The 57,671-nt window shown below is 54.6% G+C and carries 48 protein-coding genes, 1 tRNA gene and 1 other RNA gene (1 of these 50 running past the window's edge); 16 read left to right on the forward strand and 34 right to left on the reverse strand.

Features of this window, described 5'->3' with window-relative positions; all coding sequences use genetic code 11:
- Window positions 1-361: 361 nt before the first annotated feature.
- The 6 genes from O146_RS0106235 to O146_RS0106260 all read right to left on the reverse strand — a co-directional run bounded on the left by O146_RS0106235 (window position 362) and on the right by O146_RS0106260 (window position 6,237).
- Window positions 362-1,345, reverse strand: a complete 984-nt coding sequence (locus O146_RS0106235) for a hypothetical protein (RefSeq protein WP_081820598.1) — start codon at window positions 1,343-1,345, stop codon at window positions 362-364.
- A 62-nt stretch (window positions 1,346-1,407) separates the two neighbouring features.
- On the reverse strand, window positions 1,408-2,163 hold the full coding sequence (locus tag O146_RS0106240; RefSeq protein ID WP_027017965.1) for an iron ABC transporter ATP-binding protein: 756 nt from the start codon (window positions 2,161-2,163) through the stop codon (window positions 1,408-1,410).
- Window positions 2,160-3,209, reverse strand: coding sequence for an iron chelate uptake ABC transporter family permease subunit (locus tag O146_RS0106245; protein ID WP_051137398.1), 1,050 nt, complete (start codon window positions 3,207-3,209; stop codon window positions 2,160-2,162). The genes O146_RS0106240 and O146_RS0106245 overlap by 4 nt, the downstream gene beginning before the upstream one ends.
- A 94-nt stretch (window positions 3,210-3,303) precedes the next feature.
- Window positions 3,304-4,347 (reverse strand): ABC transporter permease, encoded by a 1,044-nt coding sequence (locus O146_RS0106250; protein WP_023018217.1) that lies wholly within the window; start codon window positions 4,345-4,347, stop codon window positions 3,304-3,306.
- A 163-nt stretch (window positions 4,348-4,510) separates the two neighbouring features.
- The gene (locus tag O146_RS0106255) at window positions 4,511-5,560 is read right to left on the reverse strand and encodes a siderophore ABC transporter substrate-binding protein (protein WP_023018218.1); all 1,050 of its coding nucleotides are present in this window, start codon (window positions 5,558-5,560) and stop codon (window positions 4,511-4,513) included.
- 227 nt (window positions 5,561-5,787) lie between these two features.
- Window positions 5,788-6,237 (reverse strand): DoxX family protein, encoded by a 450-nt coding sequence (locus tag O146_RS0106260; protein WP_231892386.1) that lies wholly within the window; start codon window positions 6,235-6,237, stop codon window positions 5,788-5,790.
- Between the two features lie 178 nt (window positions 6,238-6,415).
- Between O146_RS0106260 and O146_RS0106265 the strand changes: the two genes are divergently transcribed.
- Entirely contained in the window at window positions 6,416-7,906 is a 1,491-nt protein-coding gene (locus O146_RS0106265) for a peptide MFS transporter (protein WP_021353709.1), read from the forward strand.
- An 86-nt stretch (window positions 7,907-7,992) separates the two neighbouring features.
- On the opposite strand, the gene O146_RS12180 is transcribed toward O146_RS0106265, so the two are convergent.
- Both O146_RS12180 and ssrA read right to left on the reverse strand, forming a co-directional pair.
- Window positions 7,993-9,018 (reverse strand): DUF2891 family protein, encoded by a 1,026-nt coding sequence (locus O146_RS12180; protein ID WP_051619301.1) that lies wholly within the window; start codon window positions 9,016-9,018, stop codon window positions 7,993-7,995.
- A 509-nt stretch (window positions 9,019-9,527) separates the two neighbouring features.
- Window positions 9,528-9,915, reverse strand: a transfer-messenger RNA (tmRNA) gene (gene ssrA / locus O146_RS12430).
- A 150-nt stretch (window positions 9,916-10,065) separates the two neighbouring features.
- Between ssrA and O146_RS0106275 the strand changes: the two genes are divergently transcribed.
- Entirely contained in the window at window positions 10,066-11,097 is a 1,032-nt protein-coding gene (locus O146_RS0106275; RefSeq protein WP_051619302.1) for a DUF4300 family protein, read from the forward strand.
- Window positions 11,098-11,183: 86 nt separating this feature from the next.
- Here O146_RS0106275 and O146_RS0106280 read toward each other — a convergent pair whose 3' ends face one another.
- From O146_RS0106280 to ftsE, 4 genes are all read right to left on the reverse strand, one after another.
- Window positions 11,184-13,190 (reverse strand): acyltransferase family protein, encoded by a 2,007-nt coding sequence (locus O146_RS0106280; RefSeq protein ID WP_027017970.1) that lies wholly within the window; start codon window positions 13,188-13,190, stop codon window positions 11,184-11,186.
- 78 nt (window positions 13,191-13,268) lie between these two features.
- The gene (smpB, locus tag O146_RS0106285) at window positions 13,269-13,778 is read right to left on the reverse strand and encodes an SsrA-binding protein SmpB (protein ID WP_021353701.1); all 510 of its coding nucleotides are present in this window, start codon (window positions 13,776-13,778) and stop codon (window positions 13,269-13,271) included.
- Between the two features lie 22 nt (window positions 13,779-13,800).
- Window positions 13,801-14,703 carry a permease-like cell division protein FtsX gene (gene ftsX / locus O146_RS0106290; protein ID WP_021353700.1) on the reverse strand — a complete coding sequence of 301 codons (903 nt, stop codon included), beginning with the start codon at window positions 14,701-14,703 and terminating at the stop codon, window positions 13,801-13,803.
- 44 nt (window positions 14,704-14,747) lie between these two features.
- Window positions 14,748-15,437 (reverse strand): cell division ATP-binding protein FtsE, encoded by a 690-nt coding sequence (ftsE, locus tag O146_RS0106295; RefSeq protein WP_023018224.1) that lies wholly within the window; start codon window positions 15,435-15,437, stop codon window positions 14,748-14,750.
- Window positions 15,438-15,597: 160 nt separating this feature from the next.
- Between ftsE and O146_RS0106300 the strand changes: the two genes are divergently transcribed.
- Window positions 15,598-17,280 carry an AbgT family transporter gene (locus O146_RS0106300; RefSeq protein ID WP_027017971.1) on the forward strand — a complete coding sequence of 561 codons (1,683 nt, stop codon included), beginning with the start codon at window positions 15,598-15,600 and terminating at the stop codon, window positions 17,278-17,280.
- Here O146_RS0106300 and prfB read toward each other — a convergent pair.
- Window positions 17,277-18,422, reverse strand: coding sequence for a peptide chain release factor 2 (gene prfB, locus O146_RS0106305; RefSeq protein WP_021353697.1), 1,146 nt, complete (start codon window positions 18,420-18,422; stop codon window positions 17,277-17,279). The two genes, O146_RS0106300 and prfB, sit on opposite strands and share 4 nt — an antisense overlap.
- A 192-nt stretch (window positions 18,423-18,614) precedes the next feature.
- Between prfB and O146_RS0106310 the strand changes: the two genes are divergently transcribed.
- Complete coding sequence (locus O146_RS0106310; protein WP_021353696.1) at window positions 18,615-19,523, forward strand: inositol monophosphatase family protein; 909 nt, start codon at window positions 18,615-18,617, stop codon at window positions 19,521-19,523.
- Window positions 19,516-20,340 (forward strand): histidinol-phosphatase, encoded by an 825-nt coding sequence (gene hisN / locus O146_RS0106315; RefSeq protein WP_051619303.1) that lies wholly within the window; start codon window positions 19,516-19,518, stop codon window positions 20,338-20,340. The genes O146_RS0106310 and hisN overlap by 8 nt, the downstream gene beginning before the upstream one ends.
- A gap of 75 nt (window positions 20,341-20,415) precedes the next feature.
- Here the strand turns inward: hisN and O146_RS11315 are convergent, their stop codons facing one another.
- The 3 genes from O146_RS11315 to O146_RS0106330 all read right to left on the reverse strand — a co-directional run bounded on the left by O146_RS11315 (window position 20,416) and on the right by O146_RS0106330 (window position 23,374).
- Window positions 20,416-21,738: a S1 family peptidase gene (locus O146_RS11315; RefSeq protein ID WP_244266813.1), complete on the reverse strand. Its 1,323-nt coding sequence runs from the start codon at window positions 21,736-21,738 to the stop codon at window positions 20,416-20,418.
- A 197-nt stretch (window positions 21,739-21,935) separates the two neighbouring features.
- Complete coding sequence (locus tag O146_RS0106325) at window positions 21,936-22,505, reverse strand: VanZ family protein (RefSeq protein ID WP_035000635.1); 570 nt, start codon at window positions 22,503-22,505, stop codon at window positions 21,936-21,938.
- Window positions 22,505-23,374, reverse strand: a complete 870-nt coding sequence (locus tag O146_RS0106330) for a mechanosensitive ion channel family protein (protein WP_244266814.1) — start codon at window positions 23,372-23,374, stop codon at window positions 22,505-22,507. The genes O146_RS0106325 and O146_RS0106330 overlap by 1 nt, the downstream gene beginning before the upstream one ends.
- A 35-nt stretch (window positions 23,375-23,409) precedes the next feature.
- Here O146_RS0106330 and O146_RS0106335 point away from each other — a divergent pair, with 35 nt between their 5' ends.
- Window positions 23,410-23,895 carry a DUF488 domain-containing protein gene (locus O146_RS0106335; protein WP_021353691.1) on the forward strand — a complete coding sequence of 162 codons (486 nt, stop codon included), beginning with the start codon at window positions 23,410-23,412 and terminating at the stop codon, window positions 23,893-23,895.
- 42 nt (window positions 23,896-23,937) lie between these two features.
- On the opposite strand, the gene O146_RS0106340 is transcribed toward O146_RS0106335, so the two are convergent.
- From O146_RS0106340 to O146_RS0106365, 6 genes are all read right to left on the reverse strand, one after another.
- A complete protein-coding gene (locus O146_RS0106340) occupies window positions 23,938-25,617 on the reverse strand; it encodes a urocanate hydratase (RefSeq protein WP_021353690.1) in 1,680 nt (559 codons plus the stop codon).
- 124 nt (window positions 25,618-25,741) lie between these two features.
- Complete coding sequence (locus O146_RS0106345) at window positions 25,742-26,488, reverse strand: IclR family transcriptional regulator (RefSeq protein ID WP_021353689.1); 747 nt, start codon at window positions 26,486-26,488, stop codon at window positions 25,742-25,744.
- 22 nt (window positions 26,489-26,510) lie between these two features.
- Window positions 26,511-27,869, reverse strand: a complete 1,359-nt coding sequence (locus tag O146_RS0106350) for a YjiH family protein (protein WP_021353688.1) — start codon at window positions 27,867-27,869, stop codon at window positions 26,511-26,513.
- Between the two features lie 425 nt (window positions 27,870-28,294).
- Window positions 28,295-28,894, reverse strand: a complete 600-nt coding sequence (locus O146_RS11320; RefSeq protein WP_021353686.1) for a LysE family translocator — start codon at window positions 28,892-28,894, stop codon at window positions 28,295-28,297.
- Between the two features lie 134 nt (window positions 28,895-29,028).
- Window positions 29,029-29,105: transfer RNA gene (locus tag O146_RS0106360), tRNA-Met, on the reverse strand.
- Between the two features lie 203 nt (window positions 29,106-29,308).
- Window positions 29,309-32,287 carry a UPF0182 family protein gene (locus tag O146_RS0106365; protein ID WP_035000648.1) on the reverse strand — a complete coding sequence of 993 codons (2,979 nt, stop codon included), beginning with the start codon at window positions 32,285-32,287 and terminating at the stop codon, window positions 29,309-29,311.
- A 145-nt stretch (window positions 32,288-32,432) separates the two neighbouring features.
- Here O146_RS0106365 and O146_RS0106370 point away from each other — a divergent pair, with 145 nt between their 5' ends.
- Entirely contained in the window at window positions 32,433-33,059 is a 627-nt protein-coding gene (locus tag O146_RS0106370) for a PPA1309 family protein (protein WP_021353684.1), read from the forward strand.
- A 144-nt stretch (window positions 33,060-33,203) separates the two neighbouring features.
- On the forward strand, window positions 33,204-33,863 hold the full coding sequence (locus O146_RS11325) for a beta-N-acetylglucosaminidase (protein ID WP_155896242.1): 660 nt from the start codon (window positions 33,204-33,206) through the stop codon (window positions 33,861-33,863).
- A gap of 26 nt (window positions 33,864-33,889) precedes the next feature.
- Here O146_RS11325 and O146_RS0106380 read toward each other — a convergent pair whose 3' ends face one another.
- Window positions 33,890-35,002 carry a YlbL family protein gene (locus O146_RS0106380; protein WP_021353682.1) on the reverse strand — a complete coding sequence of 371 codons (1,113 nt, stop codon included), beginning with the start codon at window positions 35,000-35,002 and terminating at the stop codon, window positions 33,890-33,892.
- 90 nt (window positions 35,003-35,092) lie between these two features.
- Between O146_RS0106380 and O146_RS0106385 the strand changes: the two genes are divergently transcribed.
- Together O146_RS0106385 and O146_RS0106390 are read left to right on the forward strand one after the other, a co-directional pair.
- Window positions 35,093-36,511, forward strand: coding sequence for a zinc-dependent metalloprotease (locus tag O146_RS0106385; protein ID WP_027017978.1), 1,419 nt, complete (start codon window positions 35,093-35,095; stop codon window positions 36,509-36,511).
- Between the two features lie 40 nt (window positions 36,512-36,551).
- A complete protein-coding gene (locus O146_RS0106390) occupies window positions 36,552-37,535 on the forward strand; it encodes a hypothetical protein (RefSeq protein ID WP_027017979.1) in 984 nt (327 codons plus the stop codon).
- Here the strand turns inward: O146_RS0106390 and O146_RS0106395 are convergent.
- The 7 genes from O146_RS0106395 to O146_RS0106425 all read right to left on the reverse strand — a co-directional run bounded on the left by O146_RS0106395 (window position 37,462) and on the right by O146_RS0106425 (window position 49,495).
- Window positions 37,462-39,510 carry an ATP-dependent DNA helicase UvrD2 gene (locus O146_RS0106395; protein WP_027017980.1) on the reverse strand — a complete coding sequence of 683 codons (2,049 nt, stop codon included), beginning with the start codon at window positions 39,508-39,510 and terminating at the stop codon, window positions 37,462-37,464. The genes O146_RS0106390 and O146_RS0106395 overlap by 74 nt on opposite strands.
- Window positions 39,511-39,521: 11 nt before the next feature.
- On the reverse strand, window positions 39,522-40,763 hold the full coding sequence (locus O146_RS0106400; protein ID WP_027017981.1) for a potassium channel family protein: 1,242 nt from the start codon (window positions 40,761-40,763) through the stop codon (window positions 39,522-39,524).
- Window positions 40,764-40,772: 9 nt separating this feature from the next.
- Window positions 40,773-44,207, reverse strand: a complete 3,435-nt coding sequence (locus tag O146_RS0106405; protein ID WP_051619305.1) for an ATP-dependent helicase — start codon at window positions 44,205-44,207, stop codon at window positions 40,773-40,775.
- The gene (locus tag O146_RS0106410) at window positions 44,200-47,385 is read right to left on the reverse strand and encodes an ATP-dependent DNA helicase (protein WP_027017983.1); all 3,186 of its coding nucleotides are present in this window, start codon (window positions 47,383-47,385) and stop codon (window positions 44,200-44,202) included. Before O146_RS0106410 ends, O146_RS0106405 begins: the two co-directional genes overlap by 8 nt.
- Before the next feature lie 3 nt (window positions 47,386-47,388).
- The gene (locus O146_RS0106415) at window positions 47,389-48,144 is read right to left on the reverse strand and encodes a hypothetical protein (protein ID WP_021353674.1); all 756 of its coding nucleotides are present in this window, start codon (window positions 48,142-48,144) and stop codon (window positions 47,389-47,391) included.
- A gap of 8 nt (window positions 48,145-48,152) precedes the next feature.
- Window positions 48,153-49,121 carry a DUF3152 domain-containing protein gene (locus O146_RS0106420; RefSeq protein ID WP_021353673.1) on the reverse strand — a complete coding sequence of 323 codons (969 nt, stop codon included), beginning with the start codon at window positions 49,119-49,121 and terminating at the stop codon, window positions 48,153-48,155.
- 146 nt (window positions 49,122-49,267) lie between these two features.
- On the reverse strand, window positions 49,268-49,495 hold the full coding sequence (locus O146_RS0106425) for a DUF3107 domain-containing protein (RefSeq protein WP_021353672.1): 228 nt from the start codon (window positions 49,493-49,495) through the stop codon (window positions 49,268-49,270).
- 83 nt (window positions 49,496-49,578) lie between these two features.
- Between O146_RS0106425 and O146_RS0106430 the strand changes: the two genes are divergently transcribed.
- The gene (locus tag O146_RS0106430) at window positions 49,579-50,928 is read left to right on the forward strand and encodes a DEAD/DEAH box helicase (protein WP_027017984.1); all 1,350 of its coding nucleotides are present in this window, start codon (window positions 49,579-49,581) and stop codon (window positions 50,926-50,928) included.
- 17 nt (window positions 50,929-50,945) lie between these two features.
- The gene (locus O146_RS0106435) at window positions 50,946-52,325 is read left to right on the forward strand and encodes an Rv3212 family protein (protein ID WP_051619306.1); all 1,380 of its coding nucleotides are present in this window, start codon (window positions 50,946-50,948) and stop codon (window positions 52,323-52,325) included.
- Window positions 52,326-52,414: 89 nt separating this feature from the next.
- Here the strand turns inward: O146_RS0106435 and O146_RS0106440 are convergent, their stop codons facing one another.
- Entirely contained in the window at window positions 52,415-52,918 is a 504-nt protein-coding gene (locus O146_RS0106440) for a hypothetical protein (protein WP_051137335.1), read from the reverse strand.
- A gap of 376 nt (window positions 52,919-53,294) precedes the next feature.
- On the opposite strand from O146_RS0106440, the gene O146_RS0106445 reads away from it, so the two are divergent.
- Together O146_RS0106445 and O146_RS13230 are read left to right on the forward strand one after the other, a co-directional pair.
- Complete coding sequence (locus tag O146_RS0106445) at window positions 53,295-53,555, forward strand: WhiB family transcriptional regulator (RefSeq protein WP_021353668.1); 261 nt, start codon at window positions 53,295-53,297, stop codon at window positions 53,553-53,555.
- Window positions 53,556-53,679: 124 nt separating this feature from the next.
- Window positions 53,680-53,757 carry a 50S ribosomal protein bL37 gene (locus O146_RS13230; protein ID WP_369707185.1) on the forward strand — a complete coding sequence of 26 codons (78 nt, stop codon included), beginning with the start codon at window positions 53,680-53,682 and terminating at the stop codon, window positions 53,755-53,757.
- A 184-nt stretch (window positions 53,758-53,941) separates the two neighbouring features.
- Here the strand turns inward: O146_RS13230 and O146_RS11330 are convergent, their stop codons facing one another.
- Window positions 53,942-54,235 carry a hypothetical protein gene (locus O146_RS11330; protein WP_021353667.1) on the reverse strand — a complete coding sequence of 98 codons (294 nt, stop codon included), beginning with the start codon at window positions 54,233-54,235 and terminating at the stop codon, window positions 53,942-53,944.
- Window positions 54,236-54,375: 140 nt separating this feature from the next.
- Window positions 54,376-55,113 carry a sigma-70 family RNA polymerase sigma factor gene (locus O146_RS11335; RefSeq protein WP_021353665.1) on the reverse strand — a complete coding sequence of 246 codons (738 nt, stop codon included), beginning with the start codon at window positions 55,111-55,113 and terminating at the stop codon, window positions 54,376-54,378.
- Window positions 55,114-55,204: 91 nt separating this feature from the next.
- Between O146_RS11335 and aroA the strand changes: the two genes are divergently transcribed.
- On the forward strand, window positions 55,205-56,464 hold the full coding sequence (gene aroA / locus O146_RS0106465; RefSeq protein WP_027017986.1) for a 3-phosphoshikimate 1-carboxyvinyltransferase: 1,260 nt from the start codon (window positions 55,205-55,207) through the stop codon (window positions 56,462-56,464).
- Window positions 56,465-57,499 (forward strand): ribosome small subunit-dependent GTPase A, encoded by a 1,035-nt coding sequence (rsgA, locus tag O146_RS0106470; RefSeq protein WP_027017987.1) that lies wholly within the window; start codon window positions 56,465-56,467, stop codon window positions 57,497-57,499.
- On the opposite strand, the gene O146_RS0106475 is transcribed toward rsgA, so the two are convergent.
- On the reverse strand, window positions 57,496-57,671 hold the end of the coding sequence (locus O146_RS0106475) for a DUF6912 family protein (RefSeq protein ID WP_021353662.1). Its footprint extends 331 nt past the window's final position; only the last 176 of its 507 coding nucleotides appear in the window; its start codon lies beyond the right edge, outside the window; the stop codon is at window positions 57,496-57,498. The genes rsgA and O146_RS0106475 overlap by 4 nt on opposite strands.

The raw sequence follows: 57,671 nt of genomic DNA on the forward strand, positions 1-57,671 counted from the left end.
CTCACACAACACCACCACCCCACTACTCAAGCACCCTTATCAACGAGCACCCTTCCGTAAAGCAGCCAGACCGATGTTACACACCACGTTGCAGAAACACAAACCAGAACACTGTGTCGTTCATCACAACAACCGGAACCAGAAAGCCCCCACAACCAGCGCCACCCACCAACACAACAAACAGCAAAAACCATCCGAAAGCCAGCGAGCATCGGCCCTATAAAATTATCACCATCACCACCAGACAAACAAAGAACACAACCACCAGAACCAACATCCTGTGAAGTTATTTTCTCTGTCAGCCCCTCGCGGCGACTTGGACAAGCTTAAGCGATAACAAAACACAATGCAAATTCGGGATTTATTGCAAAAGTTTCTGCAGGTAAGGGGCTGTTTTTATGAACAACACCATTACGCACAACTCGACCAAGGTTTGCGTGACTATCACGATCGGAACCGCCTCAAAACCATCCGGAAATGCGAAAGCAATCGGCATAACAACTAGGGAATTTCGGGTGACGCCAGAAAATACCGCTGCCACCCCGTCGTCGATACGCAAATTAACCACTCTTACGGCAACAATTCCGACCATCGCCATGATTACTGCGAAGACGACATAGATAGCTACCGCAGGTACCAGCTCGCGGCCTTCGCGGAACACATCTGCGCCGTACGTCGCGGTGATGGCGAATAACGTCACCATCATCAACGGCACCATTGCGGCATCTAAGGTGATTCGAGCGTGTCTGGCTATCTTTCCGACGCTCCGGTGCCGCGACGTGCGTTCACACCGCTGTAGTAACCATGCACAACCCAGTGGGATAGCCAACATCCCCACAACGGCACGCAACATTGGCCCCATCGCAGAATCAACGAATTCCGCCCCAATCAACCGCGGGAGTAGCAGACTGAGCAGCGTCATCTGCAGCAGAAACAGCAACGGTGTGATCGCCAACAGCCGGTGATGCGCGGCTCCGGCCATGCCAGAAAATGGCACCACGTAGTCGATGCACGGGGCCAGCAAAACCAAAGTAATCCCGATGAGCAGCACCTGGTCACCACGTACAGGCTGGATTAAAGCCCAAACAACACACGGCACGATGAGAAAATTTAAAACCAAAATTAGTGCGGTTAGCCGTGGGGCTAATCGCACTCGCCGGAGCGGGAGCGCAGAAAACGTCGACAGCATCAAGAGACCAAGAACCGGAGTCGCCATCTTCTCCAGGTCCCACGGGGAGGCGAGAAGGCCGAGCAGTATCGCCGCAATATAGAAAAGAACCTGGTGCTCAGCAAGGAAATCTATCCAACGCTGCTTCCGCTGTGCCACCAGGTTCTGATTCATCATATCGCCGTCACATTAGCGACGTCATATTTTTCTCTGTCACATTCTCACCGTCGTCGGTTAATCTAGTGATAGCAGGCCAGCAGGCCGTCCGGCCCATCAATCACGGCGATGTTCGTATTGAAAATCTCGGTAAGAATCTGATTTTTCATGACCTCTTCTGGAGTACCGAACTCGCAAATCTGTCCGTCTTTTACCGCACAAATATAGTCCGCGTAGCGTGCAGCGAAGTTAATATCATGCAGCACCAGAATGATGGTCCGCCCGAACTCCGGACCTACTTGTTTCAGGTGACGCATCATCTCGACTGAATGCGCAATATCAAGGTTATTTAGCGGTTCATCGAGCAGCACATAATCGGTTTCCTGGCACAACACCATCGCGACGTACGCGCGTTGGCGTTGCCCACCCGATAGCTGGTCCAAGTAGCGGTTTTCCAACGAAGTGAGATTCAGAAAGTCGATGTACTTCGAAATGACTTCCTCATCAGCAGGCGTCAAACGACCTTTGGAATACGGGAAGCGCCCAAACCCGACGAGCTGGCGCACCGTCAAACGCGTAATGAAATGATTTTCCTGGCGCAGAATGGAAACAATGCGCGCCAATTCCTTCGACTTCGTATTAAAAATGTCTGCCCCACCGACGGTAATCTCTCCGGAATCCGGCTGCAGTAACCGCCCGATCATCGTAAGCAAGGTTGACTTGCCGGCGCCGTTCGGGCCGACGAGCGCGGTGATACCGCCGGCAGGAATCTCCAGATTCACCGGGCCAATCTCAACGTCACTGCTATAGGCCTTGTGCAGGTTTCGGAGGGTAATCACAAGCGTCCCTTTCTCAAAATGACAAATAGGAAGACCGAGCCGCCAACCAGCTCGATGACGATCGAGACGACTCCCTGGGCATAGAAAACGTGGTTGAGCACAAAATACGCACCAGTGAGTACTGAAAATGCGGTCAATACCGCCATGGGGAAAACGAAACGGTGGTCAAAAGTATCGGCAAATTGATAAGCCAACGTCGCTACCAAAAATCCAAGGAAGGTCATTGGTCCGACCAATGCCGTCGAAACCGCCATCAGCACGGATACCAAAATCAGCGTACCAATCGACCACAACTTATAGTTCAAGCCCAGGTTCATTGCTGCGTCTTTGCCAAGCCCCAGCACATTCAACCTGCGCGAGAAAACGAACAATAGTCCGGCCGCCCCCAGGCAGAGCGGAATAGCTAACGGATAATATTCCGGATCAGCATTATTGACCGACCCAAACATTCGTGCGGTCAACACATCGAACTCGGACGGTGTGAGCAAGCGCTGCATGAAAGTCGAAATGGAACCCAGACCGCCACCGATAATGATGCCGACCAGCAACATGGCGTGCATATTTGCATGCCTTCCGGTCAACAGCCAAGAATACAGAATCAAGGAAAGCAGAATCATCACGACGATCTGGAACACGAACGTCGACAAGGTGCGGGCGTTATGCAATCCAGCCGCTCCCAGGAAAAACACGGTCGAGGTATGAATCAGCACATACAGCGATTCAAACCCCATGATGGAAGGGGTAATAATGCGGTTATTCGTAACGGTATGAAAAGCCACCGTCGCCATGGCCTGACAGATCGCGACCACCGCCATCGCGATCACGGAATTCATCCGCCGCTCGGCAATGAGCCAAAATTGCTCGGTGCCCACCGGCATCGGGTTCCCATAAGCCAGAAGGCCGAACCCGCAACCAGCAGCTATGACCGCGAGGACACCGAAAATAATCCAATATTTGCGAGCCGCGGCGGAATTTTGAAAGGCAGAGGCACTGCGTTCCCTTCGTTGTTGCCCTTGGTTCTCGCTTATGCATGCTGCCGCACTCATACCGTCTTCCACACGATCCGAAGACTCAGGATTTCCCACCTGCGCACGATCTGCTGTACGAGAAGTGCGTGCCGATACCTTATTTGTCTCAAGATTATCCACGGCGTGCCTGCCTAACAATCAGGGTGACAAAGACAATGGCACCAACGATGCCCAGAATGACAGAAACGGGCATTTCGAATGGACTGATAATCGTACGTCCGATGAGGTCGCACACCACCACAATCGCGATTCCCAACAAGCAGACCCACGGAAGATTCGAGCGCAAATCATCGCCGCGGAACATGGAGACCACATTCGGCACAATCAAGCCCAAAAACGGCAAGGCTCCCACCACTACCGTGACCACGCCGGTGGCTACAGCGATCAAGGCAGTGCCCGCCAATACGATCCGCGCATAATTAACGCCAACGTTGGTGGCAATATCTTCACCAAGCCCGGCGACCGTCAAACGATCGGCAAAGAAAAAAACCGCAACGGCGATCGCAACAACTACCCACAGCACCTCATATTGGCCTTTGTATACCGAGGTAAACGAGCCCATAAACCAGATGCCCAACGATTGCAGCATATCGAATTGCAAGGCGAAAAAAGTCGAGATCGACGAGACCACTGCGCCCAGCATGATGCCGATAATTGGAACTACCAACGATGACCGCAACGAGACCTTGCGCAAAAACAGGAAAAACACCATGGTGCCGACAAAAGCAAAAAAGACGGCACCAATCATGCGTTCAAGCACCGACGCCGTCGGAATGAAGTACATGACAAACAGCAGACCAAGCCCGGCCCATTCGGTAGTTCCAGTGGTGGTCGGCTCCACAAATCGGTTTTGCGTCAGTAATTGCATGACCAAGCCCGACATCGCCATTGCCGCACCTGCTAATACCAACGCAATAGTACGTGGCAAGCGCGTGATGTAGAAAAAGTCCGAACCGTCAGCTGCTTCAAAAATGTTGTATTCGCCAACCATCAGTGATGTCACCAGCAGCGCTGCGACGACGGCGAAACCGACGGCCAGTTTCCAGTCAAATAATTTCGTGCGTGTCTGCGCTCGCCGTGATTGGGATTGCTGTCCCGGCTCGTCGGGAGGCGGACTTGTGCCATCGGGGGTGCTAGGCGTTGTGGCAGTGGTCATGTCTTGTGCCTTCATTTCTTCATCATCGACCGATGCTCATGGCAATGCCGAGGCTACGAATTCGTAGCCTCGGCTGGCATTGTAGGCCTCACTTGTGCATCATTCGAGGAATAATGACTACTCTCGGGACGATCACTCGCACCTACAAACGAGAGCGGAAGAATTACTTCTTCGCTGCTTCAAACGCGTCAGCGATATCGTTCAGAATCTCGGTGTAGGTAATGATGGATTCGTTAGTGTAGGTGTCTTCTGGAGCGTAGACAATCTGCCCGTCTTTGACAGCAGCGACGTTACGCAGAGCATCGGAACCTTCAATCACATCTTTCGCTGCCTGGTAGCCAGGTTCCAACCGTGCAGAAATTGCAGCGTCGCGGTCCAGCACGAACATCCAGGCTGGGTTCGAGTCTGCGATGGCTTCTACGGAAATATCATCACCTTTGTGGTTTTGTGATGCATCATCAACCTCGAGCGCAGGTTTCAAATCCAGCATGTCGAAGATCGGTCCATAAACACGGCCCTTGGACGGAGCGACATATCCAAGCTCACCACCGGAGACGTTCAGTGCCATCACGCTGGATTCACCATCATAGGCTTTCTTCGCGCGTTCGATCGCAGCATCAAATTCGTCGACGAGCTCTTGGGCATCGTCCTCATGCCCGAGCACCTCTCCGAGTGCCAATGCATGCCGACGCAGCTCTTCCGCGAAGTCTTCGTCGTCACGAGGCTCAAACTCTACCAACGCAGCATCTGGGTTCAGCTGCTTAATGTCGTCGTAGTGCGACTGGAAACGCTGCCCATTGATGATGAGATCCGGCTGTGCAGCAACCAAAGCCTCGAGGTCCGGTTCGCGGTGCATACCCAGATCGGCGACCGAATCGTCCTCGCGGTAAGCATCGACCGTATGCGGAACCAGTTGCTTCGGAGCAGCAACCAGGTCTACTCCCCACTTTTCCAAGATCTCGAATGAGCGGTTATCCGTTGCAGCAACAGCCTTGGCGTTTTTCGGGACTTCCTGGGTGCCGTGGTTGTCTTCAATGGTGATGGTGTCACCGTCGGAGGCAGCATCCGACGAAGAGTCCGCAGCGCTTGATTCTGCCGACGTCGTCGCATCTGCGCTGGTGCTCTCGGCATCATCAGTGGAACAAGCTGTAAGAACCAGGCTGGATAGAGCAAGTCCAGTGATTACGGTATTGCGGATCTTAATTGAAGCCATCTTCGTTCACTTCTCCTCGGGGGTAATGTTCGTTCGCAAAACTGGAAATTCTCTGTGTGAAACCTCTTGTACACACAGCCAAAGCTTAACCCTATTAAGCACGGGTTGACTTAACAAGGATTGGCTGGACTATTACACCCTTAGATGGACACGATTCATTAGGAAATCGTTACTTAACCAGCATTTTCCTATGCTTTTCCAATCTTCCCCCTACCCCCGCTAGTGATTTAAGCGACGTTGCGCTTGCCGACACGCCATGCACCGTAGATTAAAGGAATTTGTAGAGGTAGTCGCATTACGCTCACCACAGCTTTTCGCCGTGACTGCGGCACCCACTGCCTCATCATTTCCACGTTTGCGGGAAACACTGCAACCAAAAACGCCGCCGCGACATAACCGGCAATCGAGCGGGTATGGGGTTTCCGCAGCGCATATGCAAGCCCGAGTTCTGCTGCGCCACTGACATAAGTAGCACACCGTGCAGAGACCGGGACCCACCCCGGAACAATCGAATCGAAAACCGCGGGGCGGAGAAAATGCAGTACGCCCGCGACACCGAAAATCGTGCTCAGCCCACGAGCATCTGGCGTTATTCGCTCATTAAGCCGTTGGAACTGCCCACCCCGGCTGGTCGAAACACCCAGCACGTCGGTTTTCTTATCCCGTGTCATATTCATTTCCCGCGTCGCATTCATTTCCCCAACTTAGCAAAATTGCTTCTTGCAAATTGCAGGACTCATATTCGTATTTTCCACGCTTCTATTCGTCGTTTAGCCCCCTTGTGTTCACAGCACAAAAGTGTAGTTTTAGGCTGTTAACGTAATCATTTTCGTGAGTAAGTTCGAGGATTCTCTCATGTCTACATCTCAGTCGGCGACAGACACCGGCACCGCACCAGACGAAACCGGGCCAGATACCGGTTCCGCAACCTTCTTTGGCCACCCACGCATGCTGGCCAACCTGTTTTTCGTGGAAATGTGGGAGCGATTCTCCTTCTACGGAATGCAGATCATCTTGGTCTACTACCTCTACTATTCCGTTGCCGACGGCGGGTTAGGTCTCGATAAAGGCGCTGCTACCGGTGTAATCGGTGCGTACGGTGGCATGGTTTATCTGATGGCTATTGTCGGCGGATATCTAGGCGATAAAGTTTGGGGCCCCGAGCGCACGCTGTTTTATTCAGCCATTGCGATCATGGCAGGTCACATCGCATTGGCCATAATCCCAGATGTCAGCGGTGTCGTCGTCGGCTTGATCCTTATCGCCGTAGGCTCCGGTGGTCTGAAAACCAACGCATCTGTCCTGGTCGGCTCGCTCTATGACCTCAAAGACACCCGCCGGGACGCTGGTTTCACCATCTTCTACATGGGCATCAACATCGGTGCGCTGCTGGGCCCCTTGGCGACGAACTTCGCCTGGGATGTATCCGGTTTCCACCTAGGCTTCGGCATCGCGGCCATCGGTATGGCACTAGGACTCATCCAATACTGGTTCACCCGGAAAAACTTGCCAGCCAGTGCTCACCACGTGTCGAACCCAGCGTCGGCCGCGGAAAAGAAAAAAGCACTCGCTGCAACCATCGCGTTTATCGTTCTCGTCGTCGTCATGGTGTGGGTCGGCCTCATCACGCCAGGCAATATCGATACCTGGGTTATCGGGCTCATCGCGATCTGCGCCATCGTGTTGTTCGTAATTTTGTTCCGCAGCGACAAAACCAACGAAACCGAGCACTCCCGTGTCAAGTCTTTCGTTCCTCTATGGTTCGGAAGCGTGCTGTTCTGGTCGCTCTACCAACAACAGTTCACCGTTATGGCGGTCTATTCCGATACGCGTTTGAACTGGAATATCTTCGGGATGGAGCTCAAGCCCGGATTGTTCAACTCCATCGCACCGCTGTTCATCATCATGTTCGGCACACTGTTTTCCGTCATGTGGACCAAAATGGGCGAAAAACAGCCCACTATTGTCACCAAATTTGCACTCGGTCTACTGGGCGCAGGTATCGCCTTTGCCATTTTTCTGTTTCCTAGCGGACAAGCAATCGTCAACGTGGGATGGTTAGTGGGTGTTCTGTTCGTGATCACGCTAGCCGAGCTATGCATCTCTCCAACCGGCACATCGCTGGCCACGAAACTGGCACCAGAAGCCCACAAATCCCAAATGATGGCGCTGTTCTGGACTTCATTGGGTATGGGCACTGCCATCGCTGGATGGTTGGCGCAGTTCTACAGCGAAGAAAACGAAGTCGTGTACTTCTCGATCATGGCGAGCGCGTCATTGATTGGTGGTTTCGCGGTATTCTTCGCACGCAAGCCGATCCTAAAAATGATGCGCGGAGTACGCTAACTCCCCACGTGCATCCATCATCTGCAACCCTTGCTGGCCAGACTGAGAAAACCTCGGACTGGCCAGCTTTTCTTATACACCGTCTGCTATAGCTCTGGCTCGTCTGCCCCGTCTGCGCGAATGGCCAACAAAGCGTAGGTGGTCAACCAATGCGTCGCCATAAAATCTCCGTCGACAAGCTGCTTTTCCACGCTGTCCAACATTGCTGGTGTGCGGTCCGCGATCACCTCTTGAGCTTTTCGACCCAAATGTGGTGCCAGCTCACGCAACATCCACGCGCGTGATAGCGTCAAGCCATACAAATGCGCCAATTGACCATCAGACGGGTCCAAAACTTCCGGGGTCTGGGTCAAGAAAACCAGCGCTTTTTCTTGGCTAGACAAGAATTTTTCTAGCCACGCACTAAATTCGGCTTTATCCAGCAGGCGAGAAAGCAACAGCATTTCACACAGCGCATTCGAGAGGAAGTCACTGCCCGACAGCTCCCATTCCACCGGGTAATTGCAATCCCCCAAGAACAGGTTGCGGGCGGCGTCGGCAAGCACATCGGCGAGTCGACCTCGCCCCATCGCTTGCGCGGCATCCAGCATCAAAAACAGATTGAATGCCGTGTTGTAATGCATACCGTGCCGGATCGGATGGCTTAGCGCAGAAACCCACTTCATGATGTGCTTCTCAGTTAACTCAACTAACGGAAGGAATTCTTCCCGCCCAGAACGGCGCGCAAGTTGTAGCAACCAGGCGCGGCCGTAGGGCTGCTCAAAACTGGGATCATTGACCAGATAATCATATTCAGCCTGCAGGGACTGCTTATCCCACCGCTGTTCCAGGATATTATGCAGGCGCGTACTAGCTTCCGACGATAGCTTTTCTTCTGACAACAAGCGCACCGCCGAATATTGCATGTGCACGCTGGAGTGCCAATCGAAACAGCCCCAGAAACTCGGGTGCTGCGTGCGTGGCCGCACATCGCAATCATCGGCAGAGGTACTAATGTGCATATTGACTGCAGGAAATTCCTGCTCCAGCACATCCGCAATACCGCGGGCCCACTTTTCTGCAAACTGCCCTAATGATCTTGTGGCAAAAAGTCCTGGAGTCGAATCAGTCATAGCTCACAGTATGCCGAAGGTTTTGCTGCTGAGCCCGAATTGCGCCCCGATTGTGTCCAACCCACATTTTTCAGACATACGCCAGGCATGTATCCGGAATCTTTCTGGATAGCGATACGGATAAGCATCCGGCAGATCCCATAATTTGGCTGATCGATGCCAGTAGTCGCCCCGTAAGAGCGCCAATAAAACATCCCATCGCCGGTAATCATGTCTCAGGTAATCAAGTGTTTGGTGCATTTTTGCAAATAGGCGCGCTAAAAGCGGCCTTTTTTGTTCACTATTTGCAAAAATGCACCATATGTCGACACGACGACCAGGCACATTCCTGGGGATTAACCCAATTTGGCGTTTAACCCGAAGATCATGGCACATATGAAATATTTATGGAAGATGAATACCCCCACATACACGCCTATGCACGCTACTGCACAGTTAGCATAACCGCAGTACAAGTGGTGATTACATGAGAAAAGCCCAGGTTATTGCTAACCTGGGCTACCCTCATATTGTGGAGCTGCCGGGACTTGAACCCGGGTCCTTCGTTGTTTCGCCAGGGCTTCTCCGTGCGCAGTTCGCGCATGATCCTTACTCGGCCCTCCGACTCGCACGAACACGTCTCGGAAGATGGGCCCAGCCATCAGTGAGTGTCCCTACTGGCCCTGATGACTCAGCCAGAAGGCAAGCTCTTTAGTCGATGCCAGATTCCAAGCCAAGAGCATAACTTGGGCTGACAGACACGCGGTCGCTGCAGCTTAATTAGGCAGCGAGGGCGTAGTCACGCTGAGAGGTCTTCTCTGCGTTTATTGTATTTGTAACGCCGCTTACGGTGGCCGTTACCTTACACCGGCACGCTTCCCCTGGCTCAACAGACGAAGTCGAAACCAAATCAACCCCGTTGTCAGGGAAACCCTTGTAAGCGATCAGAATACACCTGCTTGTTGGCTATGTGCAAGCTTGTGCAAGCTTAGGACTATACAACCCGCAGAGCATACTCGCTCTTGCCTGCGACCACATGCAGATTCGTAATTTCGTTAGCATGAACCAATGCGCACGAAACTTTTCCTCGCTTCTTCGCTAACCACCACCCTATTACTAGCAGCATGTGCTGGACCAGAGAGTTCCAGTGAAAGCCCGGCAACAACAGAGTCAACTGGAACAGCCGAGGTAGCCGAAGCAACTCGAGCAACCGGGGCAAGCTCTGCAGAAATTGCGCCTGCAGATTCCTCATCTGACGCGCAACGAAGCCAGTTCCCCACCGCAGAAAATGACGCGGCGAAGCTGTTGGAAGGCATGACGGTCAGCAATCTCGTCGACAAGAAATCGCAGGAGACCGCGCATAAGGCACTCACCGATGCAGGTGTGCCACAGGAAAGTATCGACGGTTTCTTCCGGCTTGTCGACGAATACAATCACGCCGTTCCGACCGGCAGCCTCATCAACGACGGATTCACCGACTACGGAACGCAAGATCCAGACTATGACGTTGAGGCAATCACCACGGCCTGGCAGCAGCATCACGCCAATTATGCAGGCACGAACTGCCGAATCAACACCTTTACGCTGGCAGATTCCCTGTTCACCGTCAGAAACCAGGACAACCCGAACGAGTCTCTACTGTTTATCGACCAGGAGTCGCTGAACAACGCGCCAGTAGAAATTCTGGATGAGCAAGAGCGCCGCAAGTTCGCTGCGTTCTATAGCAATATCTCAACGACGACAGATCAAGACCCGGCACAGCACATCGCCGATATCCAGGCACATTTCAACGAGCGTGGCATCGAATTCGCCGAGACCGACGCCCGAGTGATCTCAATGTTTTCGCACGACACGCTCACTGACCCGGCGACGCTATTCATTGGGCACACCGGCGTCGCAGTGCCGCTGGACGATGGCTACCTGTTTCTAGAAAAAATCGCCTTCGATATGCCGTACCAAGCCATCACCGTGCGGGATATGCAGCAGCTCAACGACTATTTAATGCACAAATACGACGATGGGCCAGCCCTAGAATATGGCCGACCCATCATCTTCGATAACGACGAAGTCATCGACGGTATGCGCTTCGCCAAGCGCTAATACCCGGGTTCGCTAACCCAGCTAGGCACAAGACGAATTAGTCAGCAACGTCGGCTAGTCTCACAACATCTTCCGGAATGGCCCGGTTAGCAGAGAGTATCGGTGTTTTTATCCCCGTTGACGTATTGCTGCAGCGCATATGTGATCGCAGTAACGTATTCGGTAGCACCAATCGGATCCGGGTGGATACCGTCCTCGCGCAACGCCCCTGGGGTGTGCATCGCGTGAGTGCACCAGTCCGCAATATACACATTGTCATAGGTCTTAGCTGCCTCAATGATTTGCTCGCGGGCGCGCGGCATCCAGGATCGGTCACCATATGGCAGAACCATAACGACGGTGCGGTCTTCGCCCATAATCTCCATCATCGAAGCAATCTCGCCCGGATGGGCCTCGCTATTGGTCCCGAATCCGAGGACCACCGTGTCGCGCAGCAGTCCTTGCGAGGCCAGAGATGATGCAACCTGGATGCCGACTCCCCATGCCCGGGAGACATCCGCATCAACATAAATGCCTGGGTATTCTTCGTTCAACGCCATCAACGATGCCAGCATCACCGAATCACCGATGGCGGTAATTTCATCACCGGCGGGCATGCTGCGATCGGAAACGTCTTCCTTATTTGGCTTGTCCTTCGATTTCTCACGATCGCTAGAACTGCCCGTGGAGCTGCTATCGTTGCTGCTTTTCTCGCCGTCGCTCTTCTCAGTATCTATCTTTTTGGCATCCCCGGTTTCAGCATCGCCAGCTTGCTCCTGCATCTCTTGGCGTTGCTGCCGGTTGTGCTCAGCAAGCGCATCCAAATCTTGCTCCAGCTGCGTTTTATCTGATGAATTCACCACCGCGTAGGCAGTTCCGCTCACCGAGCCAACGGTAAGCACGAGCCCGGCTATCCAAGCAACAGGCGCTTTGGGCGACGCCGGAGCGGAAGCCGAAGCCTTGCGCGGACGGTGCGCCCAGATAACTGCGAAGACTGTGCCATAGCCCTTGCGCCGGAAAGGGTTTTCTATCCAGCGGTAGCTCAATTCCGATAGCCCTAGCGACACTGCCACAGCTAAAAGCCCCCACCAGGCAGCATGTCTGTCCAGTGTCTCCACTGGCGCCAGCTCGCGGATAATCATTATGACCGGCCAGTGCCACAAATAAATGGAAAACGACCGCTGCCCCAGATAACGCATCAGCGGGAATTCGAAGATCCACCGCAGCGGAGCGACTTCATAGATCACTGCGTAGATCATTCCGGCGCCTGCCAGACTCGTGATAAACAATCCGCCCCAATACGGGAAATTGCCATCATCGGCCATGAAAAATAACTGGACTACATAGATCGCAGTAGCACTTACCCCGATCAGTGCGGCCAAGAACCGCGCTCGCGCAAGCTCTAGTACAGGCCAGGAATCACGTGTCGGATCAGCTTTGCTGGTGGTCAGCAACATCGCCAATACGGCTCCGATCAGCAAGCCAAACGCATGAGTATCGGTGCCGTAATACACACGAGTGGGATCAGCATCCGGGGAATAGACCACCGCCATGGCAATCGCCGAAGCTACCGCCGCCAGCAGCGATGCCAGCGCAATATGCAATCGCTTGCGCGCACCCCACACGGCCAGCAACGCGAACAATGCTAAAGGCCACAGCACGTAGAACTGCTCTTCTACTGCCAGTGACCAATAGTGCGCAAAGACTTCGACCTCGTTATCAGCAAAATACGAGGCCGACGTAGCGATCTGAGTCCAGTTGCTGACGAAAAACAGTGAACCCAAAAACTGCGTCCGGATATTGACTGCAAAATCGCCCCCAATAACACCGACAATCGCGGTGCAGACCACAAGCACAACGACCGCCGTCGGTATGATCCGGCGCAGGCGACGTATCCAGAAGTCCTTCAGATTTACGGTTCCGGTCGTGTCATATTCCCGCAACAGCAACGAAGTGATTAAAAACCCCGAAAGCACAAAAAACATGTCAACGCCCAGATAACCGCCTGGTAACACGTCGCCAAAAAAGTGGTAAGCCACAACCGCTGCCACGGCTAAACCACGCAGACCATCAAGGCCAGCGACTTGCCGTAATCGAGCACGAGTTTTAGACATGAGCTCCAGCCTTTTGCGCCATGCACGCCGTTAAGTAAACATAATTCACCGGAACAACCTCACTCCCAACGAAAATTACTAAACGTTGATGCCCTTCACACGACGTCCCAGCTCTCGAGAGACTTCACGGTTGATGTCGCGGCGTTTAATGTCCTCACGCTTATCGCGGTTCAATTTACCTTCCGCGAGCGCGATTTCACACTTCGCTCTTCCATCTTTGAGGTATACCTTCAGCGGGATTAGCGTGCGGGAGCCATCGCGGACCTGCCCCATCAGCTTGTCGATCTCTCGCCGGTGCAGCAACAGCTTGCGGGTACGCTTCGGTGAGTGGTTCGTCCAATGCCCCATGGAGTATTCCGGGATGTGCAGGTTACGCAACCAAATTTCATTTTTGTCCAAGGTGGCAAACGCGTCGACAAGAGAAATCTTTCCTTCGCGCATGGCTTTAATCTCCGTACCTACCAGCACCATTCCGGCCTCGTAGGTATCGAGAATCTTGAAATCGTGGCGTGCCTTGCGGTTGGTTGCCAAGACCGCCGAGTTGGCCGCCACCGCGTTCTTTTTCGCCTTATTTCCCTTTTTCGCCATAATAAATGCAATCCTACTAGCTTTACTTCCGCACGTAAGAGCGCAACGTGATATACGCGGTAACCCCAGAAAAAGCCATGCCTACAACTGCCACAGTCGGGAAACTAGCCCAGATATCGCGCGTACGGATCGGAGCAATCAACTGCGCCTCATAAAGCCCCGCCAATGAGGGATCCACAATCATGAATTTCGCTGCAAACAAACCAGCCCCGGCAACAACAGCACCGAGCAAGGTAGCCAACATCGCTTCAATAACAAACGGCGCCTGCGTGTACCAGCGGGAAGCCCCCACTATGCGCATAATTCCGATTTCTTCGCGACGGTTGAAAGCCGCAATTTGCACCATGTTGGCGATCAAGAAAATCGCAGCTACCGCTTGCACAATAGCCAAAATAAACGTCGCATTCCGAATGGTGTCCAAATTATCCGTGGCCCCACGGACGTCTTCTACCTGATCAATGACGCCATCCACCTGCGGAAGATCGCGAATTGGATCCAGCGGGCTGGTATCGGTCGGGTCAGCCAAACGGACATGCAGTGCAGCGGGCAGCGCGTCCGGCGAAGTCTCTTCCACCAACACTGGGTCGGTTTCACCGAAAACTTCCACAAACCGTTCATAGGACTGCGCTTGCGAGCGGAAAATCACCGATTCCACGCCATCTTCCGACTCCAAAGCTTGTTTAACCTCGCTACATTGTTCCGAGGTGCAGTCTTCATCATTCGCCGAAACTTCTTCATTCAACTGGACCATTACCTCTACACGCTCGAGATAGATGCCCTTGGTATCCGAAGCCATCATCGAAACCAACACCCCTGCGGTGACCAGGCTGAGCGAAATCGCAGTCGTCACAATCAGCGCAAAAGCCATGGTGAAGTTGCGGCCCAAGCCCTTGAATGATTCTTTGAGCACAAAACTCAGTTTCATATATTTCTCCTGCCCCTGCGGGCTCTCGTTCCTAGCGCGCTTGCCTACCGCGATTCGCCATATACACCGTGAGCTTCATCGCGCACGATCTTGCCGAGGCTCATTTCGATCACGCGTTGACGCATGTCGTTAACCGTGCGTGCGTTGTGCGTAGACATAACGACGGTAGTACCCTTGGCGTTAATCTGCCGTAACAGCGTCATGATCTCGTCTGCGGTGTGCGGGTCCAAGTTGCCCGTCGGCTCGTCGGCAAGCAACAACAATGGCCGGTTTACAAATGCGCGGGCAATGGCGACACGCTGCTGTTCACCACCTGAAAGCTCATTCGGCATCCGGTTGGCTTTGGCATCCAGCCCAACCATTTCCAATGCTTCCATGGTGCGCTTTTTAATGCGCTGTGGCCGTTCGCCAATGACCTCCAGTGCAAAAGCCACATTGTCGTACACGTTTAGTTTGCTGAGCAGACGGAAATCCTGAAAAACGTAGCCAATGCGCTGCCGCAGTTTGTTAATTTCGCTGCCTTTCAGCTTGTTGACGTGAAAGTCTGCGAAATGGATATCACCTTTGGTCACGTTGGTGTCCCGGATGAGGAGCTGCAAAAACGTTGATTTTCCTGATCCGGACGGACCGATCAGGAACACGAATTCACCTTTCTCGATCTGCAAATCGATTTCATCCAGCGCGGGACGTGTTGACGTCGCGTATTCTTTGGAGACTTTGTCGAAAGTGATCACACGTAACACTCTAGCCCCAACCGTGTACCTCGGGTGCTAATGTCGCAGCCCCTGGACAAGTTTCCCTCAGTCCAGATATCGTGAGACGGATCACCAACCAGGTGGTTTCAGAATAATCTCAGAAAACCGGCAGTCAGACCAACCACAGATTGGCCACGCAATGAACACTACTGCTCCTCATAAAAACGCCACAAAGAAAAAAGAAAATCAGACTGCCGCCGATAGCGGCGACAAGACAACTGGATCCGCGGGAGGGTTCCTCGGGCTGATCGAAAAGATCGGCAACAAACTACCAAACCCATTCTGGCTCTTCGTCATCCTTGCCGGCATCGTCGCGTTGTCCAGCTGGCTTGGATCCACACTGGGAATGAAAGCAACCCAGCCTGATTCCGGGGAAATCGTTGCAGTTCAAAATCTGCTGACAACCGAAGGTATCCAACGCATGGTTACCGAGGCTGTCGATAACTTCACCAGCTTCCCGCCGTTGGGCGTGATCCTGACAGTGATGCTCGGTGTAGCTGTTGCGGAACATTCCGGACTGCTCAGCGCCCTGGTGCGGTCCATGGTCGCCAAAGTCGGGCCAAAGGTCTTGACCTTTACGCTAGCTTTGGCCGGTGTCACCGGTTCCGTAGCGTCCGACGCGGTTTATGTCATTTTGATTCCGCTAGGCGCAATGTCTTTCCACGCCCTCGGACGCTCTCCCATTGTGGGCGCGATGGTGGCATTCGCAGCCTCCTCGGCGGGTTTCAACTCCTCGCTCATCCTCAACATCACTGACTTGCTACTAGCAAGCATTTCCACCCCAGCAGCACAGCTTGTCGACGAAAACTACGACGTATCGCCTCTGGCAAATATCTTCTTCGTCATCCCCTCCGCAATCGTGCTCGCTTTGATCATCACGGCTGTCACTGAACTGTTCGTGAATAAACGTGCACACGATCTGGTAGATCACGACAAAATTGACTACTCCGAAGTCTCCTTCGACAATGCCGCCGGAGCTAGCAATACATCTGGGGCGGACGAGTCTGCCGACTCTGCCGGCAACAACGAAAACAACAGTAACCAGCTCAAGCTCGCTGCCCATGAGAAAGCTGGGTTGCGCGCCACCGGCATCGCTTTATTGCTGATGCTCCTGGCATATTTTGCTTTGCTGTTTATCCCCGGCTCACCTCTGGCTGGACCTGACGGGGAAATCATGGATTCACCCCTGATCCGCGCTATCGCAGTTCCAATAGCCGGCATGTTCTTCCTGTGCGGCATTGTTTACGGCCTGGTAGCCAAATCCATCACCAGCTCTGCTGATATCCCAGATTTCATGGCCGCCGGTTTAAAAACCATGCTGCCCATGATCGTGCTGTTTTTTGCGGTAGCACAGTTTTTAGCTTGGTTCGAATGGTCTAACCTCGGCGTCTGGACCGCGATTACCGGTTCTGAATTACTCGAACGCGCAGATCTGCCACCAATTCTGCTTTTTGCCGGCGTTGTTGCATTAGTAGCGCTACTGAACCTATTCATCACTTCAGGCTCAGCGCAATGGGCGCTGATGGCACCAGTCCTCGTCCCCATGCTGATGTACGTCGGTACTGCACCAGAAGTCACCCAGATGCTGTTCCGCATCGGGGACAGCCCGACAAATATCATCACGCCGATGTCGCCATACTTTGCGCTGGCACTCACCTTCTTGCAGCGCTACTACAAGCGTTCCGGAGTAGGTACGCTGATGTCGCTGGCGCTCCCCTACTCAATCGCAATGATCATTGGCTGGTTTATCTTCTTTCTGATCTGGTATTTCCTGGGCATCCCGCTGGGGCCAGGATCACCGATGGAATATCCTGCCAACTAGTCCGCAGCAGCGTCATCGCTGCTTGTCTCCCCTGCATCCGACATACGCCAACGGATGGCAGCTTCTAAGAAGCCATCTAAATCACCATCAAGCACCTTGCCCGGGTCCCCAACTTCATAGTTGGTCCGTAAATCTTTCACCATCTGGTACGGGTGCAGGACATAAGAACGCATCTGGTTACCCCACGAAGCATTTCCTCCCGCGCCGAGCGCATCCAGCTCGGCGCGTTCTTCTTGCCGCTTGCGCTCCAACAATTTCGCTTGCAGCACACGCATGGCTGAGGCTTTGTTTTGAATCTGAGATTTCTCGTTCTGACAGGTCACGACGATTCCAGTAGGTAGGTGCGTCAGACGAACCGCCGAGTCCGTAGTATTCACCGACTGGCCACCCGGCCCCGAGGAACGATAGACATCAGTGCGGATCTCAGAATCCGGAACCTCGATGGAATCTGTTTGTTCTACAACCGGCAGCACTTCGACTTCGGCGAAAGAGGTTTGCCGCCGCGCCTGGTTATCGAACGGCGAGATTCGCACCAAACGGTGTGCGCCTTGTTCTACCGACAGGGTTCCATACATGTACTGGCCGTGCACAACGAAAGTCGCAGACTTAATACCGGCTTCTTCAGCATAGGAGACATCATAAATTTCGACTTTATGGCCCTTCCGCTCCGCCCAACGGATATACATGCGCATCAACATTTCGGCCCAATCTGCAGCGTCCACGCCACCGGCGCCGGAACGGATACTGATCACAGCTTCCCGCTCGTCGTATTCTCCCCCCAGCAGCGTGGTGATCTCCATCGCGTGGATATCTTCTTGCAACCCCGCTAATTCTTCATCGGCAGCGAGCATGGCCGCCTCGTCTCCACCTGCGGCGGCTTCTTCGTCGGCAAGCTCGTACAACACCGGAATATCGTCAAGACGCTGACTTAGGTCGGACAGCTTACGTAGTTTCGCCTGATTAGCCGACAATTCTGAGGTGATCTGCTGTGCATGCGCAGGATCGTCCCAAAGACTCGGATCAGCAGCTTTATCCTCTAGCTCACGCACCCGTTCTTTGAGGTGCTCCGGGTCCACGACCTGCTCGATTGAGGCCAGCGTGGTGGTGAGCTCTTTGACTACAGCTGCTTTATCCGATCGCATAACTTTCCAGCCTACTCAATGATTCTGGTTGCTCAATCATGCTGGCTATTCACTCATGTTGGTTGCTCAGCTGCTCAACCCAACACGCTGCAGTAAACAACAGAAAAACTAGCAATAACCAAAAACAACGCAGATCAGCAACGTTGGAAACCGAAATTTTCCGTTGCACGCTTTTCAGGCAAAATAGATGATATGAATTCGCCTGCTGATTCTACGTCCGATTCCACTTCCGACGCGCACTCCGCTCACGATCCACAAGTGGAACTCGATAAAGCCATCGACGCCACCGCCAAAGCTTTCATGGTTGCCCACGTCAGCGATGATGACGGACAACTGGCCCAGGCGTTAGTTCTCAACGCCGGGCGCATTGCCTGGCGCTTGCGGGAAAAGGGCTTGGAACAAGACACCAAGACCTCAATCTCGGATGTAGTGACCAATGCAGATCGTGCAGCCGAGCGTTTTATCGCCGCGGTATTAGAAGGAATCCGGGCAGAAGACGGCATCGTCGGCGAGGAAGGCACCCAAACCCGCAGCCGCTCCGGGCGTAATTGGGTCATTGACCCAGTCGACGGGACCTACAACTTCGCTTCCGGTTCAGACTACTGGTGTTCCGCGCTGGCTTTAGTACGCGGAGCTGTAGATGATCCAGACGAGATTATTGCTGCTGCCGTGCACCGCCCAGCAATGGGATATACCTGGTTTTCCGGATCCGGGCTACGCACGACTCGCGATGGCAAAGAACTAGCGCCGATCGACGATCGCACTCTGGACAAATCTTGTGTGGGCACCTACCTACACCCGACCTGCATGAACAAGGAACCTACCCAACGCGCGTGGCATTCTGTGCTTAGCAACGTCGCCACTCTACGAATGCTTGGCGCAGGATCTGTCGATCTGGCGTCGGTCGCTGATGGCACTCTGCACGCTTGGATGCAGCATTCGGTTCCTGCTTGGGATTGGCTCCCAGGGAAAGCACTGGTAGAAGGCGCAGGCGGGGCCACCGCGATCCAATTTGCAGGCGGGGTTCGCTGGCACATCGCAGGAAATCAACGCACCGTCGCGGAAATCGTGGACATACTGAAAGGCACCGACCATGACTAACCCAGTCTCGGAATCCCGTGTGGAAACCAGCACCGGCTCCGCCTACGCCGAAGACCTCGCACTCGCACTTGAGCTCGCCGATCGCGCGGATGGCATCACGCTGCACCGTTTTAACTCCGCCGACCTGCGCGTGCAATCAAAGCCGGATATGACGCCGGTCAGCGACGCCGATATTGCCTGCGAGGAGATGCTACGCGAACAATTGGGCGGCGCCCGCCACAAAGATGCCATTCTTGGCGAGGAAATGGGTGGCACCCCGGTCTTTTCTGGACGACAGTGGGTCATCGACCCCATCGATGGCACCAAAAACTACGTTCGTGGCGTCCCCGTGTGGGCGACGTTGATTGCTTTGCTTGTCGACGGCGAGCCTGTCGTCGGAGTTGTCTCTGCCCCAGCTCTAGGCCGACGGTGGTACGCGGCCAAAGACCACGGTGCTTTCCGACGCGTATTTGCCGGTGAACCGGATCCATTATCGGTTTCTGAGGTGCGCGATTTAGGCGACGCGTCAATGTCGTTTTCTTCTCTGGCCGGTTGGCAGGAACGAGACAAGCTCAACGACTTCGTGGAATTGAGTGACAAAACCTGGCGACTGCGTGGATTTGGTGACTTCTGGTCTTACTGCCTAGTAGCCGAGGGGGCAGTCGATGCCGCTGCGGAACCAGAAGTATCGCTGTGGGATTTAGCAGCGCTGGACATCATCGTGCGTGAAGCCGGTGGGATTTTCACCAGCCTTGATGGCAAGCGAGGCCCACACGGCGGCTCGGCGGTGGCCACGAATGGTCACCTGCACGAATCCGTGTTGGGCCTTCTGGGTTAATACAGACTGGGTGAGCCAAGCAAGATCTTGTGTTGCCACGCTACCGCGCGGTGCAGTCTTAAGACTGCACCGCCTTTAGTTTTCCGGCAACTGGAAACCGGCTCCTACCCCACCTTGTGCATTGAGATCAGCAAAAAGGGTGTTGGCATCAGTAGCCATGGTTGGTACATGCACGAACCCTTGCAATGGGCTCCGGCAGGATAGATCCAGCCCGGTCGGATTCGCACCACCAGAAATCACTCCTACCAAGCGGTTGCCAGTCAGGAGCGGCCCACCGGAGTCTCCCAGGCTCGCGCATACCTGATTGAACTGAATGCCCTGAACCGCACCGTAGTGAATACCGCAGGTATAACCAGTGGCCACGCCGTTCTTGCACACTTGTTCACCGAAATGCGGGCCATCTGCTATCTCGTCGATGGTGACATTGTTATAACTGCGCGTGACCTCAGCATTGGAACCAAATTCGATCACAGAATAGTCGTGCCGCTCATTGGAAGCGACGATGGTACCGGAATTACCCACTTGCCAGGAGTCACCCGAAGCAACATATTCGCCTTCTCTACCACAGTGTCCGGCAGTAATACCTACCTTGCGGCCTTGTGCATCAGTGCCGGCAACCGCGAGCGTGCAGACTCCTGAGTCACCGACAAATAGTGGCGTACCTGGGCCATACAAAGATTTTCCCTGTGCGAGGTATTCATTTGATTCTTCCGGAATACGAGGCGCATCAAACCAAGATCCGGGAACTCGGTGCAAAATGAAATCCTCGGTGGGCTTGCCCGCCAGGATCTTCGACAGCGGGTCATTAACCCAGCGCATATTAGGATCCACTGCCGGGTTTTCGATAATCGCCGGGCGCTCGCCGATGCCGTCATAAGCTGTGCCGACGCTTGCACCTGTGTCTGCGTCGACAGCTGACTCGTCGACATGAGTTTCGTCGGCAGCGTACGCATTACCAGAGGTTTGGCGGGTGGAAATCTGTTCAACGGACTTTGACTCGTTTGCCGACGACTGCGGGCGCTGCGGGCTCCGATGCTGAGGTAGCACGCTGGCGATCTGCTGGTCGATAGCATTGGTGATCTCTCGGTCTAGCTCCGGGGTTTGAATCCCCCACTGCTGTAACTGGCCACGGGCGTTATCGACGAATCCGGCAGAATCAACCATTGGACCTTCTTCGATGGTCTTGCGGACCTCGTGATACGCCCAGGCGCGCTGATCCCAAGGTTCGGCGTGCGCGGTGGCAGCTCCTGTTACTAGGCCGGTCACACACGTTGCCGCAGACGCAATGATGGCGGTGAACTTCCGCTTCCCGCTACTGCGCGTGTTCACCGACTGTGTGCTTGTCTGCTGTGTTTCACGGTATTGTGCTGCTCGCTGCGCCGCTGGTCGTCCTCGCACGAATCATCCTCTATTCTGCTCGCTCAGGGTAATTCTTTTCTGCCTCATGGTGGCATGCTCATGGTGGCATGGAGTTCCAGTAATCTGGTGGGAATTAATCAGGTCGTTGGATGATAGTTACCAAACGTTTATTACCTGTGAGCGCGAGCTGGGAGAACACTTTTTGTTCACTGCACGCACCACCCCCATACGTGCAGTTAGTCCACGATCTTTTCCGGATCACCGAGCCGCTCGCCAAGCCCCACCAGCACAGCAAAAACCGCAGCCAAAGCCAGCGAAACGCCTGACCAGAACGGGTACAACTTGGGCCCAGCTGCCTTCGCTAACAACGCGCCGAGAAACCCGCCCAGAGTGTTGGAGAGGAGATCATCAGTAGAGCTTCGTCCGATAGAAAATGCGTATTGTGCTATTTCGATACTGAAACTGCACAGCGCAGCCAGTACGGCGACTTTCCATACGCTTGCCCACCCAGTCCGCGGTCCACCGCGCACTCGGTTGCTTCCCCCGCGCGAACTTCCCATGGAAAGCACGATAAACAACAACGCACCAAAGGGAATGAATAAAGCGGTATTACCACCATATTCGAACACACTGAGGAACCAGTTCGATGACGAGCGCCAGACATCGAGTGGTTCCAGAATGATTTCACGCACCCGTTGGTTGTCTGGGTCCCAGAGATAACCGATCTGATAGAAGCTTTTCAGCAGAGTTAAGGCAATGATAACTACCAGCCAAGCTAGAAATGCGATTCGGTGCAGGTTTTTCATTAGTCGTTATTGCCGTTTTCTGGGCTGCGGGCGGAAATCTGCGATTGTTGCAGCTGTGCTGAGTGCCCGCGCAAAGCTTCCAGCCCTGTCGTCGCCAAGGGAATTTCTTCCCGGCGCATTGCTTCGAGCACCGCGAAGATCACTGCATCGGTGGCCTCGCGGGATTCTAGCCGCGTGGACCCAGACCAGAATAATAATTCGAGGCTGACGGTTTCGGTGCCGACTTCGAGGTAATACGCAGTTGGTGCAGGATCGTGCAACACGCATTCCACCGAATCCATCGCTGCAATCGCGGTGTTTTTGGCTTTGGCGAGATCAGCGTTGGTAGCTATATCAATCACCACCCGGGCACGGATGGTTTCAAATCCGGTCTGCACGATGACTTCTCCCGAATGCATGAGCGTATTCGGGATAACGACGAGCTGGCCGTCGAAACGTCTAATGCTTGTGGAACTGAGGTAAATATAAGTGATGGTCCCGGCGTTATCACCCACCTGCACCTGATCACCGACGCGGAATTGATCACGCGCGAGGATCATGATGCCAGCAAACATGTTGCCCAGCACCGTCTGAAAGGCAATACCGGCAGCGATGGAAACGACACCAATGCCGCCGAGAATATCAACCGGGTTAATCGAGGGAAAAACCACCGTCATGGCGGCAGAAAAGGCCAGCACGGCGATGATCCAGAACACCAAACGGCCGAACACCCTGCGTGAACTGTGTACTCTACCGCGTACTCGCAAATAAAGGCGTGTGATAGCAGTTGCAACGGCTGCGATGACAAGACCAATCAGCAGCGTAATAAAACCACGGAATACCCCATCCCACGTAATAGTGCGGATGAGTTCTTCACCAGGTGCATTCACGCCGAGTCCATTCACACTTCACTATCTTAGAAGCCATGAGCTTAGAAAATCGAGTAACTAATCCCGACGGATCCATCACGGCGGTTCCTGTTGCCAGCTATCCGGTGCGTAGGCATGAGATCCTCTTATTCCGTGTCTTCGACGTGCGCGGTGAACAGGGCGGTGAGGGGACGGCACGCCCGGCAGCGTTTTCGGTGCTGGCCGACCGGCTGTGGCCGCGCGGGATCAGCAAAGAAGATCTGCAGCCAGACCTGTGGGAGAAACAGCTGTGCCCGTCGAAAGAACTCCGGGAAGAGTTCCACGACGGGCTGTCTTTCGACGAATTCAGCCAGCGCTACAGGTCCGAGCTAGACCAGCGAGCTGCCAATGGCGAGCTTGCCGACGCCATGACGACCTTGTCTAAAGCAGCGGGGCAAGGAAATATCGCGCTACTGTTCGCCGGCAAGGACACTGAGCACACCCATGCTCGTGTCCTGGCGCAATGGTTGGTGGAAGCAGTCAGTGCAGACGCAGATTCTTAATTCACGAATTGCGTATTGCGTGTTGTTCCACACGCCTGAGCTTTAGTCTTCGCGGGACTTAAATGGGGTCGGAATCCGCACACCGCGCTCTTCTGCGACTTCATTAGCCCGGTTGTAACCAGCATCGACGTGGCGGATCACACCCATCGCAGGGTCGTTGGTCAACACAGCTTCCAGCTTCTTCGCGGCCAGCTCCGTACCATCAGCGACCGTGACCTGGCCACAGTGGATGGAACGGCCCATACCAACGCCGCCACCGTGGTGCAGGGACACCCACGTGGCACCGCCGGAGGTTGCGGTCAGCGCGTTGAGCAGCGGCCAGTCAGCAACAGCGTCGGTACCGTCCAACATGCCTTCGGTTTCGCGGTATGGCGAGGCTACCGAACCAGAGTCCAAGTGGTCACGGCCAATAACGATCGGCGCTTTGACCTTGCCTTCTGCTACCAGCTTGTTGAACAGCAAACCTGCCTTGTGGCGCTCGCCGTATCCCAACCAGCAGATACGTGCTGGCAGGCCTTCAAATTCCACGTATTCATCGGCAGCATCCAGCCAGTTGTGCAGGTGCTCGTTTTCTGGGAACAGTTCCTTGATGGCCTGGTCGGTGACCTTGATATCCTCTGGATCTCCGGAAAGCGCCACCCAGCGGAATGGTCCCAGCCCTTCACAGAACAATGGCCGGATATATGCCGGGACGAAGCCTGGGAATTCAAATGCGCGATTATAGCCAGCATGTCGGGCCTCGTCACGAATGGAGTTGCCGTAGTCGAAGACTTCAGCACCTTCATCCTGGAATTCGACCATCGCTTGCACCTGAGCCGCCATCGATTCGCGTGCTTTCTTGGTAAAAGTCTGCGGGTCAGCCTTCGCCTCGCGGTGCCATTCGTCGACTGAGTGCTCCACCGGCAGGTAGGACAACGGATCGTGCGCGGAAGTCTGGTCTGTCACAATGTCGACTGTGAGCTCGCCTGCGCGGTGTCGCTTGAGCATCTCTGGGAAGATTTCGGCAGCATTGCCGACGACACCAATGGTCAGCGCGCGTTTTTCTGCTTTGGCCTGGTTAGCCATCTCGATGGCTTCATCCAGCGAGGTGGTGACCTCATCCAGGTAGCGCTTGCCTTGTCGACGTTTCAAACGGGTCTCATCAACATCGGCAATGATGCACACACCACCATTGAGTTTGACGGCTAGCGGCTGCGCACCGCCCATACCGCCGCACCCACCGGTCAAAGTCAGGGTTCCAGCCAAGGTGTCGTTGAAACGCTTGGTGGCAACCGCAGCGAACGTTTCGTAGGTACCCTGCAAGATTCCCTGGGTGGCAATATAGATCCAGGAACCTGCGGTCATCTGGCCGTACATCATTAGGCCTTCAGATTCCAGCTTGCGGAAGTGCTCCCAGTTGGCCCAGTCACCCACCAGGTTGGAGTTAGCAATCAGCACACGTGGAGCCCATTCATTGGTACGCAGCACGCCGACAGGCTTACCGGATTGCACCAGCAAGGTCTCATCAGATTCCAGGTCCTTAAGCACATCAACGATGGCATCGAAGGATTCCCAATTACGGGCAGCTTTACCAGTACCGCCATAAACCACGAGATCTTCCGGACGCTCTGCAACCTCGGGGTCCAGGTTGTTCATCAACATGCGCAGCGGAGCTTCCGTCTGCCACGATTTTGCGGACAATTCGGTTCCGCGTGGGGCGCGAATTTCACGGGGTTGCGACATAGTGGTGGGTATCCTTTCACTCAAACACTTCGTTCTTGCTGTTTAATTTAGAAGTTTTCTAGATCACAAAACAGGGACTTGCCGACGGTTATGTCTGAAATACGAGACGGATATGTGCCGCGGGTTATCCCGGATTGCCATACATGCGTGATGAAATGTCGCGCGCAGCAGAACTCAGGTGATCTCGTAATTGTTCGAATTGCCCAGCACGCAAGCTATCCACCGGATACGTCACTGCCAACGCCGCCGCGGGACGCTGCAAATGATCCAACACCGGCACCGCAACACTGGCCTGCCCCCTGCTTACTTCTTGCACTTCCACATCAAATCCGCGTTCGCGGACGTCGGCAAGATGTTTTTGAAACGCTCCCCAGCCTTCGGCGGCATCCGACGCCGAGTAAACCGCACGGTATTCCGTTTCCGGCAAGTGCGCGAGCATAGCTCTCCCAGAAGCCGTGCCCACCGCTGGCAAGCGGACCCCCACCTGACTAATCAACGACACCGCCCGCGCAGCACGCGTTTCCTGCAAATACACAATCTCAGTGGCAGACAAGCGGGATAAGTGCCCCGATCCGCCTGCCAAACTGGCGGCTTTATCCAGGTATTTCTGACTTAATCGCACCAAAGGCTGCTGGGTCGTATAGGCATTTGCCATGGAATACGCAGCCAGGCCGAGACCATAGGTGCGTTCACCAGAAAGGTGGACAACAAAGCCAGCCTCGACCATCTCCGATAACAGGTGGTATGTGGTCGAACGCGGAATACCCAGTTCACGATGGATGCGCGCTGCGGAAATCGGCACATCGATGGTAGAAAGCAACCGCAAAATATCTAGCGTGTGGCGTGCTGCGGGAACCTGCGGGGAATTCATGTTTTCAGACTAACGAATGGTGCTACAACAACAGATACGCAATCGGGGTGGCGATAAGAATCGTCAGCGCCACGCGTTCAAACCAGATGATGACGATAGCAGTCAGGGAAATCGGGATACGGGTAGCCATGATGCATGGAATAAGTGCAGAGAAGAAAATGATCATCGAGATAGAAACCACGCCGACAACGAACTTCGCCACCAGATCTTCCGCGCCTGCCATGCTGGCCGCAGGCAGGAACATTTCTGCAATACCAGTAGCCATCGCCTGGCTGGCATCCATGGTTTCTGGCAGGCGCACGATCCAAGCGAACGGGTAGAACAGATAGCCGATCCACTCAAACACCGGGGTGAATCGCTCCAGCAAAATGCCACCCAGGCCAACCGAGAGAATCGACGGCACGATGGCACCAGCCATCTTGACTCCATCCACGAAGCTATCGCGCACCGCCCGCCACAGGCTAGGGGCATTTTCCAAGGTATAGAGAGCCTCATGCCAAGCGGCTTTAACCCGACTGCCACTGACTTCTGTTTCTGGTTCTGGAGTCGCGCCCTCGTGATAATCATCCGGAATACGCGACAACGGCGGAATACGTACGGTGATTGCGGTGACCAGGAAAGTAACGACTAGCGTGACGAAAAAGAACGTGGTCCAAATTTCCATGAGGCCGAGTGCATTAGCGACGATGACCATGAACGCTGCGGAGACCGTCGAAAAGCCGGTGGCAATAATGGCGGCTTCTTTCGCGGTATAGCCACCTCGCTGATAGACGCGGTCTGTGATCAAGATGCCCAGCGAATACGAGCCAACGAACGAAGCCACCGCGTCGATAGCCGAACGGCCCGGGGTTTTCCACAGCGGACGCATAATCGGCTGCATAAGTACGCCGATAAATTCCAAGAAGCCATAACTGACCAGCAACGCGAGGAACGCCGAGCCAATCGGAACAATCAACCCGACCGGAGTGGCAATCTTTTCCCAGAGAAATGGCACCATGTCTTCGTCGCCAAGCACCCACGGCAGCGCATCCAACACCGCCAGCACCGCGATGATAAAACCGATGACATTCGTGACGACGAAAATCGCAGCGAGCGTGCCTTCTTTCCAGTTTTGGTTATAGATGGAACGAACAACACCAAAACCGGCCAGAGCCAGGATGATCCACGGAACGATGGCGGGCACACTGTCCCGCACGATCGTAACCATGTGGTCGAGCGGGATCGAGCTTTTGTCTTGATAGGTCAGTGGGAAGAAAAAGACGAATGCACCAATGGCGCTGTAGACAAACAATCGCCAGATATTTTTCGGGACCGGCGGGTCAGTGTGCCCAACGCTTGGCACGTTGGTGACGTGCTTCGGTTCTGGAATGGTCGGCGACACGGCTATTCCCCTTTTGCTCTACAGCTGGACTCAGCAGCTGGTTACTCGTTACTACACGTTCACTGTTTCCGCGTCACATGCCGACTGTTGTGCGGGATAGATCAACGGAATAAGTGATACCGATAACATTAGTTTTTGTTGAACAGTGTGAGCAAGACAATACAAAGGGTGCAAGTCTGGGATCACAGATTTTCGGAGGCTACGGCGTCGCCGCCAGTGTCATCGCCGTCCGGTTCCAATTGGTGGAATAAATCCAGGCTCCACCAACGATTGGGATACTGCCCCCGGACGAGGTTGAAAGCGCGTTGTGGCAACAAGCTGAGTCCCGGGAAATAATGGAAAAACAAGGAAAATGCCTAAAAGTCGCAGTGTCTGAGATATCAGGATTGATATGAAGAACACGCATAGTTTTTCCTTTTTATTGTTTAGACAAGTTCGAAGAAATAGAAGACACCAATAGAAATGAAGACAATGCCAGGCAGAAAACGAACAGAAGGAATTCGGGCCAGAGGCGAATTCACTGCTGCTTTCAACAGCACGGACATCATGAGAAATACCAGCAGAGTCACCACTAGCAGAAGGCCGAGAACCAGGGATTTCTGGCTGAATTCTGTGTAATGGCTCATCATTTGAGTAAAGAAAGAGGTAAAGAAAACCAATGCCTTTGGATTCGAAATGTTGGTGACAAAACCCAATCGAAGCGACTTAGCCCATGCACCGGTCCCTAGCGATCGCGCCGAAGGAATCGATTCTGCCACCACTTGGTCGCTATGATTGCTTGCTGGCCTTGCTGCATCACGGAGAGCCAGAACACCCAATATCACGAGAACCACGCAGCCGACCATCGGTAGCACAACTCGCAGAGTAGGAACAGCGACCAACAACGCTTCGATACCAACCAGCGAGAGCACTGACCACACTGCTACTCCCAGCGCAGCGCCGAGAGCCGTCCAGAACCCCGCACGCAGACCATACCGCGAGGTTTGCAGGCCGATAGAAATAATATCGGGCCCCGGCATCGCCATAACAAGGGCCCAACTAAGAAAATCAGCTAGCACTCTCGTCTCCCTTGGCTCTTGTTGAGCTCCACGCGGTGAGAAAATCAGATATACGAAAAATCCCCAGCAGCGCTAGGCGCCACTGGGGGTCCGTTGAATATTGGTAGCGGGGACAAGATTCGAACTTGCGACCTCTGGGTTATGAGCCCAGCGAGCTACCGAGCTGCTCCACCCCGCGTCGGATGATATTCAATTCATCTGCCAGCTGAAGGCCTCCGCTTTCGCGGACCTTCGCGATCTCTCGCTTGCTGACATCATGTAACTATACATACCATCGCTAGATATACCAAATCCCGCCATGCGCTGGGCACACAGCGGGATTATCAACGATCTCGCGAGCAATATCTTACTGACGTTGCATCGCTGCCAATCGTGGTATCGCTAGTTCTGCGACTGGTAGTTTTCCACCGCACGGTCCAAGCGATCCAGCGCACGTCCGTATTCCTCGAAGGAACCATCCCGCGCCTTCTCCAGATCACGGAGAGCATCATTAATAGCGTCGACGCCTTGGCCACTAGCTGGCGGGGTTGGACCAGAACGATCCGCAGAATCGCGATCCGAGTCAGCATCTTTGTCGCTGGAAGCCGAAGCACCAGCCTCTGCAGTATCAGCCGCATCAGCATCATCGGAGGAACCACGGGAACTGTCCTCGTCACCATCGACCAGGTCGATATCCTGTGCCGCCTGTGAGTCGATGCCTACCTGTTCCAGCGCCTCACCAATAGTTGGTGCATAACCAATGCGGCCCTTGTAAGAAACCAACACACGCAGCAGCTTCGGGAAGGCCGAATCTTGGTCTTTACGCTCGGCGTAAATCGGCTCCAAGTAGAGGATTTCACCGCCGCCTACCGGCAAAGTCAGCAAGTTACCGTTGTAGAGCTCGTTCGTGCGCTCCCACAGACCACGGTCACCAGCAACCTGGTCAGACGACATCATCGCATCCTGCGCCTGGCGCGGACCTTGCGTCTGCGTATTCGTCGGCAAGACACGCACGGTGATGTCACCGTAGTTTTCCGGATCCGAAGACACCGTCATGTGCGCCGACAGGAATTCACGCTCCAAACCACGGAACGGAGTAACCATCTGGAAGCTGGACTTGTCCGGGTTTTCTGGGTCCGCAGCCATCACGTAATACGGAGGCTGCGGCAACTCCTGGGATTCCGGCTGGGTTGGGTCCAGAGGAACCGACCAGAAAGCATCGTTGGAGAAGTAAACGCCTGGGTCATCCACGTGGTAGCGCGCGAGCAAGTTGCGCTGCACCTTGAAGATATCTTCTGGGTAGCGGAAATGTGCACGCAGCTCATCAGAAATCTCGGATTCATCCTTCACGGTGTCCGGGAATACTCCGCGCCACGCATCCAATACCGGGTCTTCGGTATCAAACTCGTACAGCTCCACGGTGCCGTCGTAGGCATCCACGGTGGCTTTCACCGAGTTCCGGATATAACCAATACGGTCGTTAATCAAACGCTGCTCGGTGCCATCCGGGTTCAGTGCGTCGCGAGTGGCCTGCGACAACGACATCTCCGTGCTGTAGGGCATCGCATCCAAGGTGGTGTAGCCATCCACGATCCACTTGATCTTGCCGTCGACCACAGCCGGGTAGGTGTGCGAATCGGTGGTCAACCATGGGGCGACCTTTTCGACGCGGGCACGTGGGTCGCGGTCATACAGAATCTTCGATTCTGCACCAACACGGTCCGACAGTAGGAAGTTCATCTCCTGGTATTTCGCGGCATAGATCGCACGCGTGAACCAGTTGCCAATACCTACCCCGCCTTCACCGGTGTAGGTATACGACGAAGAATCAGTGTCGTATTCCACGTCGTTGCCAGTGCCTCCAACAATTGCGTAGTCCAGACCCTCTTGGGCCGAGGCAATGACCGGGCCGTAGTACACACGCGGCTGATCCACCTTGATGCCGAGTTCTTCAGCATCTTCGTCCTCGGCACGGGAAGCCAAGGTCTGCAAGTCAGAAACCGTGTATACCGGGAAACCACCACGGGTGGAACCAGCGGATTCTGCGGCTTCGTTGATGGTATTGGCTTGCGCTGCTACGAAACCGTTGCCATGGGTGTATACAGTGTGGCGGTTAATCCAAGAACGCTGGTTTTCCCGTAGTGCATTCGGATCCAACTCACGAGCGGCCACCACGAAATCACGCTGTTCCCCGTCGATCTCATAGCGGTCCATGGACAACACATCAGGGAAACCGTAGAAGTTACGCAGTTGTTGTTGCTGGGTAAACGTCGGCGCCAAAATGTCTGGATCGAGCAGACGCAGGTTGGAAATGGTGTTTTCGTCTGCAGCGACGTCGTCATCAGAGACTTCTTCCGCGCCCCAGTTCGTTTCATACTCCACGTTGGTTTCATCGATGTTGTAGGCGAAACGGGTAGCCTCGATATTGCGCTCAATCGATTGCGCTTCTTTCAGCGCGCGGTTCGGCTGCACAGAGAACTGCTCCATCAGCATCGGCCATGCAGTACCAACAGCGATAGAGGTCACCAGCATCAGCACCACGGCCAGGCCGGGGATGCGCAGATCCTTGATCACGACAGCCATGAAGAATGCGACGGCCACCAGCGCAGAAACCACAATCAGAATGATCTTGGCCGGCAAATCTGCATGCAGGTTGGTAAACGAAGCACCAGCGAAAATATCGTGCTGGTTAAACAAAATGGTGTAGCGATCCAAGAAGTAGCTGGCAACCTGCACTAGCATCCACAAACCGGCAATAACGGCTAATTGAATGCGCGCAGGCTTCGATACCGAGCCCTTTACCCCCGCTGCCTGGCTACCAACGCGGATCCCACCCAGGATGTAATAGCCCACCAGCGAGAGCACAAAGCTGATGATCAAAAGCACGCTTAGCGAGGACACCAGAATATTCAACAGTGGCAGGTTAAAGGCATAAAATCCCAGATCCATACCGAATTCTGCGTCTTCACGGCCAAAATCACCGCCGTTTAAAAACAACAGAACCGTGCGCCAGTAGGCCTGGCCCATGAACCCTGCCGCGAGTGCGATAATCAACGGTGCACCATAGAGGAATTTGCGCATCGTCGCAGCAATGGAATCTCGGTACTGGTACACCGGCGAATTGACATCCGCCATCGAGACATCGCTCGGACGGTTCTTCCAGGTAAGCCAGCTAATCAAGAAGGTTACAAGACCCGCGACGATACCGAAGGCGAAAAACAGGATGATGCGGGTGATAATCGCAGTGGTATAAACCCCACGGAAATCAACCTCACCAAACCATTGCCAGTCGGTATACAGTGACACCGCGAGCGGGCCGACCGCGAAGAGCACCACGATAATACCCACGAGCCACGATAAAATTCGCGGCGGTTTACGCAGATTAGTTGACGGTTGGTTAAGGCTGCTAGCCAAGTCCAACTCCTTTAAAATAATCGAAAATGGAAAGCGTTATAGTGATCTAGCTTAGGCAATAGTCGACCGAAACAAAAGCACTAGCCAATCGAAGAAAAAGGACGAATTTCTGATGAATACGCAGCAGATAACTCAGCCAATGCTTAATCGCGCGATGATGGAAGCCGTCGACTTCATTCACCCAGAAGGCTGGGACTGCCCGCCGACGCTTTTCGCCTTGGTGCCCACTAGTTTGCTCGCCCAACACGCAGTGGACGTCGACGACGACTCTCCCCTAACCCTCGTTGTGCAAGATGACCTGCCGAGCAATATTGAACCCGGCTCCGAGCACCTGGCCGACTATGTCTCGCGAGTTATCTGGCCAGACAACGTCGTCGGTGCGGTTTTGGCACAAGAGATCAAGTTCAAGGACACAGCAGATTCACAGAGTTCGAAGCCACGGCCTGCGCGCCTATTTTCCGGCGTGATCCGGGAAGAATTCGCCGCCACCAATAATTCGGATTTCGTGGTCGACGAATTGCTTGTCGACGACGCCGACGACTCCGGCGACGCGCAGACCACAGGAACAGAAGGTATAGAGCAGACCTTGCTACAGTTACGCCCTACCGAAGAAGAGCTTGCCGACGCCGGCCCGTTCGCCGAAGACGATATCCAGCTTCGCGGTGGCCCTGGTATTGCTCCTGGTGTTATCGCCGCCTTGCGGCATGGCTTAGACCAAAATGGTAGTGGCGTACTCTAAAGTCTCAATAGTCACAATAGTCTCAACCAGAGATTGAAAGTTTTGCCGAACCCGGGAGTTGTCGTGTCCGCCATCTTTTCTGCTCGCACTTTTCGCACGCGAGCTGTCACACTCGCAGCCAGTGCAGCCCTACCACTAGCACTCGTGTCTTGCTCTTCCGAAGGCGGCAACTCCGATAATTCGGCACACCCAGGAACCTCCACCACCACTACTACTGCTGCAACATCAAGCAGCACCACTTCGGGTAGCGAAACCACGACCAGTAGCACGTCGACAAGCAATACAACCAACACTGCTTCTACCAGCACTGCACATACCAGCACCACTGGCGCAGAAGGATCTGCTGCAAGCAGCGCCGGAGTCGCGGCAGACAAATCCCCTGCCTCGACCGGAACTTCGACGCAATCTGCACAATCTAGCAACCCCGTAGAACTACCGGAATCAGTAGAAAATGCCTACGAAATTTTCGGTTCCTTGGTTCCACGGTCCTTATTCGAAGAATTCGACACCTGCGAGGCCGTCGGCATGCAAAGCTACTACAACTGCACCGGGGCTTCGGTGGGACAATTCCAATTCACTGAATCAAAATCCAAGGCTGTCTCTACGCTGCAAACGCTAACCGAGCTGCGCACCTCACAGGTCGTGGACGATTCCGGTGACCGTGTCGTCGGTTGGTCCTCGTTGGGTTCCACGGTGATCATCACGGTGGTAAGCACGGAATCCGGCCTGGTTATGCAGCACATGATTTCTGGTGATGCGGAAGAACCAGAGCAAAAAATCAAAGAATTAGGGTTGGCAAACTAGCTAATTCCCCTGGCAGAAATCGGCTTTTATAGCTCCGCCGCGCAGGTCTCGACTTCACCACCGTGGGCAAAGGCATCCATCGCCGCAATGGCATCATCCAGGGTGTCAACTTTCGCGATAACCATGTCTCCGTGATCGGCGCGAACGGCTTCCGCACAGTTTTCTGTGGGCGCCAAAAACAATTCTGCACCCACCTCGTGTGATTTCGCTACCTTGTGCGCAATCCCTCCAATAGGCCCGACCTTTGAACTAGCAGAGATAGTTCCCGTACCAGCGACGAACTTCCCGCCTGTGAGGTCATCCTCGCTGAGCTTGTCAATCACTGCCAAGGAAAAAATCATGCCTGCCGACGGACCACCCACATCTTGCAAGTTATACGTGACATTAATGTCAGCATCCGGGACCGAGGTCATGGTAATTCCCAGCAATGCCTCGCCCTTAGCATGTGGATTTTCTAAAAGTTCGACATCTTCGTCGTGTTTTTCACCATCACGCTCAAACTCCAAACGGATAGTTTCTCCCGGCTTATGCGAACGCACCGCGTTTTGCACATCTTCGGGAGCAATTACCTTGTGACCGTCGACTTTCACTAGTATGTCGCCGTCGGCAAGCTGCTTGGCACCGGCAGAAATGTCCAATACTTGGGCAATTGCGGTGCGCGTCGGAATATCCAAATAGTTCAACGCCGCCACCGTGGCCGCATCTTCCGAAGCCGTAAACGCTGCCTCGTTTTGTTCCTGGAATTGCTCACGATTGGTGCCTGGCGGATAAATTTTCTCGATCGGCACAATCGTGTCACCAGACCCGATCCACCGCCCAAAAGCTTGTGCAACAGTCATATTGGTGCGCACGGAAACCGTCGTCATGTTCAGGTTACCTGCAGGGGTTTCGTCCACCGTAAAATCTTCACCTGCTTCAACAGCAACCACCGGGGTTCCGCTGACCTCACTCAAAGTATTAAACGTGGGACCTTTACCTTCAGCGGCATAAGGAACCGCCAAGGAGATATTGGTGCCGGGAATATGGTCCATGCTAACCAATGCACCGAGGATGACCACAGGAACGGCCCCCAACGCAACCGAGCCCAATCCAGGTTTTTTCGTGGTGTCAGCATCGTTCTTCTTGGCAGCATCATTCACGACTCACAGACTACCCTGTTCGCTGTCAGCGTTGCGATTTCCAGAGCCTGCCACAAGCGAAGCCGCCGACATCTTCTGTAAGTTGGAGACATGACTAACGGATTCGGATTTTCCTTTCCCAACAGTGGCAACGGTGATGACGACGATGACCGTAACCACAACAGGCACGGTGGCGCCGGTGGTCTCGGCGATATGCTGAACCAATTCGGCCAGATGCTGTCTGGCATGGGCTCGTCGATGAACAACAGCAGCGACGATTCCCCAGTCAATTACGACATGGCCAAGCGCATCGCCGGCCAGCAAATCAAATCTGCAACAAAAATTTCTACCCAAGACACCAAAGCGGTAGAAGAAGCAGTCCGGCTAGCCGAACTGTGGTTAGACGATTCCACCAACTTGCCGACGTCAGAAAACCGGATGGTTGCCTGGAACGCCGAAGACTGGCTACAGCAGACTCTTCCGATATGGAAACGCTTTGTTGATCCAGTAGCCAAGCACATGAACAAGGCCCAGCTGGATTCGATACCAGAAGAAGCCCGGCAGATGATGGGCCCAATGTCGAACATGATGGGCCAGCTTTCCGGAATGAACTTCGGCATGCAGTTAGGCCATGCGTTGGGTGATCTTGCACAACAGGCGCTAACAGGTTCGGACTTCGGCTTGCCGGTTGCACCGACAGGCACCACAGCGATTTTGCCGCATAACATCCAATCCGTCGCGCGCGATCTCAACGTGAAAGGCCAGGAAGTTTTGGTCTACATCGCCGCACGAGAAGTTGCCCGCCAGCGCCTGTTCAAACATGTACCGTGGTTGAGTGAGCGTCTAGTGTCTTCCGTCGAGGAATATGCAGTGGGCTTAGTTATCGATACCAGCCATATCGAAGAGGCCGCGCGTGATCTGAACCTGGAATCCGGTGACCCGCAAGCAATTCAAAACGCGATGCAGAATCTGCAGGGCATGGACTTGTCCCCTCGGATCACCTCACGCAACACTGCGGCTGTCGCGCGCTTGGAAACCTTATTGGCTCTTATCGAGGGCTGGGTCGAATTCATCGTTGGCGAAGCGCTACAGGACCGTATTCCTTCTACCCAGGCCATGGCCGAAGCATGGCGTCGCCGCCGCGCTTCCGGGGGATCAGCAGAAAAAGCCTTTGAAAAAGTTGTTGGTATTGAACTTAGCGCACCGCGAGTAACCGACGCTGCGGAGTTGTGGCGCCGTTCCACCGTTGCAGTGGGCATCGATCGGCGGGACTCGGTTTGGGAACACCCAGACTTTTTGCCGCAACCAGAGCACTTGGATAATCCTGCCGCATTCATCGATGGTTTATTAGATGACAGTGACGACCAGGAATTCGAGGCCGAGTTCGCGAAGCTGGAAGAGATGCTGCGCAGTGAGGACGTCAAAGAAAACGGCAACGCAGAAAACAATAGCACCGAAAACAACGGTGCTGAAAACAGCGGCGACGGTACCGATTCTGAGGGAAACAACGACCAAGACGGTTCACGCTAATATGGTGTGAGTTAGACCGCACAACTCTCGGGGGGATTGTATGGGAGACGAGCAACACCGGTTTTACTTCGCGCCCGGTGTGCGCGTTGTCCAACGTGATGAAAAGTGCCTACAGTTTGGGGTGGATTCCACCCGCGTGGGCATCGTCGAAACCACACGGCCAGAGACATTAGCCACAAGCTTGCATGAACTTCCGCGTCTGTTTAATCGTAAGGATTTTTCCATCGCCAGCCACAGCGCTGGATTAACCCAACCTGCGGCGCACAGTTTATTTGACGATTTGCTGGCCTACGGCATCATTCGTCCAGCGCTATCCCGGCCAGTAATTGTCCTCGGTACCGGGTTTTTGGCAACAATGCTGCGCAATGCACTAACTGATGCTGACTTTCTGGTGCGCTCGCCTTTGCCAGGCGAACCAGAAGAAACCTATCTCAGCATGCAAAACGCCCAAGACAACAATATTCCAGTGCTCGTGGTTGACCGGTTAGCAGAGACCACCACTATGGCACCGCTATTGTTAGCAATGGCTCGTACCTGGATTCCCGTCTCGTTAATCGATGCCACTGGTGTCGTCGGCCCTATTCATATCAACGCGATGGGTCCGTGCCCACTATGCATGGAGTTGCATCGCACCGACCGCGACCCCACGTGGCACGCTGCAACCCAAGGTCTGCGGTCACATCAGACAAGTCCGGGAAGCACAGCGTCGCCAGGCAGCAAAGCAAACAAAGGAAAGAAAATCGCCGACGGCAGTATGCAGCACTTCCCCACTGCAGCTGCGCATTCCACGGTCGCACACGTTATCGTGACTTTGGAGAGCATCTACGAGCTCAGCCCACCACCCGGGGCTTCTCCACACAGGATTCATCCCGGCCAGCTCTACGAATTAGATCCCTATGCCCGCCCGCAACAGCGCATCGTTGATAACCATCCACGTTGCCCAGAATGTTTTATGCATACTGACGGACGATATCGAGCAAATCCTGCCCAAACAGTTCAGCCTTTTTCTGGCCTATTCCGCTGATCGCATAAAGCTCATCCACCGTGGTCGGCAATGCTTCACTTATTGCCTGCAAAGTCGCATCAGAAAAAATAATATACGCCGGGACCTGTTCTTCCCTGGCTACCCGCGCCCGCCAGCCCCGCAGCTGACCAAAGAGGTCTTCGTTTCCAGGCGATTCACACTCTGCATGCCTACCCACGACTTTCTCGCCCGGGGTGGTCAAAACTTCCCTACACACCCGGCACTTTTTCGTCTTCCGCACCCGAGCCGCAGACGGCTCCTCACTGATACTCTGCGCGACTAGACCATCCAGAAACCTGGTTCGTTTGCGGCTTGCGCGGCCACCTTCTTGCCGGGCAGGCGCCCAGGACAACGCCAGGTGTTTCCGTGCACGGGTAATACCAACATAAAACAGACGCCGTTCTTCCTCAATCTGTTCATCACCGGCATCAATCGCGTAGCGAAACGGCAATAATCCTTCGGTAAGGCCCGCCAAAAAGACGGCATCCCATTCCAGTCCTTTCGCCGCGTGCAAGGTCACCAACGTCACGCTGTCGACGGCCGGAGGTTGTTTATCCGCGGCTCGGCGGCGCAGCTCACCCAATACGACTTCTAAAGAGTCCGTGTTCCGCAGCTGCACGATATCTTCCACCAGGTCAACCAAAGCACGGAGCAATTGCCAACGCTCACGCTCTTGTGCGCCATCGGGTTCTTGCGTCGAATAGCCCAGTGGCGCCAACGCCGCCCGCGCAATAGCAACAGGGTCCGGTGGTAGATCGTTTTGCAGGTTGGCACGAATTAGCTGCTGCATGGCATCAACGATCACGCGATTTTCGAAAAAGCTCGTGCCACCGCGAACTTGGTACGCAATGCCGGCGTCGGCAAGGGCTTGCTCCAGCACCGCGGACTGGGCATTGATGCGATACAGCACAGCGATTTCTTTAGCTGGCACACCTTGGTCTAGCAACGTGAGGATCTGCCCAGCAATCTCACGGGCTTCCGCTGGGTCAGACTCGAATTCACGAAATATCGGCTCTGGGCCGGGTTCACGCATACCTTGTAACTCCAGGCGTGTGCCAGCGATCCGGCCTTTCGCTGCACCAATCACCTGATTTGCCAAAGTAGTGACCTGCGGGGTGGAACGATAGTCTCTTTGCAGCTTAACGACGTGCGCGTTGGGAAAATGCCGCGAAAAATCCAGGAGATACTGTGGCGTGGCGCCGGTAAATGAATAAATAGTCTGGTTCGCATCACCAACGACGGTGAGGTCGTCTCGATCGCCTAACCAACCTTCCAATACCCGCTGCTGCAACGGCGTAACGTCCTGATATTCATCAACGACAAAAGTGCGGTAACGCTGCCGGAATTCTTCGGCCACGGCTGGAGCATTTTCCATGGCGCCGGCAACGTGCAGTAGCAGATCCGAAAAATCCAGGTGCATGCCTTCGTCGCTGGTTTTCAGCTGCTCGTAGCGCCGGTACACCTCCGCCACTTGTTCCGCGGGCAGCGGTGGAGTGCGGTCAATGCTGTCAACGTATGCGGCATAGCCATCCGCACCCAACAGGCTGGATTTCGCCCACTCGATCTCGTTGAGCAAATCGCGGATAGTGTCTTTGCTTGGGGTATTCGTTACCGAGCGTGCGGCGCGAGCAACAACGGGAAACGCGCTATCCAGAAGTTTCCATTTCACATCACCGGCGATTTGTGGCCAGAAATAGCGCAACTGACGCCGAGCCGCGGCGTGGAAAGTCATCGCCTGGACTCCCCCGATATTCATACTGGCGAGGCGATCACGCATCTCACCGGCCGCGCGGGAAGTATAAGTCAAAGCCAGCACGCTGTTAGTGGTGGCAAAGCCTTGATCAATCAGGTGCGCAATCCGGTACGTGATGGTGCGAGTTTTACCAGTGCCGGCGCCAGCAATGATCGCAACCGGACCCCGCGGTGCCGTAGCAGCCGCACGCTGATCGTCATCCAACACATCCAGATTCACCATTGGCTAAACCCCTATTCGTTTCCACCGGATTCTTTGCTTTTCAGCTCACGTTGCTCATCAATATGGCGACCGTGGCAGTCCCCGGAGGTATCAGTCACTTCTCGACTCTTAGATTCCCGGTGCGATTTATCTTTCACTTGCTTGGCTTTACCTCCAAGACGTTCCATCTCGCGTTTTTCGTTCTGCTTCTTCCGTTCTGTCTCATCGCTTTTGCGGATGTACAGCAGGCGGTCTTGTGCACGTAGCTCCAGGGTTTCATCCATATCCACACGGTAAACCCGATCATTACGAATCACGCTGAGCACAATATCCGATAAATGTCGCGGATTGGCACCAACCTCATAGCTAGCAACCGGGCGCTCTGCGACTGAGAAGCCTTCCGAGGGCGAAAGCAGATCATCCATCATTTTCACCACCGATGGCGTGGACGTCGACAAGCCCAACAAACGGCCGGCGGTTTCTGAGGAAACCACAGTGGAATTTGCGCCAGATTGCAAAAGGAGGTGCCGGTTTTCTACCTCCCGCACTGCAGCGGAAATCTTTGCCTTTTTATTCATTTCTCGTGCCGACAAAGTGGCCAAGACATTAGTGTCGTCACTATTGGTGGCCACAACGACGTTTTTCGCACGTTCGATACCAGCGATTTTCAAGACATCCGACTTTGTCCCTGAGCCTTGTACAGTCACCACTTCTTGTGCTTCTGCTACGCGCAGGCAGGCACGCTCTGGGTCCACAACCACAATATTGCGCACATCGGTACCGTCATCGAGCAACGCCTGCATCGCGGATTGCCCCTTAGTACCAAAACCGATGATGATTGTGTGATCGTGCACGTGTTTTCTCCATTGCTGAATCTGGAACGTTTTGCGTGAGCGCTCCGTCAGCACAGATAAGGTTGTGCCGACGAGCAAAATTAGGAACATTAACCGGGCTGGGGTAACCAAAAGGATATTGGTTAAACGGGCACCGGTGGTGACAGGAACAATATCGCCGTAGCCGGTTGTTGTCAGCGAAATAGTCGAATAGTACAACGCATCAATGAGATTGAGTTTTTCGTTGTAACCATCTTGTCCGATATAGACAACAGCAGCGACACCTGTGACGATAGCTGCTGCCAGCATGAACCGGCGCAAGATCAGAAAAAATGGGTGCGTTCGCATGCCTTCGGGGATATGAATGACATCCTCTAAGGCATAATTCGGCAGCGAAGTCAGCTCAAATCGCCGCAGCTTCGCTCTGATTCTTCCGCGCATTGCTGTGTTCTAGTTTCCTTTATTATCACTGTGCCCAGCAGTTCCTGCCCCATTCTCGCGCTGCAGCATGCTCGCAAGCTGTCCAGCATCTGGGAGTTGCTTGGGTTCGAAAGTGTAATTATCCATGATGTAGTGGAACGCCGCACGTACCGGTTTTTCGGTGCCACTGAGGCGCTGCCATGCTTCACGATAGACCGCCAACTGAATAACCGCCGAACGCATCTGCTCGCCTTGCGGTGGCCTGCCGGTTTTCCAGTCGACCACCATCCATTCATCTCCCAAATCGAAGACAGCATCCATACGGCCGCGGACGACGGAACTTCCCAAGCTAAATTCGAAGCCTTGCTCAACATTCGTCGGGGTTCTATCCGCCCAGGCGCTAGCAAGGAAAGCATCTTTCAATTTGTCGAAGTCTGCTTCCACGTTTTCTTCACTACCGGGCAGCTCCGTCTCATCCAAGATCGCGTTGGCGCCATAGCGATCTTCGATCCATTGGTGGAATGCTGTACCTCGTTTGGCATAAGCATTTGGCTTAAACGGAACCGGGCGACGTTGTCTCCGAGCGAATTGAGTCGGATTATCACGCAAAGCAACCAACTCGGACGCAGTAAGCTCACCTGGTATTTCTACATCAACGATGGGTGCAGAAAGCGCACGGTGTTCTTCAATAAGCGCGGTGGCTTCGCGTTCCCACAACGAGAACAACTCACCGCCTAGTGCCGGGATTTCTTCATCAGTTCCTAGGCTTCCCATTGCTTGTTGCACTAGCTCAGCGCCACGCCACACTTCCTCCCGAGGGCGTACTGACGGAAATTGTGCAGTGAACCCGGTTAGAACTTCTTCGACACGCTCTTCATTAGGAGTCGCCCCATCGAGCAGTACGGTTTCTCCCATCTCTGTGGCAACCTTAGCGTCCGTCACGTCCCGAAGTTCATCGGCGGCGTCGTCAAGCTGCCAATGCACAATCGTGATTGGTGGCTGTTCTGCCTTCCGCTCGGCTTCTTCTGCACGCTGCTGGGCATAGCGATGCATCTCTGCAAAGTGCTCATACGGGTCCTTCTCCGACCCTGTGACCACCAGTTCATCTTCAGCCCGCGTTAATGCTACGTAAAATAAACGGGAATTTTCTTCCGCATCCACTCCTTTTTGCGCAGCAACAAATGCCTCACCGTTGTTCTGGAATTCTTTACGATCTTCGGCTTCGAATAGTTGCGGCCAATCATGATGTGGAGTACGCGCAGCATCAGTCAAAAACGTACGAGTTTGCGCCTTGTAGGTGCTGGAATCGGCGTGACACACATACACCGAAGAAAACTCCAGGCCTTTCGACTTATGCGCAGTCATAATCTGTACCCGATTGTTTGTCTTCGGTGTCTCACCCGATGCTAACGAATCTTCGTGTTCCCGCGCTAGCTCAGCATAATCAAGCCAAGCTGCGAGGGGTTCACCGTCAAATTCAGCAATGGCTTCTAAGGCTCTGTCCAAGTGCACTGCCCCCGCACGCCGATGTGTGAGCACTTCCGTACGGAGATGGAAGGTATCAATGATGTCAGCGAATAAATCACTCAACGGCTTGCCCAGACAATAGGTGCGCAAATAACGAAGCTTCGAGGACAATTCAGCTATGCGTTCTAATCCCTCTGCGGAATAGCGTTCCGGCTCACCGAGATCTGCAATCGCGTCAGTCAGGCCAACTGTGTGATCGGCTTCTTCCGCTAGGGCTTGCGCTAATTGTGCTTCCAGTATGTCTTCCGGCAACTGTGGTTCATCTACTGCTTGCATGTCGCTAGACTTCTCTGCTTGCTCGGCAATGCCCGAAGTAGACTCCTCTGGTTGTCGCAAACGACCAGCCAAGTTTTTCGCACGAGCAGCCAAGGCTTTGATATCGACCATCCCCAACCCCACCGCAGGTCCAGAGACGATGCGCAATGCTGCTGTCCAATCATCTGGCCGCACCAGCATCGTTGCGATCGCCATCATGTCTGCAACTTCCGGGATTTCTAATAGGCCGCCCAGGCCAACTACCTCATACGGAACACCTCGTTCTTCTAAAGCTTCTGCAATGACCCCTGATTGCTTATTCTTCCGCACAAGTACTGCGGCGCTGAAACGAGCATGTGGGTCATGCTCGTTTCGTTCCAAGTATTGCTGGTATTTCTGGTGCAGGTTTCCAGCAACCCACGAAATTTCTTCCTCCGCATTCGGCCAATACCCAAAACTCACCTCTCCGGTTCCCGCCCCGGCGCGTGGTTCCAGCGGGGCGACAGGGCGATCTGGGCCTGTTCCCAACACGGCATGGGACACTGTATTGGCAATGTCTAACACGGTGGACGGGTTGCGCCAGGAAGTGGTGAGTTCTTTGCTGGGAGCAGGCTGGTCTCCCTCAGCTCCAACTGGGAAATCCTGAGGGAACTGTGCCAGGTTTTCCGAGGTGGCTCCACGCCAACCATAGATTGCCTGCATAGGGTCACCGACTGCAGTTACCGTCAATCCTTCGTGTGGGGTATTACCGAACAAGTTGCGCAAAAGGACCCGTTGGGCATGCGAAGTGTCTTGGTATTCATCGAGCATGACTACCTTCGTCTGCCGTCGTTGTGAAACGCCTACTGACGGATGTTGTTGGGCTAACTGTGCCGCAGCGAACATCTGTTGGGTAAAGGTGACTGCATTACGCTCTATGAGTTCGCGTTCGAGTTGCTCGATCATCGGCAAATAATCGATGCGCAGTTGCTGGCGGTCAACCCAGTTTTGGACATCTTTATTGAGGTCTTTCCGCTGCCGTGGTGCTCGCGGCAAATATTCCACCTCAGCGAAAGCGCGCGCACATTCGCGGAAATCATCGGCGAAGCTCAGATTATTCGCCATGCGTTCAAATAAATCCAGCAATTCCGTAACGATGCTGGATTCTTTTTTATCGGTCTCTAATTTTCCCTCATAGTTACGCACCACGGATTGTGCGATGGAGACCAAATGTGCACGAGTAATCAGCCGGGAAGTAGGCTCGACCGGCAGCAAAAGACCATATTCACGCACCAAATCCCCTGCATAAGAGTCATAGGTAGACACCCGTGGTGCAATGGTTTCCAGATTCGCACGCAAGCTCCCATCCGGATCTATTTCTGGCAAGCGTGGGGAATCACGCAGCACCTGTAACCGGTCGCGAATACGTTTAGCTAACTCTTGTGATGCTTTGCGCGTGAACGTAAGACCAAGCACTTCCTCGGGCAAGGCGTACCGGTTGGCGACCAACCAGACCACGCGAGCTGCCATGGTCTCAGTTTTTCCGGCACCGGCGCCAGCCACCACCAACAGTGGTCCAGGTTCTGCACCAATAATTTCGGCTTGTTGCTCTGTCGGAGCAAAGCGCTGTCCCAAGATCTCCGACAACAGCTGCGGGCTGACGATCCCGGAATGCTTGTGCTCAGTGTGCGTCGCATTAGACATTGGTGATCACTTCCCCTTCTCCCTGTGCTGGACAAACTGGACGCAGTGAGCAAAAGTCACAATGCTCCCCGGGCCGTGCTGTGACCGTTGGCCCGGATAATTCCTCAACCAAAGGTGGTAGCTGTGCCTGAAACTCTTGTAATTGTTCTTCGTCCAGGCGTGGTTGTTCCCGCGTACCGGCAGCTTTCGTCCGTCCCATTGGGTAGAGCAGCATCGCCATACCAATCTCGACCCCGTCACCGGTGACCACACGCACTTCTTGCTTCTGATCCGTGATCAGCTTTCCCTTACTCAACGCGAGCTGGTACGCGCTTAGCTGGGGATTTTTCGCGGTTTCGCGAAAACTCGGCATCGCCGAGGACGACGAAGTTTTCAAGTCCACAATCACGTAGTTGTCTGCCTCGTCTTTCTCTAAACGATCGATGCGGCCACCGATGGAAATTCCCGGCATAATTTCAACAAAAACATCAACTTCGCTTCCTACGTATTCCAATGCATCACGTGTGCTCACTATCCACGCTTTGCTGCGTTCGAGTAGTTGCGTAAATCGAGCCTTCTCAGCAGCTTGGCGCCATACAGGACCACGGTAAGTCTCTTGATATGCGGCTTCTGTTTTTATCTGTGCCCATTCAGGGTCGACCCCGCGCCCGAGTGCTTCGAAATAAGCGTGGACCAATGTGCCCTGTCGCATGGCATCGGTGGAGGTGGAATCACCCAGCTTTTCGACGAGCTCCCGCATCGGGCAATCCAGCAGCCCACGGATCCGTGACGGTGACAATCGGGTTCTCTCGGGTTTTGGCACTTCCCCAGCAACGGTCTCGGTGGCTGCCCACCACTGTGCCGGGTCTGCACCAGGAACTCCCGCTTTCGCCATACGCGCTAGTTGCCTTGCTGCTTGTCGGGTTTCTTGTTCCCCGGAGTCTGGAGAACACACAACGCGGCGTAATTCAGCAACCAGAGCCGATACGGACAATACCCGAGGTACTGTCAGCCCGCCGGTGTGCGTCTCGCCTGCAGTATCGGCACCGGATTCTGCATCATAAGGCTCCTTAGCTGCAGCAGCTGCTCGCTTTAGTGCCTCCTCCTGATCTTGTGCGGTAGCAGCCGAGACTATCCGCTCTGGTTCCAAATCAAATTTCAGGCACCAAGCATGAAAAAACCGGGACGGTTCAATAATTTCGTCGGCATGTGGTGCGTATACCGCTGTCACGATTTGCAGCGCGCGAGCACGACTGGTGGCTACTCGGAAAAGACGACGTTCTTCACCCAAACGGTCTGTGGCATGTGAAACATATTCGTCGGGAGCGATGCCGTCATCCAGGAAATCCACCAAATCTTCCTGGCCGAACAGCGATCCGGTCTCTGAAAGATCTGGCCAATTTCCTTCTTGTACGCCGCTGACCACGACGGTATCCCATTCACGACCGATTGTCCCGTGTGCGCTGACGATTTCCACGGAATCTGTGCGCGAGCCACGTCGCTCACGCACACCAGTAGGCAGTTCTTGTTCCACAATATGCTGCACGAAGGTTTCTACGGATGCGTCTGGGCGGCGTTCTACAAAATCGCCCGCGGTATCGAACAGTGTCATCACCGCATCCAAGTCTCGGTCTGCCTGCGAACCGGCTGCTCCACCACGCAATGCAGTCGCTGCCATACGGCTAGATAGCTCTGTGGCATCCCATACTGCCCACAGGACGTCTTCAACGCTACCGCCCTGCAGTGCTTCTCTGCCAGCTTGAATTACGCCACGAATGCGCACCAAAATATCAATTTCGCGTTCTGTAAGCAGTTCGGCAAAATCAGGTAAAGCTTCGTCAGTGCTCAGCAAATGCACCAAGCTATCAATGCCGCGTCGCTCCGGGTTGAAACGACGCAACCCACGTATCAGCCGACGCAAAGTAACCGGATCTGCTCCGCCCACCGGGCCAAGCACCAGCTTTTCCATCTCTGCACGGCTCAGATCTTCCTGCAGCGCCCTAATTCCTAGTAACAGGTGTGCAACGACGGGTTGTTCTGCCAACACGGTATCGGTGGGGCTGATATACACCGGCACCCCAGCCGCCAATAACGACCGTCGAATGCCTGCCATATCCGTGGAAGAGCGCACCACTACAGCGATATCTGACCAGGAGATGCCATCGTCGAGATGACGACGCCGCACCGCATCCACCACCGCAGCGCTGTTTTCCGTCCCGGAATCTGCCACTAAAGCCCGACGTTGCGGGCTACGGTGCATGTCTCGTAATTCCACCGACTGGTCCGCCGACAACTGGTCAAAAAATTCACTGCTCGCACCGCGGAAATGAAAGATTGCATGCTCTCTATTACCGCCGACAACAGCAAGATCGCAACCATCAATCAGTGTTTGCACCAAGCGACCAGCAGTGGGATCAAGTAACTGGGCATCGTCAACGATAATGGTATGCCATGGACTGAGCTCCCGAATCTCATCTAAATTACGCGAGACCTCGGCCATCAACTCCGCGGCCGAATACCGGTAGGTGCCCTCTAGCTCCATCATTTGCGTGTATTCCCGCAAAAATTGCGCGGCAGCCGTCCACATCGGACGCTGAAATTCCCGGCCCAAATCTTCCAGTTGCTGCGCTGATACTCCACGTTCTACTGCCCGCAACAAAAAATCCCGTAGCTGTCGGCCAAAACCAAGATAGCTCAGGGCGGGTCGCACATCGACGGGCCAATCTACTGAACTTACAGCAAGCTCAGACTCGCTTCCGGCAGCGGCCGCGGAGTATTCCTGCGCTTGCAGGCGCAGGATCTCACGCATCATCGCGTCTTGTTCAGCGCCACTGATTAGCCGTAGGGGTAAATCAGTAACCAGGCGCAACAAACCAAAAGCTACCGAGTGGATAGAACGAACCAATGGCCCCTGCGAATAATATTGCGAGACTTTCTCCGATAATTCCCGCCGCAGCCGGGCGCCCGATTCTTTCGATGGTGCGATCACCACAATGCCAGAAGGGTCTTTGCCTTCTGCTAAGCACTGTTCCACTCGTTCCACAGTGGTATCGATCAAAAAAGATGAGACACCGGAACCCGCTGGACCAGTGATTTTCCAGACCCCGGCTGCAGGCAGCTCTACAGGCCATTGTCGTTGTTGAACTTGTCGGGTGTGAGATACCAGCCTGACTTCCGGGTTCGGATGCATTCTCCTCATGTACTACAGCATGGCATACGCCCGTGACACGAGAAGGTCTTCGACCCGGTTAATATGCGAACGTGTGTTTGCTTTCGCCTCGGGGTGCAGGTTATTCACGTGTCGACGATAAGCCACCGCACGCAAAAGCAATTGATCGATGTCGCGAATATGCGCAAAGCGATCACAAATAGAATCATCAACCGCTCCGGCGATCATGCCGTCAACAATTACCAGCGCACAGGTATAGCCCCGCGGACGCAGAGCTGCCGTCGGCACGAGATCCACAATGGTCGGTGGCAAGAGGTGATGGAAAATCGTAGAGGCCAATAAATCAGCATGCCCGACGCAGAGCTCAGTATCCGGAGCCAGGCTCCGATATGCTTCCCCAGTTTCTTGCCATGCGGCGGCTTCGGCGCGAGCAAAAACATCATCCCGCTGCGCGGTTGGTGCAGGCACAGAAGCCAAACTGTCGGCCAACTTCAGTGCTAACAATGCAGTTTCGTCAACCCGCCGCGCCAGGTCTCCTTGGCTCCAGGCACTAGCTTTCCAGCCAGCCACTGTGTAGCGCCCATCAGTAGACAAAATCGGCCGAGCAATGCGCGCTCCTTCCACAGATAAACCGGCTCGCACCTTGGCCGACCACAATGCAGTCGGGGTGGCTTGCGAAAGCGCCATGTCCCCAATTTTTGTTCCGTTATCCCAAGCATGCCCCAACGGAGCTGGGACTTCTTTCGGCGTCTGAAATGCTTCGCAAACGTGATTAGGTGGCACTGGCATGGCTGTATTTAGGCCTCTTTCTCCGGTTCGTGCAGGGCATGGAGTGCCGCGCCGTTAGGAAGCGGGCGCGGGTACGGCCATGGGTTTGGCCGGCACGTATCAGGATTATCCGGATAAACCTCATCCGGATTCAGTTGAAAAAGTTCAGAATTTTGCAGGCTGATCGTTTGCTGCATCATCACCGGCGCAAGATTCCCATCGCCTGTGCAAGCCTGGTGGTGCGGATAGCCGATCGCATGCCCGACTTCGTGATTGATTAAATACTGGCGGTAAGCACCCAGATCACCTTGAAAAGGAGTAGCCCCACGAACCCAGCGTGACTCGTTGAGCAGTACCGTGGAACCACCCGTGATCGTCGTATGGCACGAGGTTTCTAATTCCAGGTCTACCCCACACATATCAGCGGTGGTAGTCACCGAAGCCAATAAAATCCGGGTGTCAGGATTTTCCTCCGCACCAACATGAACAAATTTAAAAGCTGGATCGTAAGTCCACCCACGCGGATCAGACAATGTTGCATCAACCAAACGCGCAACGGCATCATCACCGCCATAGGGTACGGTGTCCAGACCTTTTTCTACTTCCACCGTATAGCGAATCGTCTTTTCGGTTCCCAGTCCGGCTTCCATCCCTGGGGTTCCAATAGCACGGAATTCGCCCATACCATTGGCGGAATAAATCCCACCCGCAGGCAAATCACGTAATCCCAGCTCCGCTCGCGCTGCCGAACCCGGATCAGGCCCTAACCCAAGTTCACTTTCCGGGTCATCGTGCCCACCGTGCCTGTCATGAGCGCTGCCACCACGATGGTGTTCCGCGGACGAATCCGCATGTGCACCGCCAGACTGAGCAGAATCGCTACTGTCGCCACTGGCGATTTGCACGAGCACAGCAGCGGTTAAAACCAGCAGCACGGGAATAACCACCGCGCGCCGCCAGCCATAATTCTCGACAAATTGCACTACCTGGTTTTTCATAATTCGCTATCGGAGCCTATCCCGGGCCCTTGGGTTCTGCCTGAACTGCAGCGCCCGAACTGCAGCGCCCAATTCCTTAGCTTCCTCAGGTTCTTCAGCTTCTTCAGCTTTCCTAGGGCCCGGCGAGAAATATTCGACGCCCAGGCTTAGGCGCCGCCGAAACCGACAATTGGCTGCTCACTGCTACCAACTTCCACATAAGCGATTGCGTTGGTACGCACCAGGTACTTGCGACCTTTCGCGTCCGCAAGCTCAACGACATCATCAGCTTTGCCCAGTACATCCTTGACGAGCTTCACGGCCTCGTCATGCGACAGCTCAGAGTTGATAACTAGCTCACGTGGAGATTCAATCAGACCAATTTTGATATTCATATCCCATATTCTAGTCAAGTTCTCAAAATTCTGTATCGGTGCGGTTTCTATGCCGGACTAGCCGCAACGGTTAGTATCAAGGTGTGTCTTCCCGCAATGTATCTACCCCGCCCGCCACGCCAACGTTCGCAGAATTAGGCGTGGCAGCGGAAATCTGCGAGGCGCTTGCCGACGACGGCATCCACCACACCTTCGCTATCCAAGAACTCAGCTTGCCCCTCGCACTCGATGGCAAAGATCTGATTGGGCAAGCTCGCACCGGCATGGGCAAGACCCTAGGTTTTGGAATCCCACTGCTCGACCGCGTCTTCGATGACGCAGACATCCCCGAACTCGACGGCACTCCCCGTGCACTGGTGATCGTCCCAACACGCGAGCTGGCAAGCCAGGTCGGCGCGGATCTGTCCCGCGCCAGCCGCTACACACCAGTACGCACATTGACGATTTACGGTGGGGCATCGATCGAAAAACAAGTCGAACAAATAGAAAACGGCGTTGATGTAGTCGTCGGCACACCAGGGCGTGTGCTTGACCTGCATCAACGGGGTTATCTGCAGCTGGATCGCGTAGCAATCTGTGTGCTTGACGAAGCCGACGAGATGCTGGATTTAGGATTTTTGCCGGATATCGAGCGAATTTTCCAGGCCTTACAGCCAAAGGCGCCAGCTGAAACCCCCGCACGACGGGTACACACTATGCTGTTTTCCGCCACCATGCCTGGCCAAATCAAGGCATTAACTCGGAAATTCCAGCACAAGCCGATCCATATTCATGCCGAAGATCCGTCGGCAAGCGCTACCCACACGAGCACCCGACAGGTGGTTTTCCAAGCCCACCAGTTGGATAAGCTCGCGCTGGTTTCTCGGATCCTGCAAAGTCCGGGCCGGGAACAAGCGGTGGTGTTCACCCGCACGAAGCGATCGGCTGCCTTCCTGGCAAATGATTTATCCGAGCTGGGTTTCCGGGTTGCTGCAGTACACGGTGATCTTAACCAGGCGCAGCGCGAAAAAGCCTTAGCTGCTTTACGCGCGCATAGCGTCGACGTTTTAGTCGCTACCGACGTTGCCGCTCGCGGGATCGATATTGATTCGATCACCCACGTAATTAATTATCATCTTCCCGACGACGCCATGACGTTTGTCCACCGCATTGGCCGTACCGGGCGCGCGGGAAAGACCGGCACCGCAGTTACTCTCGTCGGCTTGGAAGAAATATCCAAATGGCGCGTGATTAACGACGAACTAGCGTTAGGCCAGCCAACCCCACCGGAATGGTTTTCTACCTCCACTGAACTTGCCGACGCGTTCGACCTGCCCTCCGACATCAGCAACCGCGTGGGTCCAGCCACCCAGGTCATTGGCGTGGATCCGGATAGGCACCGGAAAAAGCGCACCGGTGACTCTCGCGGCCCGCGGCAGAAGCCGAAGCGCTAGTGACAAGGCGAGAGAACATGACCCCAAAACCAACCATCGATACCCGCACCGGTACAGTGCCATTTTCGGCACCACTACGGCGCACACGCACAGATCTCACCGTCATGGCGGCCGTCGCCACCATCGCGGTGCTTGCCGTGTCAATCGTGTATTCCGGTGCATCGATCCGCAACAGCGAGTTAGTTCTCGCCGAACAGGCCTACGCCGCTCCGGAACCACGCAGCGAGATCCCGAAAGAATTTACCGAAATTGGCCGACTACACTCGGAGCAGTTTCCTGGTGCAGATCCCGCGACTAGCCCGGCACAACCACCAATAGTGGCAGCGGGATTACTCATCACATACGACGAACACGATGGCATGCACCGGGTGCGTGCTTATGCCCCAGAATCTCTTGCCGACGGGCCGCAATCTGGCGCTATTCGGGGCGCCGAAATTGCCCAAGCTACTGCGTCCAGCGAGGAAACGCCCCATACAGAAGCGACACCGCATTGGGAATATTCCCGCGAGTATCCGCTCTGCAGCATCGGTAGTGCATGGGATAGTGTCGTGCTCACCTACCGTACTGCTGCCGGGTGCGGCGATGTCATTGCTTTGGATGCCGCTACCGGACAATATGATGCCACCCGCTCGGCCGTAGCACCGGATGTTGTCGGTGGGGTCCAATCCAATGATCGAGTCGGGATAGTCTCTGCACAACGCGTAGAACTGTGGCGCTCGGATTTGGTTCGCACAGTGGAATACGGTTCTGTGGAAGCCCCGCAAGAACCAAACAGCCAACCAAACGCAAATTGTTCCATCCATTCAGCCTTAACTCGTACAGAATTGCTTGCAGTCGTTGAACACTGTCCCAACGACCCCCAACACAGCGTGTTACGGCTGCAGGAAGCGACGCCGGAAGATTCGCGAGTGCCGGAGGTCAATTCCAGTATTGGCTTAGACCACCCAGGCGCGCATGTCGTTGCTATAGGACAAGATGCTGCAGCCGTCTATCTCCCCGGCGAGCAACCAGAACTGATGTCTTTTAATACCGACGGGACCCGCACGAGCCAGCGTCGTGTAGTCGAAGCAGCAGATTTGGGAAACTTCACCGTCCCAGCGACCGCAGATCTGCCACACCACATGACCTGGTTCGATGGCCACCGCCTGTATTTTTTCACCCCAAATGAACTAGCGGTCGAGCATATTATTGAAGCGGCACTAGGCACCGGAGTTGCGGTGGAAGGCAAAGCGCTAGTGCCAACAGAATTTGGGATCAGCGTTGTTAACTGGAACAACGGAGAAATTGAACGCACCATCCCGTTAGACCGCGGAGATTACCGTGGCCCTGTCTCGCTTGCGGTTGCTGGCGAGCATATCGTCGAAAAGCGCGGAACTGAGTTGGTGGTTCTGCGCTAATTTCGCAGCGGGATCCCCACCCCTACCGATCTAATGCCCTATCACTCAGCCCCTACCATTAGGCACCTGCGATACTCGCTTCGGCAGTATTAGCCTCGGCGACGTGGTGCGTAATGCAGTTCCATCCAAGCATTCGACTGCGGGTGAAAGATCATCAGCAAGGCGATCACAGCCGAAGCCAAGATGAAGATGCCGAAAAACACTGCCCCACCCGACATCATCTGAAACGACGACGCAGCCAGAATCACCTGCAACAACACGATTGGACCGCGCCCCCAGCGCTTACCACGATATTGCGAGAGCGCCGCTGCCACTATCGTGCCGAAGATAATGGCAATGAAACCGGCAGTGCCAGCCCCAATCCAGTTCGCCGTGGCAGCATCTGATGCGATGCTGTTGTTTTCTGCATTGATGATCTCGCGCCAAATCAGCACCCCCGCAAAAATCAGCGCAATCACCGACTGCACCACGGCAATCAGCGACGCAAATTTGATCGTCGCTGGTGGCTGCAAAGGTTTTTCTTTTTTTGCAGGGTTGTTTACTGCGGATTCTGGTTTTTCTGGCATCGCAGAATTTTCGGATCGGGCATTCACGTGCAGTATTCTACCGACTGCAGCAAGCTAGCGATAGATAAAGGATTTGCCGAAAAAGAACCGCCAGCATTCCTCTCGGAAATTACATTCGCGCTGCATGATTTAACTCACTATTTATGGCAGACCCCTAGCATTCACCTTTTATTCATGTAATCATTCCTTCATAGCGACAACATAGGCCGCTAACCGGCACTATTCCGGATCAGCAGCAGCACGCACAGCGAGCAAGCGCACGCACCGCTGATACATCCCGAAGACTCCGGGCCAACTACCGCGCGCCGCGCGAGTTTTTGGCACAAAACCCGGCCGGTAGCACCGCAGAGGTATCCACCTCTCCGATTTATTCCCTGACCTCGACCACTAAGGAGCACACAGCATGTCTGATTGGCGCCACGAAGCAATCTGCCGCAATGAAGATCCAGAACTCTTTTTTCCAGTCGGCAACTCGGGCCCAGCATTGACCCAAGTGGCAAAGGCGAAGCTGGTGTGCAACCGCTGCCCTGTAACTAACGACTGTCTGCAGTGGGCCCTGGAAACTGGCCAGGATGCTGGTGTCTGGGGCGGCATGTCGGAAGAAGAACGTCGCGCCCTCAAGCGCAAGCGCAACCGTGGCCGTCGCGCCCGCGTCAACGCCTAATATTTATCGCGCTTTCCCCTTTTCCGCAACAACCACAATTCATATGTGCGGTTGTCTATAGTGTGAACAGGGTTCGCTAGTATAGTTTCTGTTAACCGTTCCTATTGCTAAAGGAGTGATCACAATGAGCAAGCGTGGTCGTAAGCGTAAAGACCGCCGGAAAAAATCCGCTAACCGCGGTAAACGTCCAAATGGCGGATAGTATGTGAAAACATACAAAAAGGCAGCACCTGCACACTGTGGGAGCTGCCTTTTTCCTTGCCCTACCTCGCCCTCCTCTTAGCTCGGCGCATCAGAGCCATCGCAGAGCTTCGCTGATCCAGACGCCAACGGTCCAGGCCCTGACAATCCAAGCACTAACAAACCCTGAACATTATCGGTTTCAATCACCCTGCTCGGCCGTCGCCGATGGTGCGCTGACTCATACGTACCGTCGTGGTCCGCTCGGTTCGAATAGACACGATGATGCGCTCTCGTAGACTCCGCGGCGCTGCGGTTTCTGCGTTTTCCTCCACCGCGTTGCAACAGCGGTTGAGCATCGCACGAAAACGCTCTTCCTGTTCTAAACGCTGATAGCACAGCTCACATGTGGCGAGTTCAGCCCGTACGTCCTGCAGTTCCGTCAAGTTGAGCGCACCGTTTTCTGCACCGTCGATGAGCAACCCCACTAAATAGTTCACTCGTTCTGGGCTGCACCCACACGGGGCATAACTTTCTGCCTGCCGAGCTGTTTGTCGATTAGCTGCTGTCCACTGAGCATTCTCATCACTAGCTGCTGCATCGTTAGCCCCTACACTGTTGTGCGTGTTCCACTGTTGCATCAGCGCTCACCTTCTTTGCTGTTCGCTGCATTTTTCGCTGCGTCTGCCGTTTGTGGCCCAGAGGCCTTGGACACCGCCGGTTTGTCTCCTGCAGAGTTTTCCACCGCCTCTTGTGCGGCTGCGATTCCGTGTTCGGCCGCCACTTCCTTTAACGTCTCGCGTAGCTTTTTTCTTCCCCGATTCAGCCGGCTCATCACCGTCCCAAGCGGAATCTCCAGCACTTCCGCTATTTCTTTGTACGCCAGCCCGACGACATCAGAGTAATAGACCACGCGTCGGTAGTCCTCAGAAAGATCGTTCAATGCCGCAGCAATCGTGGTGTCCGGCATCATCGCCAGCGCTTCCACTTCTGCAGATACCAAACCGGTGGGATCATGCCCAGAGCTGGTATACAACTGCCCGTCGGTCAGCTCGTCGGCACTGGTATGCACCGGTTGACGCTGTTTTTTCCGATACCCATTGATATAGGTATTGGTCATGATCCGGTACAGCCAAGCTTTCAGGTTTGTGCCCGGGGTGAACTTGGCGAAATTCTGGAATCCTTTCAGGTAAGTTTCCTGCACCAGATCTTCGGCATCCTGTGGGTTCCGAGTCATTTTCAGTGCCCCACCGTAGAGCTGATCCAATAATGGCAACGCTAGTTCTTCAAAGTCGCCGCTTGGTTGCGCCGTAGCGGCTGCGGGCTGTTCGGCACGGTCCGTTTTTAGCGCCGGTGCGTCGCTGAGCTCAGTTCTCATCCACGTGTCCTTTCCTGCACTACCCACCTGGCGCTGCGCACTCCTGTCCAGCGCCACCGATGACGGTCCAGTCTCTATTATCATGGCGTCCATGAGCAATTTCTGGGCTGCCCCGTACGCCGCCTCTCCGGTTTCACACGTACAAACGATCCCGGGGTCCAAATCCCTGAGCAATCGCGCCTTGGTACTAGCCAGTCTAGCCGATCGCCCATCGACAATTCTGCGGCCTTTGCACTCACGCGACACGCAGCTCATGGCACAAGCACTCCGCGCGATGGGGGTCAACGTCACCGAATTAAAAGATCGCATCACCGTCGAGCCAGCACCGCTGCAGCCCGCCACCATCGATTGTGGCCTAGCCGGTACTGTTATGCGTTTTTTGCCGCCGCTAGCGGCACTGGCAGCTGGACCAGTGGAGGTCGATGGCGACGCGCAAGCCCGGGCGCGCCCCATTGGTCCGCTGCTCGACGGACTGCGGGCACTTGGTGTCGCCGTCAGCGGCGAACATCTCCCGTTTCGGATCCTAGGCTCGGGAACGCCAGCTGGCGGCGTCGTCGAGATTGACGCATCCGGGTCCTCGCAGTTTGTTTCCGGGTTGTTGCTCTCTGCGGCCCGCTACACCGAGGGCATTACCGTGCGCCATATTGGCAATTCCTTGCCGTCGATGCCGCACATCACCATGACCGTCGAAATGCTGTGCGATGCCGGGGTGTGCGTTGATGTCGCCGATAATGAGTGGCGTGTACATCCAGGTCCCATCCGGGGCGGAACCTGGGATATCGAACCGGATCTTTCCAATGCCACGCCGTTCTTGGCTGCAGCAGCAGTAACCGGCGGCACCGTCACCATCCCCCAATGGCCCGAAAGGACGACGCAACCGGGCGATGAAATCCGCCCGATCTTGCAAGAAATGGGTTGCGAAGTGCAACTGCACAGCTCTGGGGATTTGCGTGTCACCGGCCCTACCGATGGAAAACTGCTCGGTATCAACCGGGATATGGGGGATATCGGTGAGCTCACTCCCACCGTGGCAGCGTTAGCGGCCCTGGCGACGACTCCGTCGACTTTGTCCGGAATCGCTCATCTACGCGGGCACGAAACTGATCGTTTGGCCGCATTGGCTACCGAAATTAATCGCATCGGTGGCAACTGCGAAGAACATGCCGACGGTTTACACATCGAGCCTTCGGCTTTGCACGGAGGTCAGTGGCATTCTTACCACGATCATCGAATGGCTACTGCCGGCGCAATCATTGGCCTGCGCGTCCCCGGCATCGAGGTGGAAAATATTGCCACGACCGCGAAGACGCTTCCGGGTTTTTCCACAATGTGGGAAGCGATGGTGTCCTAGATGACTCGGCGTGATTGGGACGAATCAGACGTGAAAACTCGCCCGGGCAAAGGGTCAAAACCCCGGACGAAAAAACGGCCGAAGCACAAGGATGCAGTCTTCGGAATGGTGATCGGTAAAGACCGTGGCCGTTGGACCGTAGCATTGGACGACGGCACCGATGTCGTATGCATGCGTGCACGCGAGTTGGGTCGCACCCCTGTTGAGGTCGGCGACCGTGTCGGCGTAGTCGGCGATACGTCGGGGAAAAAAGATACTCTCGCGCGTATCGTGAAACTCTCAGACCGTAGTTCTGTGCTGCGCCGCACCGCAGATGACACAGACCCCTATGAGCGCATTGTTGTCGCTAATGCGGACCAGATGCTGATTGTCACTGCTGTGGCAGATCCCCCACCACGCACTGGGTTTGTCGAACGAGCCTTGATCGCGGCTTTCGCGGGCAATATCAGGCCAATTTTGTGTCTAACCAAAACGGATCTTGCTGACCCCACCGATTTTGCCGCCCAGTTTGCTGGCTTAGATATCGCCGTTGTGTGCGCCGGCACCTCCGACAGACTCGACGAAGTTTCCCGTTTAGTAGCTGGCCATCGCACGGCACTGATTGGACACTCAGGCGTCGGCAAATCCACCTTGGTCAACCGCTTGGTGCCGAATGCTGACCGCGCCACCGGTGCGGTTTCTGCAATCGGTCGTGGTCGACACACCTCAACACAATCGGTCGCATTGCGGCTGCCAGAAACGCTTACCGACGTCGAAGGCTCCCCTGGCGGTTGGCTGATTGATACACCAGGAATCCGCTCATTCGGTTTAGCGCATGTCGACGCCGAGACGGTGTTGCAAGTCTTCGATGATCTCAATGAAATCACCGAAGATTGCCCCAGGGGTTGTTCGCATATCGGCCCTCCCGCGGACCCGGAATGCGCGCTCGACGAGCTCGACGCGCAGGATCCAGATCTCACAGCAACTCGCAATCGCCGTGGCGCGGTACGCAGACTGCTTACCGCGCTGCGCAGTAACGTCGACTGGGAAAACTAATTACTCAACTGCACCAAAGCGTTGAGTTCGTGGGCGTCGTAATACGCCATCAAGTTATCTTGGGCATCGCCTACTGCCAGCTCTGCATCTTCGTCGCCCAAATCAGCCGCATCAATCAGCTCAATAGCTTTGGCGGTAGCCTCTTCGGCATCCGCAACATCCATATGGATGG

The organism is Corynebacterium pseudodiphtheriticum DSM 44287, from assembly GCF_000688415.1.
In the GTDB taxonomy this organism is placed as follows: domain Bacteria; phylum Actinomycetota; class Actinomycetes; order Mycobacteriales; family Mycobacteriaceae; genus Corynebacterium; species Corynebacterium pseudodiphtheriticum.

What these genes read in the sequence shown, in the direction of transcription:
- O146_RS0106235 (WP_081820598.1), bottom strand. Translation starts at nt 1,345, where the DNA reads ATGATGAATCAGAACCTGGTGGCACAGCGGAAGCAGCGTTGGATAGAT.
- O146_RS0106245 (WP_051137398.1), bottom strand. Translation starts at nt 3,209, where the DNA reads ATGAGTGCGGCAGCATGCATAAGCGAGAACCAAGGGCAACAACGAAGG.
- O146_RS0106250 (WP_023018217.1), bottom strand. Translation starts at nt 4,347, where the DNA reads ATGACCACTGCCACAACGCCTAGCACCCCCGATGGCACAAGTCCGCCT.
- O146_RS0106255 (WP_023018218.1), bottom strand. Translation starts at nt 5,560, where the DNA reads ATGGCTTCAATTAAGATCCGCAATACCGTAATCACTGGACTTGCTCTA.
- O146_RS0106260 (WP_231892386.1), bottom strand. Translation starts at nt 6,237, where the DNA reads ATGAATATGACACGGGATAAGAAAACCGACGTGCTGGGTGTTTCGACC.
- O146_RS0106265 (WP_021353709.1), top strand. Translation starts at nt 6,416, where the DNA reads ATGTCTACATCTCAGTCGGCGACAGACACCGGCACCGCACCAGACGAA.
- O146_RS12180 (WP_051619301.1), bottom strand. Translation starts at nt 9,018, where the DNA reads ATGACTGATTCGACTCCAGGACTTTTTGCCACAAGATCATTAGGGCAG.
- O146_RS0106275 (WP_051619302.1), top strand. Translation starts at nt 10,066, where the DNA reads ATGCGCACGAAACTTTTCCTCGCTTCTTCGCTAACCACCACCCTATTA.
- O146_RS0106280 (WP_027017970.1), bottom strand. Translation starts at nt 13,190, where the DNA reads ATGTCTAAAACTCGTGCTCGATTACGGCAAGTCGCTGGCCTTGATGGT.
- smpB (WP_021353701.1), bottom strand. Translation starts at nt 13,778, where the DNA reads ATGGCGAAAAAGGGAAATAAGGCGAAAAAGAACGCGGTGGCGGCCAAC.
- ftsX (WP_021353700.1), bottom strand. Translation starts at nt 14,703, where the DNA reads ATGAAACTGAGTTTTGTGCTCAAAGAATCATTCAAGGGCTTGGGCCGC.
- O146_RS0106300 (WP_027017971.1), top strand. Translation starts at nt 15,598, where the DNA reads ATGAACACTACTGCTCCTCATAAAAACGCCACAAAGAAAAAAGAAAAT.
- prfB (WP_021353697.1), bottom strand. Translation starts at nt 18,422, where the DNA reads ATGCGATCGGATAAAGCAGCTGTAGTCAAAGAGCTCACCACCACGCTG.
- O146_RS0106310 (WP_021353696.1), top strand. Translation starts at nt 18,615, where the DNA reads ATGAATTCGCCTGCTGATTCTACGTCCGATTCCACTTCCGACGCGCAC.
- hisN (WP_051619303.1), top strand. Translation starts at nt 19,516, where the DNA reads ATGACTAACCCAGTCTCGGAATCCCGTGTGGAAACCAGCACCGGCTCC.
- O146_RS0106325 (WP_035000635.1), bottom strand. Translation starts at nt 22,505, where the DNA reads ATGAAAAACCTGCACCGAATCGCATTTCTAGCTTGGCTGGTAGTTATC.
- O146_RS0106335 (WP_021353691.1), top strand. Translation starts at nt 23,410, where the DNA reads ATGAGCTTAGAAAATCGAGTAACTAATCCCGACGGATCCATCACGGCG.
- O146_RS0106340 (WP_021353690.1), bottom strand. Translation starts at nt 25,617, where the DNA reads ATGTCGCAACCCCGTGAAATTCGCGCCCCACGCGGAACCGAATTGTCC.
- O146_RS0106345 (WP_021353689.1), bottom strand. Translation starts at nt 26,488, where the DNA reads ATGAATTCCCCGCAGGTTCCCGCAGCACGCCACACGCTAGATATTTTG.
- O146_RS11320 (WP_021353686.1), bottom strand. Translation starts at nt 28,894, where the DNA reads ATGGCGATGCCGGGGCCCGATATTATTTCTATCGGCCTGCAAACCTCG.
- O146_RS0106370 (WP_021353684.1), top strand. Translation starts at nt 32,433, where the DNA reads ATGAATACGCAGCAGATAACTCAGCCAATGCTTAATCGCGCGATGATG.
- O146_RS0106385 (WP_027017978.1), top strand. Translation starts at nt 35,093, where the DNA reads ATGACTAACGGATTCGGATTTTCCTTTCCCAACAGTGGCAACGGTGAT.
- O146_RS0106390 (WP_027017979.1), top strand. Translation starts at nt 36,552, where the DNA reads ATGGGAGACGAGCAACACCGGTTTTACTTCGCGCCCGGTGTGCGCGTT.
- O146_RS0106395 (WP_027017980.1), bottom strand. Translation starts at nt 39,510, where the DNA reads ATGGTGAATCTGGATGTGTTGGATGACGATCAGCGTGCGGCTGCTACG.
- O146_RS0106400 (WP_027017981.1), bottom strand. Translation starts at nt 40,763, where the DNA reads ATGCGCGGAAGAATCAGAGCGAAGCTGCGGCGATTTGAGCTGACTTCG.
- O146_RS0106405 (WP_051619305.1), bottom strand. Translation starts at nt 44,207, where the DNA reads ATGTCTAATGCGACGCACACTGAGCACAAGCATTCCGGGATCGTCAGC.
- O146_RS0106410 (WP_027017983.1), bottom strand. Translation starts at nt 47,385, where the DNA reads ATGAGGAGAATGCATCCGAACCCGGAAGTCAGGCTGGTATCTCACACC.
- O146_RS0106415 (WP_021353674.1), bottom strand. Translation starts at nt 48,144, where the DNA reads ATGCCAGTGCCACCTAATCACGTTTGCGAAGCATTTCAGACGCCGAAA.
- O146_RS0106420 (WP_021353673.1), bottom strand. Translation starts at nt 49,121, where the DNA reads ATGAAAAACCAGGTAGTGCAATTTGTCGAGAATTATGGCTGGCGGCGC.
- O146_RS0106425 (WP_021353672.1), bottom strand. Translation starts at nt 49,495, where the DNA reads ATGAATATCAAAATTGGTCTGATTGAATCTCCACGTGAGCTAGTTATC.
- O146_RS0106435 (WP_051619306.1), top strand. Translation starts at nt 50,946, where the DNA reads ATGACCCCAAAACCAACCATCGATACCCGCACCGGTACAGTGCCATTT.
- O146_RS0106445 (WP_021353668.1), top strand. Translation starts at nt 53,295, where the DNA reads ATGTCTGATTGGCGCCACGAAGCAATCTGCCGCAATGAAGATCCAGAA.
- O146_RS13230 (WP_369707185.1), top strand. Translation starts at nt 53,680, where the DNA reads ATGAGCAAGCGTGGTCGTAAGCGTAAAGACCGCCGGAAAAAATCCGCT.
- O146_RS11335 (WP_021353665.1), bottom strand. Translation starts at nt 55,113, where the DNA reads ATGAGAACTGAGCTCAGCGACGCACCGGCGCTAAAAACGGACCGTGCC.
- aroA (WP_027017986.1), top strand. Translation starts at nt 55,205, where the DNA reads ATGAGCAATTTCTGGGCTGCCCCGTACGCCGCCTCTCCGGTTTCACAC.
- rsgA (WP_027017987.1), top strand. Translation starts at nt 56,465, where the DNA reads ATGACTCGGCGTGATTGGGACGAATCAGACGTGAAAACTCGCCCGGGC.